This is a genomic window from Enterobacter sp. MF024, from assembly GCF_005843915.1.
Classification (GTDB): domain Bacteria; phylum Pseudomonadota; class Gammaproteobacteria; order Enterobacterales; family Enterobacteriaceae; genus Enterobacter; species Enterobacter barmai.
In genome coordinates, this window is the sequence record NZ_VCBB01000002.1 from 229180 (window position 1) to 273478 (window position 44299).

Sequence of the window (44299 nt, forward strand, 5' to 3'; positions counted from 1 at the left end):
TTCTGCGGGAGCGATGATTTCAATCACATCGAGGATTTGTTTGATGACCAGCTGGCATGCAACGACGTCAGAGATCAATTCCTGATCGGCACTGAGGTTTTGAGACATAGGCTTCTCCTGTTTGAAAGGCCGCCATAGTAGCAAAACGTCAGCGCTGATGCGGCGTACAGGCACAAAAAAACCTGCCGAAGCAGGTTTTTTTATCAGAACATCGCGCCTGGCGGTACGTCCTTGAAGGTCTTGCAGTAGGATTCGAACATGCTTTTCAGGATTTTGCGCAATTTCATCATTATGCTCCGGCTAAATGTTATGCAGGTGTTATTGTTGATGTGCTTATAATATGACCTGCATCACAAAAATCAATCTTTTTGTGATATTCATCACGGCAGTTTATTTAAAGCAAAACAGCGTTCCGATTAAAAATAAAAAGAATTCATGGCGTTAGCAGAGAACTTGTTCCTGTAAATTTTTAAAAAAAAGTTTAAGTGGCAGAGGAAAAATGACCGAAAAACTCTCCGGCAAAGCGGCAAGCGGGATCTCCCCCGCTGCGCTGTTAGTGGCCGGCGCATTCTTTATGGAGTTCCTGGATGGTACGGTGATCGCCACGGCGCTGCCCGACATGGCGAAGAGCTTTGGCGTGCAGGCGGTGGATCTCAATATCGGCATCAGCGCCTATCTCATCACCCTGGCGGTGCTGATTCCGGCCAGCGGCTGGATCGCCGACCGCTTTGGTGCCCGCAAGATCTTCACCCTTGCCCTGGCCATCTTTACCCTCGCCTCGGTGCTCTGCGGTCTCGCCACCAGCGTCGATCAGTTCGTCGCCATGCGCGTGCTGCAGGGGATGGGCGGCGCGCTGATGGTGCCGGTTGGTCGCCTTGCCGTGCTGCGCACCACGCCAAAACATCTGTTGATTACCGCCATCGCCACCCTCACCTGGCCCGCGCTGGTGGCGCCCATCATCGGCCCGCCGCTGGGCGGCTTTATTACCAGCTACGCCAACTGGCGCTGGATCTTCTTTATTAACGTTCCCCTGGGGCTGATTGCTATTGTGCTGGCGCTGCGCATCATCCCGGATATCTATGAAGAGACGCGCCGCCCGTTCGATACGCCCGGCTTTATCGCCACCTCGGTTGCCATGGTGAGCCTGGTGTATGCCATGGAGATGATGGGGGCGGAGCAGGTGAATACGACGGTTACCCTCGCGCTGCTGGCGATCGGAATGGTGACCATGATCTATGCCCTGCGCCATTTCAGACGCGCCGAGTGGCCGATGATCCGCCTCGATGCCCTGCAGGTGCCCACGTTTCGCGTGACGATGTTTGGTGGCTCGCTATTTCGTGCCTCCATCAGCGCCGTGCCGTTTTTGCTGCCGCTGCTCTTTCAGGTGGGATTCGGCATGGACGCGTTCCACTCCGGTTTACTGGTGCTGGCGGTATTCGTCGGCAACCTGACCATTAAACCCGCCACCACGCCGCTGCTGCGCGGGCTGGGGTTCAAAAAGCTGCTGCTGATTAACGGCGCGCTGAACGTGCTGGCCCTGCTGGCCTGCGCCTTCCTGACGCCGCAAACCCCGGTGTGGTTGATCATGCTGATCCTCTATCTTGGGGGTGTGTTCCGTTCCATTCAGTTTACCGCCATCAGTACCCTCGCCTTCGCCGACGTGCCTTCGCCGCAGATGAGCTATGCAAACACGCTGTTCTCCACCGCGACGCAGCTGGCGGTTGGGCTGGGGATTACGCTCGGCGCTATCGGGATCCGCATTGGCGAGCTGTTCAGTGAATTGCTGGGGTTGGAATCGCTACCGGGGATCAGCTTCCGGCTGGCGTTTGTCGCCATTGCGCTGGTCTGTCTGCTGGGGATGGTGGATACGCTGCGGCTGGTGAAAGATGCCGGCAGCGCGGTATCCCGAAAACAGGCATAAAAAAAGCCAGCGTAAGCTGGCTTTAACTGATGTTGGCAACTTAGCCGATAATGCCACGAACAAAGGCTTCGATCTCTTTGTCCTGGCAGTTCTCAAAGAAGCACTGCTGGAAACGCTGACCGGTCACTGCCGTTTTAACCAGCTCCGGATCGATAGCGCGCAGGGTGTCGAGATAGTTCTCTTTCACCACCGCCGCTTTAACCTGGTTCAGGATGCCCGCGTTACGAACCTGAGGCTCTTTACGCTCTGGCGGATAACCTTCGCCATTACGGCCGGTGAAGGCTTTTTCAAAGATAAAGCGCACGTTCAGCTCAGCGCCCCAGCCGAAGCCTTTCGCGAATGGCAGGGAAAGTGCGTTACCGTTGTTGATCTGTGCAAACAGGAAGGCGTCAGCCGGATCGATGCAGTAACCACACACCACGCCCGGGTGGATGTTCAGGGACATCAGCGCGCCCTGGCCGGTACCGCAACCGGTCACCACGAAATCAACTGCTTTTGAATTCAGCAGGATGCTCGCCATGATCCCCAGGTGAATGTAGGTCAGGTGGTGATCGTTTTCGTCGCTCATCCCAACGTTATAAACCGGGAAACCTTTCTCTTCAGCAACGGCGTTCAATTCCTTGAGGATGATGGCGTTTTTTGGCGCCTGGCTGTTTTCCATCATCAGTGCAATTTTCATTCTTCGTCTCCTGAATGCGATGCGGGGCATCCCGCTGTGAATAGCTTACCTGACAAACCTTACTACTAAGCAAACACACTTTCAAATTAAGTGAAAAATAGTTTCAAAAAACAAAGATGCGCTCACAATTTTGCGATCGTAAGGGTTTTCACCGTCGGCTCAGAACCGTATGACACAGGATTGAAGGAAACGGAGGCTCGTGGCAAAGAGAAGAGACAAAACAGGTGGTTATTCCTGGCATTGCGCTGCGCGTCTGGCGCTAGTATAGGTTATTTCAACGCATTCAGAGTGTTCTATGAAGAGATTATGCACGGTCGGACTGGTGCTGCTGCTGGCTGGTTGCGGCATCACCCGCAAGGCTGAAGTCAGCAGCGTCGATGTCAACTCGGGGGTCGTCAGGCTCGATTATGGTCAGCCACTGTTCCAGACCTCTTATGATGATGCTTACGTAACAAGTGGCACGGCGACCCGCGAATGTCAGGCCATGGGATACAGCACGGCCCAGGCCTATGGTCAGCCGATCGAAACCTGTAGCGTGATCAGCGGCTCGCTGTGCCTGAATAAAACCGTGACTATCCAGTATCAGTGCCACGGCTATGCCCCCGCCCCTGCCGTTACGACCTCCGCTTATTACTAATTCTGTTGCCAGCGTCTCTGCTGGCAATAATATTCAGAACACGAAACAGAATAATTCTCATTAATATATTTAAAATAGCCGCAATGCGTTTTATTCCCATTCGTATTATAATTTTTCAAATATTTATTTTACTTTTTGCAAATAAATAAATAACAAATTATAGTGGCGCTCACGTTGACCTGTTAATAATAAAACGGAGCTACACCATGCTTAAAACTGAAATGATCGACAAGCTCAATGAGCAAATGAATCTGGAGCTTTACTCCTCCCTGCTTTACCAACAGATGAGCGCCTGGTGTAGCTATCACAGTTTTGAAGGCGCTGCGGCATTTATGCGTCGCCACGCCCAGGAAGAGATGACACACATGCAGCGTCTCTTTGATTATCTTACCGATACCGGCAGTCTGCCGCGCATCAATCAGGTGGCTTCGCCGTTCGCAGAGTATGCGTCGCTGGACGAACTGTTCCGTGCCACCTACGAGCACGAGCAGCTGATCACCCAGAAAATTAATGAACTGGTCCACGCGGCCATGACCAGCCAGGATTATGGCACCTTTAATTTCCTGCAGTGGTATGTGGCCGAACAGCACGAAGAAGAGAAGCTGTTTAAATCGGTTCTCGATAAACTCTCACTGGCCGGTAAATCGGGTGAAGGGCTGTACTTTATTGATAAAGAGCTGTCGACGCTCGACGCACAAAATTAATATTCATGCGGCGCCATCGGGCGCCGCGTTATTATTAATGGCAGCAGATTTTACTTTCGTGGGTGAAAAAGCCCGCATCCAGCGGAATAAATTTCCGCGCTGCCAGAAATGCCACCCGCTCCCCCCACTCCCCTTGCGCTGGCGCAGTTATCGCGTTCAGATTTCATCGCCGCCGCGCCTGATTTAACTCGTAAAAATAACTTTACAGGCATTGTAACGTCGGTTTGACGAACCTGCGCTTTTCCCTTACTCTGCGCCGCAGATTTTGTCGTCGTGACGTTGGGTTTTAGAGGAAAACGTGAAGAACAGAACGCTGGGTAGTATTTTTATCGTCGCCGGAACGACGATTGGTGCCGGAATGTTGGCGATGCCGCTGGCTGCTGCGGGCGTCGGATTTGGCGTTACGCTGGTGTTACTGGGCGTACTGTGGGCGCTGATGTGTTATACCGCCCTGCTGCTGCTTGAGGTGTATCAGCACGTTCCCGCCGACACCGGGCTGGGGACGCTTGCCGGGCGTTATCTGGGGCGATTCGGCCAGTGGATCACCGGCTTCAGCATGATGTTCCTGATGTATGCCCTCACCGCGGCCTATATCAGCGGAGCCGGGGAGCTGATCGCCTCCAGCGTCAACGACTGGTTCAGCGCCGATATCTCCCCTTCTACCGGCGTGATCTTCTTTACCCTGATTGGCGGGGGCGTGGTCTGCGTCGGCACCTCGCTGGTGGATCTGTTTAACCGCTTCCTGTTCTCGGCAAAAATTATTTTCCTCGTGGTGATGCTGGCGCTGCTTGCGCCGCACATTCATAAGGTCAACTTACTGACGCTGCCGCTGGAGAAAGGGTTAGCGCTATCGGCTATTCCGGTGATTTTTACCTCGTTTGGTTTCCACGGTAGCGTGCCGAGCATCGTCAGCTATATGAACGGCAACGTGCGTAAGCTGCGCTGGATCTTTATTACCGGCAGCGCCATTCCGCTGGTGGCCTACATCTTCTGGCAGATGGTGACGCTCGGCAGCATTAACTCGTCGAGCTTTATGGGGATGCTGGCCAGCCACAGCGGGCTTAACGGGCTGCTGCAGGCCCTGCGTGAAGTGGTTGCGTCGCCGCACGTTGAGCTGGCGGTGCATCTGTTTGCCGACCTCGCGCTGGCGACTTCCTTCCTCGGCGTGGCGCTGGGTCTGTTTGATTATCTGGCAGACCTGTTCCAGCGCAGCCGGACGGTGAGCGGACGCATCCAGACCGGGGCGATCACCTTCCTGCCGCCGCTGGCCTTTGCTCTGTTCTATCCCCGCGGGTTTGTGATGGCGTTGGGCTATGCGGGGGTTGCGCTGGCGGTACTGGCACTGCTGTTGCCATCGCTGCTGGTCTGGCAAAGCCGTAAACACCACCCTGACGGCGACTACCGGGTGCCGGGCGGTAAGCCTGCGCTCTGTCTGGTCTTTGCCTGCGGGATCGTGATAATCCTCGTGCAGTTCGGGATTGCGGCGGGTCTGTTGCCGGAAGTGGGATAAAGCGCATTAATGCCCGGCGGCGCTTCGCTTGCGCGGGCCTACGAAGGGTTTTGTAGGCCGGGTAAGCGAAGCGCCACCCGGCAGAAATGGGCGCTGTTAATGCAGACAGCAGTTCTTGAATTTTTTGCCGCTGCCGCACGGACAAGGGTCGTTGCGCCCTACTTTGGTACCGTTGATCACCGGCTGCTGAGCGACCGGCTCTTGCGGGTTGGCAATCCAGTAGTTATAGAGGCGCAGCGCTGCCGGGCGAATGCCCTCAATGCTCTGCTGGAACTCCTCTTCGGTTAAGGTATCCAGACGATCAAAGTTCTCTTCGGAACCGTGCAGCGCAATCAGATCCAGATCGGCGCGCAGGGACTCCGGCAGGGGCGACCAGTCGGTCAGCGCCACGCCGCGCATATAGCCGAAGCACCACTCTTCCACCACGGTATAGGTTTGCCCCTCGACATCGTTCATGCCGAACATCGGTTCAAACTGATCCGGGTAGTCGCTCAGGCGCTCGGCGATATCGTTCATATGCTTAAAGCAGAGATCGATAAAGCGGTTCATCTCGCGATCGTTCTTCCAGCGCGGAATGTTTTTCTCTCCGCCCCATACCGCCACCAGCCAGCGATCCGGCTCAACCACCATCGGGCCAGACAGTACCGCGGTCAGCATGCCGTCGAGTTCTGAGACGTCCATAACGGACTCGTCGTCATGACCGTAGGTCATTAAGGTCTCTTCCAGCCACTCCATTTCGGTTTCGTTTAACGGGCCTTGGGTCATGGTGCTTCTCCTGCAGAATAGATTTGCGTGCAGGGTAACACAGAAACCGTGCCTTCCCCTGCTAATTGCACGAGCTATGCTGGTGCAAAACGGCGCAAATCGTGACCGTTGCACAACTTATGTGCTTTGTTGTTAATGAGATGTGATCCCCGCTGGAATTTCACTTCGTGCTGCCGGGTGGCTTAAAACGGCGCTCTATACTGAAAATTGTCCAAACATGGCAATAGCTGCCCGTTCTGGCAACCATTTTGCTTAACGTTGTTCTGTCGAGGAGATGCGTCAGAAAACCTCGCCTGTTTCTGCAGTTTGTCGTCCATATAGTGCAGTCCGTTTAGTGCAATGCTTTTGGATTGGGTACGCCGCAGGGCGTTCGGCTACACAGGGTTCGTGCAAAAAACCACTCAGAAAAGGTACATAATAATGTCGCTGAAATTCATCAGAAGTCCTCTTTCTCTTGTAATGGCAGGCTGCCTGGTCACGGCGTTTTCCGCCCAGGCTGATATCGTGATTGGCGTGGCGGGTCCCTTTACCGGGCCGAACGCAACGTACGGGGATCAGTACTGGCACGGCGCAACGCAGGCTGCGGAAGACATCAACGCCGCGGGCGGCATTAATGGCGAGAAGATCAAACTGGTGCAGGGAGATGACGCCTGTGAACCGAAACAGGCCGTCTCGGTCGCCAACCGTCTGGTGGACCAGGATAAAGTCAAAGCCGTGGTCGGCCACTTCTGCTCCTCCTCCACCATGCCGGCCTCCGAGGTTTATAACGACGCGGGCGTGCTGGCTATCACCCCAGGCTCCACGAACCCGCAGATCACCGAGCGCGGCATGAGCGACATGTTCCGCATGTGCGGACGCGACGACCAGCAGGGCCAGGTCGCCAGCGATTTCATTATTGATAAGCTGAAAGCCAAACGGGTGGTGATCATCCACGATAAAGACACCTACGGCCAGGGTCTGGCGGATGCCACCAAAGCGGCGCTGGCGAAACGCGGCGTTAAGGATGTGATGTACGAAGGGCTGTCGCGCGGTGAAAAAGACTTTAACGCCCTGGTGACCAAAATTGGCGCCCAGAAGCCGGACGTGGTCTTCTTCGGCGGTTGTCACCCGGAAGCGGGTCCGCTGGTGCGTCAGATGCGTGAGCAGGGGGTGCAGGCGAAATTCTTCTCCGGGGACTGCATCGTCAACGAAGAGATGGTCACCGCCGCCGGTGGCGCGCAGTACACCAACGGCATCTATATGACCTTCGGCAAAGATCCACGCCTGATCCCGGAAGGCAAAGCGGTGATTGAGAAGTTCCGCGCCAGCAAGTTTGAGCCGGAAGGCTATACCCTCTACTCCTACGCCTCTATCCAGGCCATTGCTGCGGCCTTTAAAGCCGCCGGCGGCGCCGACCCGGCCAAAGCCAGCGAATGGCTGAAGGCCAATTCGGTGGATACCGTGATGGGCAAAAAATCCTGGGACAGCAAAGGCGACCTGAAAGTCTCCGACTACGTGGTGTACCAGTGGGACGACAAAGGTAAATATAAGGAAGTGCAGTAACCGGACGGAATCACGCTCAACGTCGGTATGGCGACATACCGACGCACTATAACCAACGGGCCGCCTCCCCCGCGGCCTGAAACACGAGCGCGCGATGATGGAAACTTTCTTTCTGCAGCAGTTAATCAATGGCTTAACGCTGGGCTCCGTCTACGGATTGATAGCCATCGGCTACACCATGGTATACGGCATTATCGGCATGATTAACTTCGCCCACGGCGAAGTGTATATGATCTCCGCCTACCTCTGCGCTATCGGCCTGGCGCTCCTCTCCTTCTTCGGGCTGGAATCTTTCCCGCTGCTGATCCTCGGCACGCTGGTCTTTACCATCGTGGTGACGGGGGTATACGGCTGGACCATCGAGCGCATCGCCTATAAGCCACTGCGTAACTCCACGCGTCTGGCCCCGCTTATCTCCGCCATCGGCATGTCACTGATCCTGCAAAACTACGCCCAGATCAGCCAGGGTCCGCGCCAGCAAGGGGTGCCTACCATGCTGGACGGCGTGCTGCGCTTCCACATTGGCGAAGGCTTTGTGCAGATCACCTACACCAAGGTCTTTATTCTTATCGCCTCGTTCACCGGCATGCTGGTGCTCACCTGGATAATCAGCAACACCCGTTTAGGGCGGATGTGCCGCGCGGTGCAGCAGGACCGCAAGATGGCGTCGATTCTGGGCATCAATACCGACCGGATCATCTCCCTGGTGTTCGTGATCGGCGCGGCGATGGCCGGACTGGCGGGGGTGCTGATCACCATGAACTACGGCACCTTTGATTTTTACGCCGGGTTTATCATCGGCATTAAAGCCTTTACCGCCGCCGTGCTCGGGGGGATCGGCTCCCTGCCGGGCGCCATGTTAGGGGGACTTATCCTTGGCATTGCCGAGGCGCAGTTCTCCGGGATGGTGAACTCCGATTATAAAGATGTGTTCTCCTTTGGATTGCTGGTGGTGATCCTTATTTTCCGTCCTCAGGGACTGCTTGGCCGCCCTGTCGTGGCCAAAGTATGAGGGAAGCAAAATGACGTCACAGATCGTTTCGCAGCCCGTGGCGCACGACGGGTTTTCACTCAAACGCTGCATCCTCGATGCCATTTTTGCCGGGATGGTCGCGCTGATTATCTTTGGCCCGGTGGCGGGCGTGGTGCTGGATGGCTACAGCTTTAACTTCGAAGGGCGGCGGCTGGTGTGGATCATCGCCACGGTGATGACCGGGCGTTTTTTACTCAGCGCCTTCTTAATGACCGCGCCGGGCAGACGCGTGCTGGCGCGTTTCGATAACGATAACTCGGGGGTGTACGTCCGCCCGCCGGAGTACAAAAGCCGGATGCGCTGGATCCTGCCGCTGATCGTTACCCTGGCGGTCTGCTTCCCGTTTGTCGCCACCAAATACGTGCTGACGGTGGCGATCCTCGGGTTGATCTACGTTCTGCTCGGGCTCGGGCTGAACATCGTGGTCGGCCTCGCGGGGCTGCTGGATCTGGGCTATGTCGCCTTTTACGCCATTGGCGCCTACGGGCTGGCGCTGGGCTATCAGTATCTGGGGCTCGGCTTCTGGACCATGCTGCCGCTGGCGGCGCTGATGGCCGCCGCCGCCGGGGCCTTGCTGGGCTTCCCGGTGCTGCGAATGCACGGCGATTATCTGGCGATTGTGACCCTCGGCTTTGGGGAGATCATCCGCCTGGTGCTGAACAACTGGCTGACCTTTACCGGCGGGCCGAACGGTATCTCCGCCCCGCCCCCCACCCTGTTCGGGCTGGAGTTTGGTCGTCGGGCGAAAGATGGCGGCGTGCCGTTCCATGAGTTCTTCAACCTGACGTTTAACCCGAACCTGAAATTCATCTTTATCTACGCCATTCTGCTGCTGGTGGTGCTGCTGGTGCTCTACATCAAGCACCGCCTGACGCGGATGCCCATCGGTCGCGCCTGGGAAGCCCTGCGCGAAGACGAGATCGCCTGCCGCTCCATGGGGCTTAACCATGTGCTGGTGAAGCTCTCGGCTTTTACCCTCGGGGCTTCTACCGCCGGGATTGCCGGAGTGTTCTTCGCCACCTATCAGGGATTCGTAAACCCCACCTCGTTCACCTTTTTTGAGTCGGCCCTGATCCTCGCCATCGTGGTGTTGGGCGGGATGGGCTCCACCGTCGGGGTGGTGCTGGCGGCCTTTGTCCTGACCGTCACCCCGGAACTGTTGCGTACCTTTGCCGAGTACCGCGTGCTGCTGTTTGGCGTCCTGATGGTGGTGATGATGATCTGGCGACCGCGCGGGCTGATCCGCATCAACCGCACCGGCTTTGCGGTGCGTAAGGGCGTGGCGCCATGAACGGGACCATCTTAAGCGTTGAGCATCTGATGATGCACTTTGGCGGCATCAGGGCGTTAAACGACGTTAACCTTGAAGTCCAGCGCGGCTCGATCACCGCCCTGATCGGACCGAACGGCGCGGGTAAAACCACGGTCTTCAACTGCCTGACCGGTTTTTACCGGGCTTCCGGGGGCAATATTCTGTTCAATACCCGGAGCAAAACCACCAACGTTATGCAGGTCCTCGGGCAAAAATTCCAGCCGGGGGACTGGATCAATCCGGCGCAGTTCGGCCAGCGGTTGTTCTACAAAATGTTTGGCGGCACTCACCTGGTGAACCGCGCCGGGCTGGCGCGTACCTTTCAGAATATCCGCCTGTTCCGCGAGATGTCGGTGGTGGAGAACCTGCTGGTGGCCCAGCATATGCGGGTGAACCGCAACCTGCTGGCTGGGGTGCTGAATACGCCTGCATACCGCAAGGCGGAAAGCGACGCCCTGGACAGGGCTTTCTACTGGCTGGAGGTGGTGGACCTGGTGGACTGCGCTAACCGGCTCGCGGGCGAGATGTCCTACGGCCAGCAGCGGCGGCTCGAAATCGCCCGCGCCATGTGCACCGGGCCGGAGATGATCTGTCTCGACGAGCCCGCCGCCGGGCTGAACCCGGTGGAGACGCACACCCTGAGCAACATCATTCGCTATCTGCGGGATCACCACGACATCACGGTGCTGCTGATTGAGCATGATATGGGGATGGTAATGGAGATCTCCGATCACATTATCGTGCTCGACCATGGGGATGTGATTGCCCAGGGGAAACCGGAGCAGATCCAGCACGACGAAAAAGTCATTGCCGCCTATCTGGGCACCGATGAGAGCGAGGTCAGCGTATGAGTGAGGCAATGCTGGAGTTTCGTCAGGTGGACGTTTACTACGGGGTGATCCAGGCCCTGAAGCAGGTCTCCCTTCAGGTGCATCCCGGCGAGACCGTGGCGCTGATCGGTGCCAACGGGGCCGGAAAATCGACGTTGCTGATGTCGATTTTCGGCCAGCCGCGGGTACGTAACGGGCAGATCCTCTTTTGCGGCGATGACATCAGCCATAAATCGACCCACTATGTGGCGTCGGGCGGCATTGCCCAGGCCCCGGAAGGACGGCGCATCTTCCCGGATATGACCGTCGAAGAGAATCTGCTGATGGGCACCATCCCCATCGGCAATCAGTATGCGGCGGAGGATCTGCAGACGATGTTCGACCTGTTTCCTCGCCTGAAGGAGCGGCGCAAGCAGCGGGCGATGACCATGTCCGGCGGCGAGCAGCAGATGCTGGCCATAGCCCGTGCCCTGATGAGCCGGCCCAAATTATTACTGCTGGATGAGCCGAGCCTGGGCCTCGCGCCCATCGTGGTGAAACAGATTTTCCAGACCCTGCGGGAGCTGGCGCGCAACGGGATGACGATTTTTCTCGTGGAGCAGAACGCGCACCACGCCCTTAAGCTCTCCGACCGCGGCTATGTGATGGTCAACGGGCAGATCCGCCTGAGCGGCAGCGGCGAAGAGCTGCTGGGCAATCAGGATGTCAGAAAAGCCTATCTGGGGGGCGTGTAACCGTTATGCGGGGCTGGCCCGCTACGGATGGAGATCGTCCGGCAGCTGGTCGTAGTCCACTTTTTGCAGCTTAAAGTTGGTCACCCAGGATTTGCCCGCATCCTGCTCCGAGACAAACGGGTAGGACGGCGTCAGCTCTTTCGTCTGGATCCCGGTCCACGCCGAGAAGAAATCGAGGAAATCATTGGCGGAACGCCGGGCGTTGATCAGCCGGTGTTCTGTATCGTCGCTCGACATGATCATAAACGGTACCTGATAGTTTTGCTGGTAAGCATCACCGTGGGCCATATATTGCCCCCCGGTCAGGCGGGCTTTATAGGTGAGACCGTGATCGGAGAAGTAGACCATCGAGAAAGTTTCGCCGGTGTTTTGCAGCTGCTGATAAAGCTGCTTTAACAGGGCGTCGGTCTGGGTGATGCTGTAGATATAGCAGGAGGTCTCTTTCGACTGCACGAACTCGGCGTATTTGCCCTGGGTGCGTTCACAGGCCTGCGGGTGGGAGCCCATCAGATGCAAAACGATCAGCCGGGTCTCCTTGCGCGGAGCTGCAAGCACCTGCTGCGTCATCTGCAATAAGGCTTCATCCCGGGGATTGTTTTCATCTTCGTAGTAACCCTTTCTGAGAAACTGCACGTCATCGGCCCGCTTGGCAATACTGGCAATGGCCGTATCGTACTCGCCAATCTGCCCCTGATTGGAGAACCACCAGGTCTGGAATCCGGCGCGATTCGCCAGGGTGACAAAGTTGTTCTGATACTCCGGGGTATCACCGCTGACCCGGCTCAGGGAGTGCCCGAGAGAGGTTTGCGTGGAGGCGCTGGAGGAGACGAAATCGGTAAACAGTGTTCCCTTCACGGAGCTCGCAAAGGGGGTGTTATTCCACTGCCCGCCAAAGGCGCCCAGCGCATCCCGGCGCGCGCTTTCGCCGATCACCACCACGTAGTTCTGGTAGCGGGGCTTTACCCCCAGCACGGTCCAGTTGTCCTTCATTTTGGCCAGTTCCAGCATATGGGCTTTTTCCGTGACCACTTCCCGGTTGTTGATCACCACGTCCTTCACGAAGCGGAATACCGGATAGCCCACGTCCATCAGGGTGAAGTTCCCCCAGTACACCAGGTTTTTAAGGGGAGTCATAAAGAAACAGAGGATGGCGAAAACCAGATACAGCATATCTAAACGGCGTAAAGCCTGTTTGGGGATAATTTTACGCCGCAGCGCAATCACGCCTAATGCCAGAATAACAAATGACACCAGGTAGCTGTGCCACGGGAATATCGTCAGGATCTCGACGGACTCATTAAAATTAGTGGAATGTAATGCTAAAAGCGTATTGAAATTAGGCGCACCATAGGCTTGTTGAAAAGGAAAGTACAGGGCGGCCAGCAGACTACAGAGGGCAATAACCCCTTTCTGCAGGCGGGGAGTTATTCGCCACAGTACTAACAGCACGCAGCAAAATGCCACCGAATAGACTGGGCTGAATGAATAGCCGAAAGAATAGTTTATCAGCACCGACTGCAGATAATAAAAGGCGATCCAGGGATTAATCGTAATATCGCGGATCCACAGGGTATATTTGCTGGCTGTTATATTCATATTTATCGTAATCCGCAGTTTGTCGCAGCGAAACGCTAACGACAAGGATCAACAAACCGCCGGGAAAGGCGATATATGGATAAAAATGGATCGCAGTATGGAGAAACTTATCAAAAGATAGAGTGCGCGGGCGGGAAGATCAACGTTTCGAAACAATATATTTATAAAACTGAAGCCGTATCATCATAATTTATACATAATTGTGTGGTAATACACCTTTCCCGCATTCACGGGAAAGGCTGGAATACACTCTATAAAAATTAAGCCATAATGCATTGGCATTATATTTACAGCTTTTCAATATGATTTAGCTTGGCTGAATAACCTGTTTTCGCCACCGCCTTTAATAATGTCTCCGTCGGGAAACCTTCTGCGACGATAACTTCAGTCTGGCGGGTTTTTAATGAGGCTTTTGCCTTCACTACCCCTTCCGTTTCACGCAGCGCCTGGTTGACCGAAATGACGCACAACGGACAGGTCATGCCCTGCACATCCAGCACCACCTTTTGATTTGCGGCGTGGGCAAACAGCGGCAGCAGTAAACATGCGCTAATCAACAGTCGTTTCATTCCATCACCTCATAAACCCAGGCCACCACCGTGGGATAGAACAGTACCAGCAGCAGCACCGGCAGCGAAAGCCAGAACAGGAAACGCATCTGCCCCAGGGTTAAGCGTCCGGTACACCACAGCCGTTTAGAAAAATAGAGCCGCCAGAACACCCGCAGCATCAGCCCCAGGGAGAGCAGGATCATGGGAACTCGCAGGAACTCGAGCTGGCTGAGCCCGGCAAAACCGGCCGCCGAGATGCCAAACAGCAGATACAGCAGCGGCCCGACGCAGCACAGCCCGGCGGTAACGGCAGCCGCAGCTGCCGTCAGCAGGGTAAGGCCTGCCCCCTTAGCGTTGTTCGGTTGAGACATAGTTGTACGCGAACACCTTTGGATCGTAGAAATTGAGCGGGTCGCCGTCCACTTCGGCATACGGGTAGCCAAAGTTATTGACTGCGCCCTGCTCTGTCGCCGGGTACAGTTCAAAATCGCGCCCGTAGTTGAAGCCCACCCAGTTCATCTCCCAGTTGCCAAACAGATAAGTGTTTACCGCCTGCACATCGGGATCCTGATGGGCTTTTTTCTCCGCCAGACGCATCTTGGTGACGTCCGCCGGGTCGCACGGCAGCCAGCCGTAACCTGCCAGATAAAACTCCGCCCGACAGTGCTGCCCGCCGCTGACGTCCGCCACGCCCGCGCTGTCGGCTTTGCCGAAGGCGCTGGCAGAGTAGCGTTCCAGCTTGTTGGCTCTGCCCAGACGGATACCGAACAGCTCCCGCGCCGGGATACCGCTGGCACGCGCCAGGGCGACAAACACCGAGCTGATGTCGGTGCATTTGCCGCTGAGCTTGCCGCTTTGCAGAATGGTCGCTACATCGCCGGTGCCGCAGCCAATCACGTCGTTATCGCGCTCCATATGGCTGCTGACCCATTCGTAGATCAGGCGCGCTTTCTTGAGCGGATCGGTCTCGCCTGCGGTAATTTTTTCCGCCGTTTCGCGCACCAGGCCATCCACCGGGGTGTGCGTCGTTGGCAGCAGATACGGCTTCACCGCCAGCGGGTAAACAATTTGCTCCGGCGCCTGCCAGTTTTTCAGCGCATCGTGCTTCAGCGGCTCCCAGTCTGCGGTTTCGATCTCCAGATCGAGCTTAAGCAGCAGATCGCCTTCGCTTTTCGGCCAGGTCGCAAACAGGGTTTTCGCACCGTAAGTATTGTTGGTGGTGACGAACGCCTGCTGGTAGTTGCCGGTAAACGACAGCCCGGTCATCTGCTGAAAGGCGGTATCTACCGGGAGCGGGATCCAGAGTTTGACCACGCCGCTGGAGCCCTGCGGCGGTGCCAGCTTATAGGTTTGTGATAAGACAAAACGGCGGCGCATTACCGGGGCGGCGGGTGCTACGTTGGTTTTCACCGTCTGGCTGGCCACGGCCGGGCCCACTAAACCTGCGGCAGAGAGAAGAACGCTATTTTTAAGAAATTGTCGACGCTGCATGGCTATCTGTCCCTTGAAAATGAGTCTGGCGTCGGCGACACGGGCCGCAAGCACAGAGGAACATCACAGAAGACAGGCACTGGCGCGAAGCGATGGGGTTTATTCATCAATAACAGACCTGTTAACTGTGAATGAAAGAAATTTTTGAGACGGTATTAGGCGCTTTTCAGCCCCTGTTGTACAGGCCTGAAGTCAAAAAAAGGGGCTGTTATCCGTAAAAATTGCAGGGAAAAATGCGAGGGCCGACGCGCCGCTGACAGACGACACACCGATCTTAATAGGTGACGGGAATCTCAAATCAGAGCATTGGCATAATAGTCCATGCCATAAGCCAGTAGTTCCATAACATTATAAATATGAAAACCCTACTGTTAATTCTTTAAGGCCGCAGCGTTAAGGCGCTATTTCCCATAGTATTTTCGGGGGTAAAGTCGGTGAGGGAATGCGTTATTTCACCTAATATTAAAAATGCACACGGGTATGTCAAACAGCGAAACAACGTTATCACTATCATTTATTTTCACCACCATTCAGAGGTATGAGATGAGTAAAATGTGCTTAACAAAATTATTGTCGGCTGGTTTGCTCGGATTGATGGTCTTTTCCACTTCCGCAATGGCGAAAGAAATTGAAGTGGTCAATATTTCAAAGATTGATGGCATGCCCTGGTTTAATCGCATGGGAGAAGGTGTTACCCAGGCAGGTAAAGATCTCGGCATTAAAGCCTCTCAGGTAGGCCCTTCCAGCACCGACGCCCCACAGCAGGTCAAAATTATTGAGGACTTAATCGCGAAAAAAGTTTCAGCGATCGGGATTGTGCCAAATGATGCCGATGTCCTCGAGCCGGTATTCAAAAAGGCGCGCGAGGCCGGCATTGTGGTGTTAACCAATGAATCCCCCGGTCAACCCAGCGCAAACTGGGATGTCGAAATTATTGATAACGAAAAATTTGCCGCCGACAACGTTGAAGAGATGGCAAAAGCCATGGGCGGTAAAGGGGGCTATGTTATTTACGTTGGCAGCCTGACCGTGCCACAACATAACCTGTGGGCGGATTTGTTCGTGAAATACCAGAAAGAGCACTACCCGGATATGCATGAAGTCACCAGCCGTATGCCGGTGGCCGAGAATATCGACGATGCCCGCCGCACCACCATCGATCTGATGAAAGCCCACCCGGACATGAAAGGGATTGTCTCCTTTGGCTCCCAGGGGCCAATTGGCGCGGGTCGCGCGGTGAAAGAGAAACGTGCGAAAGGCAAAGTCTTCGTGTACGGCATGATGATCCCGTCCCAGGCCGCTTCGCTGATCAAAAGCGGTGATATCGCCATGGGCATCACCTACGACCCGGCCTCCGCGGGTTACGCCATTACCGCCGTCGCCGACAAAGTCCTGAAAGGGGAAGAGATTACTCAGGGCCTGGATATCCCGAACCTCGGCAAAGCCGATGTGGATAGCGAAAAACGCATCATTAAGTTCCATAAAGTCCTGCGCGTGACCAAAGAGAATATCGACAGCCTGTATTAATCCGTTGGTTCTGCACGCCCTGCTCTCAGGGCGTGCCGTCTGAGCCCAAAAGAGGTAGTCATGGAGCCGTTTATTTCACTGGGTCATATCAGCAAAACGTTCTACGGTGTGAAAGCGCTGGATAATATCGCTTTGACGTTATTTCCCGGGGAGGTTCACTGTCTGGCCGGGCAGAACGGCTGTGGCAAATCGACGCTGATTAAAATTATTTCCGGCGTCTATAAACCCGATCCCGGGTTTGAAATCGTGATCGACGGTAAAAGCTGGTCGCATCTTTCCCCCATCGACTCGGTCAAAGCCGGGATCCAGGTTATCTATCAGGATCTCTCTCTGTTCCCCAATCTCACCGTGGCGGAGAACATCGGTATCCACCAGCATCACCGCAATCTGCTGGTGAATAAGAAAGAGATCCGGCGCATCGCCGCGCTCACCGTGAAAAGCATTGAAGCGGAACTGGATCTGGATGCGAACGTGGAGTCCCTGCCCATTGCCCAGCGCCAGATTGTGGCGATCTGCCGGGCGCTGGCCCAGGAAGCCAGGCTGATTATTATGGATGAGCCCACCGCCTCGCTCACCATGCAGGAGGTAAAAGGACTCCTGCGGGTGATCGGCGATTTAAAGAAGAGGAACATCTGCGTCGTGTTTGTCAGCCACCGTCTGGATGAAGTGCTCTCTATCTCCGACCGTATCAGCGTGCTGAAAAATGGCACTCTGGTGGGCACCTTCCCTGCCAGCGAGATCAATAATAAAAAACTGGCTTATCTGATGACCGGGAAAGAATTTTCGTATGCGGTGCTGCCGCCGATAGAAAAATTGGGCGAGGTGGCGCTGACGGTCAAAAACCTCACTAAACAGCACCAGTATAAAGACATCTCTTTTAAGCTCCATCAGGGGGAGATCCTGGCCATCACCGGGCTGCTGGGCGCGGGCAGGACAGAGCTGTGCCTGAGCCTGTTCGGGCTTACGCAACCCGATGCCGGGGAGATACTGCTGGAAGGCAAAGCAGTGCATTTCGCCAGCAACCGGGATGCGATCAATGCCGGTATCGGCTATGTCTCTGAAGATCGGATGAGTACCGGCCTGGTGATGGACCAGTCGATCAATGACAATATTATCTCCACCGTTCTCCGACGCCTGAAAACGCCGTTCAGATTGTTAGACAGATCCAGAGCGGACCGCATCGTCACCGATTTAGTTGAGCAGCTGAGCATTAAAATTGGCAGCGTGGATCTGCCCGTCAATACCCTCTCCGGGGGCAACGCCCAGCGCGTGGCGATTGCCAAATGGCTGGCGATCAATCCAAAGGTCCTGATCCTGGACTCCCCCACCGTCGGGGTCGACATCGCTAACAAAGCGGGGATCTATCAAATCATCTCCGCCCTTTCCCGCCAGGGGATTGCGGTGCTGATGATCACCGATGAGATCGATGAGGCGTTCTTTAACAGCCACCGCATTTTAGTCATGCGCAAGGGTGAGATCGTGGCAGAAATCCTGCCGGAAAAGACCTCGGAAGCGGCGCTGGCGGAGGTGGTGAATGGTTAATACATTTGGGGTGAAAACCCATGAGCTGTTTTTGGGCCTGACCATCATCGTTATTGGCGGCTATCTGTCGTTTGCCAGCAGCGATTTTCTGACGCTCGGCAATATCTACGACCTGATCAACAACTACGCCATGCTCACCATTCTGGCCTGCGGCCTTTTTATTGTGCTGATTTCCGGCGGGATCGATATCTCCTTTCCGGCCATGACCATCATCTCCCAGTACGTGATGGTCACCCTGATTCAGGGCACTACCGGCAACTTTGCCATCGCTTTTGCGCTCTCCGGCGGGCTGGGGCTGCTGCTCGGATTGATTAACGCCACGCTGGTTAATCGCCTTAACGTGCCTTCCATCATTATTACTATTTCTACCCTCAATATTTTTTACGGCCTGCTGCTCTACCTGACCAAAGGAGTCTGGCTGTACAGCTACCCTGAGTGGTTTGAACAGGGAGTGATGCTGTTCAAATTCACCGCCGCAGACGGCTACGACTACGGCCTGAGCCTGCCGATCATCACCCTTTTAGTCGTGGTGGCGTTAACCGGCTTTATCATGAATAAAACCAGCGCCGGACGGATGATTTACGCCATGGGCGGAAATCGCGAGGCGGCCTCCCGGATGGGATTTGGCATCTTTAAAATGCAGCTGTTTGTTTATGGCTACATGGGGCTGATGTCCGGGGTGGCAGGCGTGGTGCAATCCGCCACCGTCTTAACCGTTGCGCCCGACTCCCTGCTGGGCTATGAGCTGACGGTGCTTGCCGCCGTGGTGTTAGGCGGCACCAGCATCGTCGGCGGACGCGGCACCTTGCTCGGCACCCTGCTGGGGGTCATTTTACTGGCCGTATTACAGAACGGCCTAAATTTGTTAGGGATCTCCTCGTACTGGCATACGGTGGTCACCGGTGTCGTGATCGTCACCAGTATCAGCATGACGGCATGGAGTCAGCGCAAAGGTCAGGGAGTCGTCGTATGAGTACCAATAAAACCCAGGATCGCGTCGAGATATACCTGACCGTGCTCATCGCCGCGGTCGTTATTACATTCAGCTTCCTTATTCCTTCGGTGTTCTGGTCGTCAGCTAACTTCCAGTCCATCGCCTCACAGATGCCGATCCTCGGCGTGCTGGCCCTTGCGATGGCGGTGACTATCCTCACCGGGGGGATAAACCTGTCAATCATCGCCACCATGAACGCCTGCGGGCTGGTGATGGCTTGGGTCGCCACCCACTATCCCCCGACCTTCAGCAGCCTGCTGCTGGTTCTCGCGGCCGGTTTAGCTATGGCGCTGGTTATTGGCTCGGTAATCGGATTTTTGATCGCCGTAGTGCGAGTTTCGCCGATATTAGCCACCCTTGGCATCATGACCCTGCTGAAGGGCATTAATATCCTGATCTCCAAAGGCTCGGCGATCTCTAACTTCCCGGATTACATTCTGGTCATTAACAGCACCAATGTTCTCGGTATCCCGCTGCCGCTGCTGGTCTTTCTGGCGGTGGTCGTCGCGCTGTGGGTGATCCTTGAAAAATCCGCCTTCGGGCGAACCCTCTACCTGATCGGCTCTAACGAACAGGCGACCCACTACTCCGGGATCAACACCCGTAAAACCCTTATCTGGGTCTATGTGCTCTCTTCAGTCCTGTGCGTGATTGCCGCCCTGCTGATGATGTCGAAACTCAACTCGGCCAAGGCCTCCTACGGTGAGTCTTATCTGCTGGTGTCGATTCTGGCGGCGGTTCTCGGCGGGGTGAACCCGGATGGGGGCTTTGGTAAGGTCTTTGGCATGGTGATGGCGCTTGTTTTATTGCAGATGCTGGAGAGCGGCCTGAACATTCTGGGGGTAAGCAGCTACATCACCATGGCCCTGTGGGGCGGATTGCTGTTAGCGTTTATCTTCCTGAAAGGGGCGCGGCTCTCGCGTCTGTTTGGCAAACCCTGACTACCCGTGGAGGCCACCAGATGGCGTTAAATCTCTTTTCACAGCTTCCCGAAGCGGGTGCGCATAACGAAGCGGAAATCTTTGACGCGCTGCTCGCGGCACCGGGGCTCAAAATCGAGCGGATCCTCTCCACCGGCCAGGCCAGCCCGCCCGGTTTCTGGTACTGCCAGGCAGAAAACGAATGGGTGGTGGTGCTGCGCGGCTCGGCAGGCGTGAAATTCGAAGAAGAAGATGAGGTCAGGGTTTTGTATGCGGGGGATTCTCTGCACATCCCCGCGCAATGTCGGCACCGGGTGGAGTGGACCGATCCCGGGGAGCCGACGGTATGGCTGGCGGTATTTTATGGCAATACAGATAGTCCTTAACTCTCGATTATTGTCGGTAAGTTGAACCGAAAATCAAAGTGCCCCTATAGCAAGCACATCAAGAAAACTTTATTTTTTATATAAATAACAATAACTTATTCACACCACCTATGGCATTAATTGACTGGAAATTTTCGTAAGTTGTTGGTTTATTGTTTGACGGCAATGAGCCTTAACTAATAAACGGAGTTTTCACAATGGCTATACCGGCGTACTTATGGCTTAAAGATGATGGCGGCGCTCATATCAAGGGGTCAGTAGATGTAAAAGATCGGGAAGGTAGTATTGAAATTCTCGCTTTTGGGCACGGACTGCATCTTCCTACAGATAATCTCACAGGAAAAATTACCGGAACGCGCGTTCACAGCCCTCTTAGCTTTCAAAAAGAATTTGATTCCGCTAGTCCCTACATCTACAAAGCGATAGCAAAAGGTCAGACATTAAAAAGCGCGGAATTTAAATGGTATCGGATAAATGATGCCGGTATGGAAGTTGAATACTTCAATATGTTGCTAGAAAATGTCAAGGTCGTCAGTTCTGCCCCTCATATGCTTGACATCAAAAACCCGATGACAGAAAAGCACAATCATTTAGAAAATGTATCCCTTCGATACGAGAAAATCACCTGGAAATATTGTGACGGCAACGTCCAGTTCTCTGATGCCTGGAACGAAAGATGATTCAATGTACGTTTCATCTTAACGGCGGCCAGTTATCAACGCTGAACTGCCCGGGGATTGGTTTTTTTCCTGCTTACTCAGGTAATAAAGGATTTCACAGAAACAATCCCGATTCAGTTGCGAAACCAAAAAGAGGTCCTCTTCCTCCAGGTAAATACTACATCGTTACCAGACCGACGGGCGGATTACTTTCCCGATGGGATGATGCAATAAAAGGGCTAAGAAGCGGATCCGATCGCGACCTTTGGTTTGCTTTGTACCGGGAGGACAGTCTTATTGATGACACTACCTTCATAAATGAAGTGGAAAGAGGCCACTTTCGTTTGCACCCTGCTGGCAGTTCAGGAAACAGCGATGGCTGCATTACATTACCAAACCATGCTGATTATCGGATACTTATGTTCGCTTTGTATCGTTCTCCCGCCATGATGATTACGGCACAACTAAAAGCCTTTGGAATAATACAGGTGTATTGATGAAACCCATTACCTATGTATGGATATGGCTTACAGAACTACTGACCGTGTCAGTCATTTATAGTGTTATGTGTTTCTTCATGCCTGATGAAGCTATTTTTGACTGGTATGAGGAAAAGTACGGCTTTGTTATCGAAACCAAATGGTACGACTGGTACACCTTAATCCTTTATATCATTGCAATTGCAATGACTTCAGGGCTCATATGGCTAACTGCGTATTTGTCCAGGAAAAGACGTGGGATAGCTCTTCTGAAATGAAGCAAATGTAATAAAAAAACCGCCTTGCGGGGCGGTTTCACGACACTGCTTATTGCTTTGATTATTCTTGTCTTTCCCATGGTAGCCGGAGTGGGACTTGAACCCACACAGCGCGAACGCCGAGGGATTTTAAATCCCTTGTGTCTACCGATTCCACCATCCGGCCTCGGGAAGAAAGTGGAGGCGCGTTCCGGAGTCGAACCGGACTAGACGGATTTGCAATCCGCTACATAACCGCTTTGCTAACGCGCCTTAAATCTTTTGTCTTGCGACTGACACCCGCTATTGCGTATGTCTTAAATTTGGAGCGGGAAACGAGACTCGAACTCGCGACCCCGACCTTGGCAAGGTCGTGCTCTACCAACTGAGCTATTCCCGCATTTATCAAGTCATTACGCTAATCACTTGATTTTGCTATCGACTAACGGACCGTGCCGTCGTTCGATGCGTTGCATTCTACTTACCTGACGTTTTGAGTCAACGTTAATTTTCACCCCAACAGATCGTTTGCTGAAAATTACGTCGAAACGATCACTGATCAAGCAAATCGCCCCGTGCGGCGTTCAAATATTGCAACATTGACCACAGGGTCAGCACTGCGGCGACCATAAACAGGCCAATACCGGCCCACTCTACCCACTCGTTTGGACGCCACAGCATCCACACCAGTGCCGCCATCTGCGCGGTAGTTTTGACCTTGCCAATCCAGGAGACCGCCACGCTGCTGCGTTTACCCAGTTCCGCCATCCACTCTCGCAGGGCAGAGATGATAATTTCACGGGCAATCATGGTCGCCGCAGGCAGGGTGACCCACCAGCTGTGATAGTGCTCAACCACCAGCACCATTGCGATGGCCACCATCACCTTGTCCGCCACCGGGTCGAGGAAGGCGCCGAAACGGGTGCTCTGGTTCCAGCGACGAGCAAGATAACCGTCAAACCAGTCAGTGACTGCCGCAATGAAAAAGATAAGCGCACATGCGAAAGGAGCCCAGACAAAGGGCAGATAAAACGCCAGTACAAAGAAAGGAATGAGCACGACGCGGAAGAGCGTCAGCAACGTAGGGATATTTAATCGCATAGTGACGGTAACTGTTTGTTGTCAGTAATTATTAGCCCTATGTTGCTACAGAGCCCTCAATGTTTCAACGAGTAGTAGATCTTTTCTGCCAGCCCTTGCGAAATACCTGGCACTTTTGCAATTTCCTCGACGCTGGCGTTGAGTAATCCTTGCAAACCGCCCATATATTTCAGCAACATCTGGCGACGTTTTGGCCCGACCCCTTCGATCGTTTCCAGCGTACTGGTGTTTTTCACTTTTGCCCGTTTTTTGCGGTGGCCGCTAATAGCATGATCGTGCGACTCATCGCGAATATGCTGGATCACATGTAACGCAGGCGAGTCCGGCGGCAGGCTAAAGCCCTCCCCTTCCGGCTCCAGGAACAGGGTTTCCAGGCCGGCTTTACGATCGGTACCTTTTGCCACGCCTAACAACAGCGGATGATGCTTGTCCCAGGTCACGTCCAGTTCGGCAAACACCGATTTTGCCTGGGCGAGCTGGCCTTTACCACCGTCAATCAGGATAACGTCCGGGATCTTACTTCCTTCGATAGCTTTACCGTAGCGACGGCGCAGCACCTGATTCATGGCGGCGTAATCATCCCCGGGGGTGATATCAGTAATGTTGTAGCGCCGGTATTCCGCACGCAGCGGGCCGTTCGCGTCGAACACCACGCAGGAGGCCACGGTCTGCTCCCCCATCGTGTGGCTGATATCGAAACACTCCATGCGTTTCACCTCCGGCAGTTTGAGCACCGTCGCCAGCGCAACAAGACGCTGATGAACGGTCGACTGCTGTGACAGTTTGGTGGTCAACGCCGTTGCGGCATTGGTGCGCGCCAGTTTCAGGTAGCGGGCACGATCGCCGCGCGGTTTGGTCTGCACATTTACCCGACGCCCAGCCAGCTCCGACAGCGAATCTGCCAGCAGGGTTTTATCGCTCAGATTAAAATCGAGCAGAATCTCAGACGGCACCGTTCGCATCTGGCTGCCCTGGAGATAGAACTGCCCGACAAAGGTCTCCACCACTTCGCCCAGCTCCGTACCACCCGGCACTTTCGGGAAATAACTGCGGCTGCCCAGGACCTTACCCTGACGGATAAAGAGCACATGCACGCAGGCCATGCCCGCATCGAACGACACGCCAATCACGTCCAGGTCGTCGCCGTTATTGGAGACGAACTGTTTTTCCGTTACCCGTCGCACGGCCTGGATCTGATCGCGGATCCGCGCCGCCTCTTCAAAGTTCAGCGCCTGGCTGGCCTTCTCCATGCGGGCGATAAGCTGATTCAGCACCTGGTCGTCTTTACCGGCCAGGAACAGGCGCACATATTCCACCTGTTGAGCGTACTCCTCTTCGCTGACCAGCCCTTCGACGCACGGCCCGAGGCACCGACCTATCTGATACTGCAGGCAGGGGCGAGAACGGTTGCGATAGACGCTGTTTTCACACTGGCGAATCGGGAAGATCTTCTGCAGCAGCGCCAGGGTTTCCCGCACCGCGTAGCCGTTAGGGAACGGGCCGAAGTACTCGCCTTTCGCGTGCTTGGCCCCGCGATGGCTAGCGAGGCGCGGATGGGTATCGCCACTCAGGAAAATAAACGGGTAGGATTTGTCATCGCGCAGCAGCACGTTGTAACGCGGCTGATACAGCTTGATGTAGTTATGCTCCAGCAACAGCGCTTCGGTCTCTGTGTGGGTCACAGTGACGTCAATCTGCTGGATCTGAGCGACCAGCGCTTCTGTTTTGCGGGAGGCAAGATTGCTGCGGAAGTAGCTGGAAAGACGCTTTTTAAGATCTTTCGCTTTTCCGACATAGATAACCGTCCCGCCTGCGTCGTACATCCGGTAGACGCCTGGCTGGCTGGTGACGGTTTTCAGGAAAGCACTGGATTCAAACACTTCACTCACTGACTAATTAGGGTCTCGGCATTGCACAGACCATGACGGATGGCCAGGTGAGTGAGTTCGACATCGCCATGGATGTTCAGTTTACTGAACATTCGGTAGCGGTAGCTGTTCACCGTTTTCGGGCTGAGATTAAGCTGCTCAGAGATCTCATTCACCTTCTGGCCTTTGGTAATCATCAGCATAATCTGCAATTCGCGCTCAGACAAACTGGCAAACGGTGATTCGGTCTTTTCTGGCTCAATCTGGCTGAGCGCCATTTGCTGCGCGATATCGGAAGCAATATAGCGCTGTCCGGAATAGACAGACCGGATAGCGTTGACAACTTCCTGCGGAGCGGCACCTTTGCTCAGGTAGCCCGCGGCGCCCGCCTGCATGACTTTTGCAGGAAGGGGGTTTTCAGTGTGAACCGTCAGCATGATCACTTTGGTATCGACCCAGGCGCGCGCGATTTTACGCGTTGCTTCCAGGCCGCCGATACCGGGCATGTTCATGTCCATCAGGACGACATCAGCAGTATTCGTCCGGCACCATTTTACGGCGTCTTCACCGCAGCAGGCCTCGCCAGCAACTTTTATACCTTTAATATCTTCAAGAATGCGTCGTATCCCTGCGCGCACCAGTTCGTGGTCATCAACAAGAAGGACGTTGATCAAAGGAAATTCTCCAGAATAGGGATAACGCTACAGACAGTTAATTCGGCTCATATTAACGTTTTTTATCGCAAACTGAAAACGTTAAAAAATGCATGCCTTCGATAAGGCTCTCTTTTTTGGAAATTAACTTGTACATCAACTGGAAACAGTAGCCTTGCTCAGTATGGCTCAACCCTCTTTCTTAAGTCAGATGTTTTCAAAAATTGACGAAATTTAAAGGCTATTTTTCCGCTGTAAAAATACCCCATATAATTTTGTAACAATAATTAACGTTTGCATTACCTTAGCCAAACAATAATCACGGTCGACACTCTTAAAAAGTTTAGTCGGGGCTAAGGTTTAATTAAATAAACAAGACGGGTAAAAGTACAAAAAACAACCACTGCATTTTTTTTTACGGCTTGTGGTATACTCCGCCGCCTTGAACTTTGATCTCTGCGCTCAAGCGCCGTTTTTATGATGAGGAAAATAAATGAGCACACCTGATTTTGCCACTGCTGAGAATAATCAAGAACTGGCACAGGAAGTCTCCTGCCTGAAATCTCTGCTTACCCTGATGCTCCAGGCAATGGGCCAGGCCGACGCGGGTCGTGTGATCCTTAAGATGGAACGCCAGATTGCGCAGATGGAAGATTCATCTCAGGCTGAAGTATTTTCCAGCACCGTTAAGCAAATCAAGCAAGCTTACCGTCAATAAAACATAAACGGCTGAAAGCAATGCATTCAGCCGTTTACTCGTCTGCCACGCAGAACAGAATTGTAGTCAGATAATCCCCGTCGCCGCCGCATAGCAGGCAATCTGCGTCTTGTTTGGCGCATTGAATTTCTTCTGCATATTCTTCTGATGGAAGTTCACCGTATTTTCAGAAATAGAAAGAATGATGGCTATTTCTGCTGAGGTCTTCCCTTCCGCCGTCCATTTCAGAATTTCTTTCTCGCGCTTGCTGAATTTCATTTCCGGTGGCATCACCATTTCATGCTCCAGCCGCAGCAGCGTCGTCAATGCCATTTGCACCAGCATTTGCAGACGCATTTCAACCACTTCCCCCATCATCACGTTTATTGACAGGCTGGTACTGGAAACCGACAGGAATCCCATCGCATGATTTGGCAGCATCAGACACTGGGTGATCCCTTTACGCAGGCCATGATCGCGCGCACCGTCCCATAAGGATTGCGCATCCGCGAACAGAGCATCGTTCCAGGGTAAGTGTCCGTGAACGAAATTCTCGGGTTTCAGTACCGGATCGATAGCGAAATAATTTTCCGCCTGATACTGCGCCATCCACTGTTGCGGATAGGTGGAATGCACCGAAACTTTGGGTCGGGTGAACGGTACCGGATGACGAACGCAGAGGGCAAAGAAATCGTAGCCCAGGCTCTGAGTTTGTCGCTGAAGTTCGGGATATACCTCGTCGGCTGATGTCATCTCCTGAAAACGGAGATAGCATTCCCGTCGCCATGTGAAAAAGTCTAAATCCTTCATACCAGCTGAATGAAGCCCCTGTAAAAGATAATCATTATTATGATTTCTTAAATTAACACATAAATCTTATTTATATGTATAAAATATCGACCCCGGAGTATTTATCTACACATTTTATGCACTTAGGGTGGTTATGACGGGATAAAATCACGGCAGTATACATTTCTGGGGTGAATATTTTGCTCCGGAGATTAATTCCGGAGCAATTAAAAACAAATATGCTATTGCATCAGGAATTTTTCCAGAAATTGCCGGGTGCGAGGCTGCTGGGGATTAGCGAAGAGCTCTTTAGCTGGCCCCTGCTCAACGATACGCCCCTGATCCATAAATATCGCCCTGTCCGCGACATCACGGGCAAAACTCATCTCATGGGTCACGATCACCAGGGTGCGCTTCTCCTGCGCCAGCTGGCGAATGGCATTCAGTACCTCCCCCACCAGCTCCGGATCCAGCGCAGAGGTAGGTTCATCAAACAGGATCACGTCAGGACGCATCGCCAGCGCGCGGGCAATTGCCACACGCTGCTGCTGCCCACCGGAGAGACGACGCGGGTAGCTGGTCTCTTTACCGGAAAGCCCGACTTTTGCCAGCAGCTCGCAGGCGCGGGCGGTAGCTTCCTCTTTGGGTTCGCCTTTGACAATCACCGGCCCTTCAATGATGTTTTCCAGCACCGTGCGATGGGGAAACAGATTAAAACTCTGGAATACGAAGCCAACGTGCTGACGCAGACGACGAATCAGCCCCTTTTGCTGACTCAGCGATTTGCCGGTATCAATGGTGATATCACCCACCCGAATAGTGCCTCCTTCCGGGTGTTCCAGCAGGTTGATGCTGCGCAGCAGCGTGGTTTTACCGGAACCGCTGGGCCCGATAATCGCCACCACTTCGCCCTCCTGCACTTCCAGATCGATGCCGTGCAGCACCGTCTGGCCGTGAAACTTCTTCACCAGGTTTTTAACGTCGATAGCACTCATTTCGGATCACGCTCCTGGCGGTTAAGCTGGTTTTCAAAATAGTTTTGCAGCGCCGACAGCACCGTCGCCATGATCCAGTAGATCAGCGAGGCGGCCAGATACATGGTGAAGACCTCCAGGGTGCGCGAGGTGATCAGCTGCGCCTGGCGGAACAGCTCCGGCACCTGAATGGTGGCCGCCAGCGAGGTGTCCTTCACCAGGCTGATAAAGCTGTTGCTGAGCGGCGGCAGCGCCACGCGCGCGGCCTGCGGCAGAATGGCCCGGCGCAGGGTTTGCCACGGCGTCATACCGATACTGGCCGCGGCTTCCCACTGGCCTTTATCAATTGAGGAGATCGCCGCACGCAGGGTTTCTGCGGCATAGGCGGCGGTGTTGAGCGACAGGCCAATCATCGCCGCCGGGATCGGATCAAGCTCGATACCAAACTGCGGCAGGCCGTAGTAGATCATAAAAAGCTGGGCAATCAGCGGCGTGCCGCGGAATATAGAAATATAAAAACGCGCCAGCCAGCGTAGGGGCAGCAGAGGCGACAGGCGCATCAAGGCCAGCAAAAAGCCCAGCACCAGGCCAAAAAACATCCCGCCAATACTCAGCTGCAGCGTAAACACTGCGCCTTTCAGCAGGAAGGGCAACGAATCAATCACCAGTTGGATACTTTCTTGCATTATGATTTTTCTGCCTGTGATTTAGACATGAGGATGGTAGGCAAAGAGAGCGGGCGCCCCGCCGGTATGAATAAACAGAATCGGGCCTTCATCTTTGAAGCGCTTCTGCTCGATCCCGTCGATAAGCCCGGCCATGGCTTTGCCGGTATAGACCGGATCGAGCAGGATCCCTTCCAGACGCGCCAGCAGTTTGACCGCTTCCGTGCCTTCATCATTTGGCGTGCCATAGCCCGGTGCGAAGTAGTCATCCCACAGGATGATATCCGCCTTCGCGCTCACCTCCAGCTGCTGCGCCACCGCCTGCTGCAGCGTGACCACCTTCGATTTTTGATCGGCAATACTGCGTGACACGGTGACGCCAATCAGTTCAACCTCGGGCATGAGCTGCTCCAGCCCTACCGCCAGACCGGCATGGGTGCCTGCGCTGCCGGAGGCCACCACTACCGAGGAGATGCCAACCGCGCCTTCACACTGCTGGGCGATCTCCAGCGCGCTTTCGACATAGCCCAGCGCACCCAGCGCGTTCGAGCCGCCGACCGGGATCACATACGGACGAAAACCCTGAGCTTCAACGCGGGTCGCCAGCTCGTTCAGCTGTGCCACAGGATCGGTCAGCGCGTCGCACATCTCCACCTGCACGTTGAACAGATCCAGCAGCAGACGGTTGCCGTTGCCGAGGTAGTTTTCTGCTTTGGTGCCGATTGGGTTTTCCAGCAGGGCGATACAGTGCAGCCCCAGTTTTGCCGCCACGGCCGCGGTCTGGCGCACGTGGTTGGACTGGATAGCCCCTGCGGTAATCAGCGTGTCGGCGCCTTCACGCAGCGCATCCGCCGCCAGGAACTCCAGCTTGCGCAGCTTGTTGCCACCCATGGCCATGGGCGTCACGTCATCACGTTTAATAAGGATGTCGCGCCCGAGATAGTCCGATAAGCGCGGTAAGTACTCCAGCGGCGTCGGCGCGCCGATAAATTCGAGGCGCGGAAAACGCGTCAGATTCTGTAATGACATGAAAATCTCCATAACCCTGTCTAAGTCAGATTTTTTTATTATGCACGCTGATGGCGAGGAAATAAAAAAGGCGCTTATCAAAGCGCCTTTTTTTTCAGTCAACTGCTTACTTTGTGACGTCTGCCCCGAACCATTTTTCGGACAGCGCCTTCAGGCTGCCGTCTTTCTGCATTTCTGCAATGGCGCCGTCAACGGCTTTCACCAGATCTTCGTTATCCTTGCGGATCGCCACGCCCGCTTCCTGACGGGAGAAGGCATCACCGGCTACGGCCAGGGTATCTTTGGTTTTCTTCACCAGATCCAGCGCCGCCAGACGGTCAACCAGAATGGCATCGATACGGCCTACGCGCAGATCCTGGTATTTGGTCGGGTCATCATCATAGGTACGAATATCCACGCCCTGCACGTTCTGGCGCAGCCACTCTTCGTAGTTGGTACCCAGACCGACACCGACTTTTTTGCCCTTCAGATCGGCGGCAGATTTAATCGAGTCTTCGTTGCCTTTTTTCACCAGCGCCTGGATACCGGAGACGGTATATGGGGTGGAGAAGTCATATTTTTTCTTACGTTCATCAGAGATGGTGACCTGGTTAATCACCACATCGATACGTTTTGAGTCCAGCGACGCCAGCATGCCGTCCCACTTGGTCGGCTTCAGGGACGCTTTAACGCCGAGGTGTTTTGCCAGCTCTTCGGCGAACTCTACTTCAAAACCGGTCAGTTTACCGTCGTCACCCTGGAAGCTGAACGGAGGATAGGTCCCTTCCAGCCCAACCAGCAGCGTGCCGCGCTCTTTAACTTTATTTAAAAGACCTTCTGCTGCGAAGGTCTTGACGCTCATACCCGCAACCAGCGCAACGGCCATTACACCCATCAGCGCCTGACGACCCAGAAGTGCAAATTTCATACATACCCCGATATCATAGGAATTTTGAGTGTAGTGTAGGGTGTTCGGCCGTAAGGTCAAACACGACTGCGCTACATGTTATTCATTTTTAATATATATCAGAAGTTGTTTCGCGGTGGACTTTCTGCTTCACCGCCACCGGCATTTGCGATTTGTATTGCGCATATTTGCGCAGCGCAATCCGGTAGTTATTGGTGCTGGTCGCAGGCAGCCACGGCTCCAGATTTTCGTCCAGATAACCGTTGGTCAAAAGCTCGCGTGAGATATTTTGCGAGGTCAGATGCTGGCCAAGGCGACGCAGACGGACAACATATTCCCGCACCGTTCCATGGCTCATCTCTGTCTGTTCAAACAGGAACTGCTTGAAGCCGATAATGTCGAAAAAGTCGCTCTGCTCTTTACAGTGCAGATCGCCACAAAAACGACATAACGCCACCCACTCTTTTTGCTCCTCCAGCCATCCGGCTTCATCCAGCAGGGTATCGAGACGGGAGATCGCAATTTTATTGACGATCTCTCCACGACGGACCAGCGTGATGCGGTCGAGCAATTTATGGCAATGGGCGCAATGCGTCTGGCTGTGTTTAAAGTCTTTCAGGTAGCGGCTTAGTGGCCGTCTTTTAGATTGCTGCACCGTCATGATAACTCCTGGTTGTCAATACGTTGTGCGGCACTTAACGGGTGACAGGGATCACCTATAACTTACCCAGCTTGGTACGTAAGCGTTTAATGGCCTGACTATGCAGCTGGCTAACCCGCGACTCCCCGACTTCCAGCACGGCACCAATCTCCTTGAGATTGAGCTCTTCCTGGTAATAAAGGGTCAGCACCAGTTGTTCGCGTTCCGGTAAAGCCTCAATGGCTTCCATCACGCGCTGGCGAACGTTGCCTTCCATTAGCTGATGCAACGGGTTTTCCTGCTGATGATCGTCCGTCACCAGTTCGATGCTATCGCCATGCTCTTCGCGCCACTCGTCGTAAGAGAAGAGTTGGCTATTATTGGTATCGAGCAACATCTGACGGTAGTCGGCAGTGGTGATCCCCAGACGATCCGCAACCTCGGTTTCCGTCGCGTTACGTCCGAGCTCTTGCTCCAGCTGCCCCATCGCCTGCGCCACTTCGCGTGCATTGCGGCGAACACTGCGCGGCACCCAATCCCGGCTGCGCAGTTCATCCAGCATCGCACCACGAATACGCTGTACTGCGTAAGTCGTAAATGCCGTTCCTTGCAGAGCGTCGTATCGGTCAACTGCATTCAATAACCCGATACCGCCCGCTTGTAGCAGATCGTCCAGTTCCACACTCGCCGGCAGACGTACCTGAAGCCGCAATGCTTCATGGCGCACCAGCGGAACATAACGCTGCCACAGCGAGTGTTTATCCATTACACCTTCAGCGGTATAGAGTGAATTCACGATAAACAGCCCTGCGTTAGTTGAGTTATCGGCATGATTATCCGATTCTGGAGGGGTTTTAATCGTGTGAATAGGGGGGGGAATGGGGGGTTATTTAGGATTTACCCACCCAACGATCTTCCGGGATCGCGTAGAACACTAATTCAAATGCTAATTCTGGGTGGTGGGCACGTAAGTAAAACTTGTAGCCCGCGTTCACAGATTGCACAAATTGCGGAATAGTGATCAGATCCTCAGGCTTATGGTAAACGCTAATTGCCAGTACCGGACTGTGTTCCCTAATTGTTATTTCAGCACCCCGTAACGCATTGAGCTCAGCACCTTCAACATCCATTTTGATAAAGGTCGCTTTTTTGCCCTGTAAGATATTATCGATACTGGTTAATGCAATACTTTCCCCTGCAGCAGCTTCATCGCTGAGCCGTGATGAGAGAGCCAGTCCTGATTGGAAATAGAGCCGGGCTTCTTCATGCCAAACACCTTTATTCACGCAGAGGCATGATTTTATATATGCGGTGTTCGCCACAAGCTTATTAAAGTTATCAACGTCAGGTTCGAAGCCAATAATATTTTCCGGCTGCACGAAACCCTGTGCTTCAAACTCTTGCATGAAAGCATTAATGCTGTCGCCATCATAGGCACCACAGTCGACAAACACCTCTCCCTCTTCCAACTGGACAACATCCAGAGGGAAGTAATGTTTCGGTTCGTAAACAGAGTGATACGGTCCGCGTTTAGCACTCAACCGCTGATTGAGAAATGCCACCAGCGTGCGCTTCGATTTCTCATCCGCGAGTTGCTCATAAAACTGGTTTAGTACTTCTGAATTTTCTTCGCAAAATTCAGGCGTATACCACAGGTTCGTATTAACACCGATGAATGCGGGATCGTAAATCAACACTTCGCAGGCCGCTTCACTTAATGTCGCACTCAGTTCAGGTGTAACATGCTGCAAGGCAACGATACCGTTGAAAGCGGTCTTATTAGCAATGAGATCTTCGATAGCAATAACAGGTATGTCATGGAAATCGGCACCTACAGAGATATAAGCTCGGTTTAGTGCGACATAATCTAACTGGATATTCTGGCGCGCCAGAAAATTCCACGTCATCTCGCCCAGGCAGCCAGCACCGTATAGCACCAGAGGGTTACCATTATTTTGCATGCGCTGCAGAGTATCGAAAAAGTAATTATTTTTCTCTGTCAGCAAATTTAATAAGCTCATTGAATCCTCATTTTAAGAGATAGCTGGATTGTTAATACATACACGGCTTGCTGAGTGCGCACTTTGTTGCGTCTTTTGCAAAAAGTCCAGACCACGCTGCGCCGTATCAGCGCCTGCAGAATAAGCGGACTCTTCACCCCGCAAACTCGCTGCAATGTCGGCATAATAGTTGGCGAAAGCTTCAATAAAACCTGCCGGGTGACCAGCTTTGAACCGGCAATAGCGATCATGGTGAGCCACGCGGTTATCGCCTGAAGTGCGATCCACCAGCGAGATCCGGCCTGCACTGTCGCTCATACGCAGCACTTCCGGATCCATCTGCACCCATTCTGCGCTACCTTCCGAACCATAAACACGAAGGCGTAACCCGTTGCGATAACCCATGGCCGCTTTACCGTACCAGTAGTTACAGACCAAATCGTCGGTATAACGCGAGACAATATGTACGGTATCCACAACATTCGGAATGCGTGCGAAAGTGCTGTTTACCGCATATACGTCCAGCGCCTGTTTGTTGGTGAGAAATTCGACCATGTGGTGGACATGAACCCCCAGATCGAGGGATACGGTCGGGATCGGGCCATCGCTACAGCGCCATGATTGCGGTATTGCTGGCGATCCATCGGCCCTGACTCTGGCAAATCCTTCCTGAGGCATTTCGACCATAACCTGCTGGATCTTACCGAGTTCTCCGCTCAGCAAACGCTCCCGCAACTCGCGGATCATCGGATATCCGCTGTAGTTATAGGTCACAAAAAGCTTGCCCGATAAGCGTTCAACTTCATCAGCAATCTCTTTCGCCTCTTCCACGGTTGCGACTAACGCTTTCTCGCAAATAACCGGCAGACGGTACTCCAGACAGGCCAGGATGATTTCCCGGTGGGCAGGCGTCGGCGTCAGAATGACCAGCGCGTCTAAATCCTGATGACACTCTTCCAGTAGCACCATCGCGTCGCGGTAGATCTTTTCTGGCTCGAGGCCCCACTGCTGCCCGGTCTGAAAATTAATAGCCTGGTCACGACTAAAACAACCGGCGATTAATTTGAAGTGTCCATCCATCTGGCTGGCAATTTTATGAGTCTGACCTATTGCGGAATTTATGCCGCCACCAATAAACCCCAGAGAAAGTGGCTTAAACATCAACATATCCTTCATAAGCATTGAGCAAAAAATAATCTTTTAGTTGCGGCGTCATCTGTAGCAAGGTCGCGTCATCCCTGAACTCAGCAAAAATTAGTCCCGCTCTGTCACCCGGCGCCGGCCCTACAAGGGTGCCGGGGCTGGTCAACGGGATCATTTCAATCACATCAGCCGGTAAGGATTTAAACGCGAAGCCCATAAATCGCATCGGACGATCGACAGAGACGGTATGGCGCGCAATAGATCTGATCTGCACCGGTCGGCGTGGCGCAACGGGTGTTGATTTGCCAAGAAACGGCGCGACAAACCAGTCGGCATAGGCCACACCGGTGGAAAGTTCAATCAGGCGGGAATAAAGATCGCCCGGACAGCGTCGGGTTAATTCGATGAGCCAGAATTGCCCTTCACTGGCGATAAACTGGGTATGCAGCAGGCCATCGACCAGTCGCAGATCGCTGACAATGCTTTGCATGCACTCGCTGACCCTGTCGCGCAGCGCCGGTGACAGTTTCTGACTGAGGCTGCTGCTGTTTACCTGCCAGGGATAAACCGTGCAGTATTCATCAACAAAAAACTCGCAGACGATTTCACCGTTGCGGATAAATGCAGAGTGGCTGTAAAGATCGCCTTCGCAAAAATTTTCCACCACGTACTGTTTACCCGGCGAGGCCTCGCGTGCGGTTTCGATCGCCCCCTCCAGCATTACCCAGTCGGTCACTTTGGTAATGCCGTTACCGCTGTAGGCATCAACCGGCTTAACCAGCAGTGGTAACGTTAAGCGCCGCGCTTGTTCTGCATTCCAGGCGGCCTGCGGCACGGGCAGACCTTTATTATGCGCCCAGGCACGAAATTTATCTTTCAGGAAAATCGTGTCGCTGACATCAGGTGTATCGAAACCGGGCAGTCCCAGCGCATGTGCAACCCGGCAGCCGCTCAGGTAGGAAATGTCAGTTACGCCCGGAAGCAGCGCCGCGATATTCTCTTCCCGCGCAATCGCCAGCACGGCGTCGGTATGCGCATAGTTTTGCAGGCGTGACGTATCAGCATATTTCATCCCCGCGTCGCCCGCTTTTCCGCTGCATATCAGCGTGCGAAAACCAGCCGCTTTCACGGCATGCTGCAGCGGCAGAGAGGCAAATCCTGCATCCAGCATTAAAGCCTGAGGTAACTGTTTCATCCCGCGCACCTCTCAAGAATAAGTTCCACGTCGTGACTCTCGTCGCACAGACTGGCGGCCCGTTTAATGGTCTCGACGATGCGAAGTTGGTCTTGTACCGAAAGCCCCGGATAAATCGGTAAGCACAGTACCTCTTGCGCAATCTTATTGGCGCAAGGCAGATTCTCTGGCGAGGAGGTAGGTAATCCACGGTACATCGCGAAGGAACTGATCAGTGGGAAGAAATAACGCCGCGTATAAATGTTCTCCGTTTTGAGCAAGTCGTACACTTCATCCCGCGTCAGAGGGAAGGCGTTCTTGATCAAAATCGGGAAGTAGGCATAGTTCCAGCTCACGTCCTCAGGAATCTGAATTAACTCGATGTCATCAATGTCTGCCAGCATCGCGGAATAGCGCTGATAGATCGATGCTCTTTCGTTTAATGCAGTATCGATATGTTTGAGCTGAAGCAGCCCGAATGCGGCCTCAACCTCATTCATTTTGGCGTTGATGCCCGGTGCGACGACCCGGGTTTCACCGGCAAAACCGAAGTTCTTCAGATAATCAATGCGCTGCTTGGTCGCGGCATCATGGCAAACAATGGCGCCGCCTTCGAAAGTATTAAACACTTTTGTTGCATGGAAACTCAGAACAGAGAGATCCCCTTGATTGAGAATGCTGACGCCGTCCTGGCGCACGCCAAACGCATGGGCCGCGTCATAGATCACCTTCAGACCGTAGGCGTCAGCAATCTGCTGAATTTTGTCCATTTCACTCGGGATACCGTAACAGTGGACCGGCATAATGGCCGTAGTATTGGGGGTGATGAGCTCTTCTATACGACGGGGATCGATATTAAAGGTATCGGGATCGATGTCCGCAAAGACCGGCGTCAGGCCATTCCATAACAACGTGTGCGAGGTGGCAACGAAGGAGTACGGCGTGGTAATCACCTCACCCGTCACGCGCAGCGCCTGCAGGGCGGTTAAAAGAGCAAGCGTACCGTTGGCAAACAGGCAAATGTGTTTCACTCCAAGGTAGTCCGCCAGCGCCGCTTCCAGCTGCTGATGAAATTCCCCACCGTTGGTCAGCACTTTGTTTTGCCAGATTTGCTCCAGGTAAGGGATAAACTCCTCCAGAGGGGGGAGCAACGGACTGGTGACATACACGTTATCACTCATAAGAGAACCTGTGGAATGAGGGGATTATCACCAATCATAACGAGATCATCTGCTGAGCTATCGGTAAAACAAGGCGTCTTTCGAGGTGTAATTATACGGAACGACGCAAAAAGAATGACAGGCGCTCCGAAGAGCGCCTTTTTTTACATGAACAACGTACGAATTGCAGTCGGTATGTTTTGCGGATCCCAGATGTAAGGGCGAAGTTCGTCGGCGCTAACAGGGTTTCGTTCAGTATTGATCAGTGCCTGCTGCCACTGTTGCGGATCGGCTTTCAGACGCAGGATCGGCAGAGCATTGCGTAGCGAAGGCACGTCACTGACGATCACCCGGCAGCCCCCTGCAGCAAGCTGAACGGCGAGATAGTCATCCTTAAAACGATTATGGTCGCTGTTCTGCCTGAACAGAACGGCTGAGTGAATGCGGAGTCGTTGCAGTTGTTCACCAGAGAGCCTTTCCCCCTGCCAGCGAACCGTTTCCGCCACCAGCGGGATCCAGGCTTTTGGCCAGTTTCCCAGCAGCACCCAGTCCAGGTGTTCTCGTGTCGCCGCAATTATCCGCCCCACAAACTCCCGCTCTTTGTCTGATAACGAGCCAGGAATACACAAGACGCGTCGACGGGCTGAGGGTTCGCGGTCAGGCATTGCAATATCTTCACGCGACAGCAGTACCGGCAGACGTACCGCGGCCATTTTACGTTTAGCGAGCAGAATTTCACGTTCACCCGACCAGGTAAGCCACTGGTTGACCGCAGCATCAGGTGCCGGAACATTATTTACCGGGCCTCCGCTGTCGGCCAGGGCGAGAACGCGCAGCGGAGCGACTGCGTTCGCTGCCACGAGCCGCGCGGATAATGCCGCGTTCGGGGCATCTGTCAGCACCACGGTGCCAGGAGCCGCGCGCAGGATATCGGGAACGGTCAGAGACGGGCTGCCCTGTTTCAGAACGATCTCTCCCTCTGCCGCCATCATTTGAAACAGATGAGTGATACGTTGCAAGTACTCAGCCGTTCCGCCATTGTTTATGAGCAGCACGCAGGAGTGCGCCGGAGATAAACCTGTCAGCCAGTTCGCGGGGGCGATGTCAGTAACAAAGAGCGGATCCTGGAGCGCACAATTGCGGTTATAGGCCGGATCGTCGGTGAAATAACGCGGAGCTGACGCCATCAGGAGCTGACGCTGCGGATTTTCGCTCACGCAGACCGCTTCACAGAGGAGGGCATTATCGGAGGCCACCACGCTATATGGCGTCCAGACGGCGAGATAGCCTGACGCACTCAGAGTCAGTGAAGCCACAATATCGATGGCATGTTCATCGTCATAACCGGTGGGCAGGCCCTCAATACGTTGCCAGGCATCGCGTCGGATAAGCAGGCAGTTGCCGCTTAACGCCGAATAGTTTTGATCGCACTGGTAGCGGGACATATACCCCTCTGACTGCCACGGCTCGCCCTGCCCTGCGTGCCCTGCCCATCCCCTGGCCCCCACAATCACCCCAGCGCTTAACAGACGCTGATCGGTGGTGATGATTTTAGGCCCGACGCAGCCCACTTCGGCTCGTACCGCATGGCTCAGCAGCGTCTTAAGCCAGTTTTTAAGGACAAACAGCGTATGAAGATCCAGCAATAACAGATAGTCACCGGTCGCATTTTTTTCGAGATGATTTATCCGGCTGGGGTAATTCTGCTGCGCCTCACACACCAGAACCTTAAGCGGCATTACGGCCTGTATCTGACGGATGACGTCACGCATCGGCTCGCTGGCGTTTTCACTCACCGCCAGCAGAACCTCTTTGTGCGGCCAGTCGGTGTTATTCATCAGGCTTTCAATACAGCGCACCAGCAGCGCGGGATCGTCTCCGGCATCCAGTAAAATACTGACAGTTTCGTTCTGTGGCGGATGATAAATCAGACGCCAGGCGGCGTTGTTTTGCCTTTCCAGCTGCGCCTCAGGATAGCCACGCCGTTGCAGGTAAGCGCTGAGGATCTGCTGTTCTTCTTCCGGACTGTGCCGGGAGAAGATCGCTTCTGGCGTAAGCGTCACCACATCGGCGATATGGCCGATAGTCCCGGTGCCCCACTCCAGCAGATAGTGGATGACCAGCTCTGATTCGAACGCGTGACGAAGGTCAGGATTAAACCCGCCCGCCGCCAGCCAGCCCTCGCGCCGGAACCAGACCCGGCGCAGATAGCGGTGCGGCGAAGCGAGGAACAGATCCAGATTGAAATCGGGCTTACGTAGCGGGGTGACTTCACCGTTCACATGACGAATGGCTTCGTCGGAAAATATCGCCTGACACTCCCCCGCCTCTGCCAACATCTGGCGCATCAGCCCGATGCTCGCAGGCGTATATTCAGCCCCGGCGTCAATGCAGTGCAGCCAGTCAAACGCCTGAGCTTCGGCAAGCCGGGTGATGCACGTTATCCACTCACTCACCCCAACAGAGCAGGCGTTAAAGCGGCTGACGTCGATATGTGACGCGGGGGCAACCAGCAACACGGACTGCGTATCAACACCCTGCTGCGCGAGAGAGGCGAGCGAAGCGGCAATCTCATTCTCCTGCGCATCCTGGCAGAGGATCATGTGCAGTAGCACCGTCTGCGCCGTCAACGCCTGCGGGAGCGTGCGATGCGCCAGCCAGCCCCCGAAAGAGGCCCGGTGCTGCTCCTCATGTTGCTGCTGCGCTTTCGCCTGGGTCAGCGCGAGGAAGTTATCGAGTTGTGTCTCCATTGCTCGCCGTTTTTTCAGCAGAAATTCACGTGCGATATGCAGGCTGGCACGTATGTTCTCCAGGGACTCCGGTGAATCCGAGTATCCAAATCCAGCCCCGCCGATATCCTTTAGCGTCTGCTCATTCAGTGCATACTGCTCATAACCAGGGGCGCTTAACGCCACCACTGGGCAGCCACAGAGGTTTGCCAGTAAACAGGTGCCTGACGATTCATACGTATAAAGCACCCTTCCCCGCTTCAATAGCGAGGCCAGGTCACGTAGCGACAAGGGGTTTTGCATTGAAAGGATGGTGATGTTTTCAGGTAACAATGAAAAATCTATTACTGATTGCGGAATACGGTTCAGATAAAGAAAATCTTTATCTTTTACCGGATTGTCATCTTCGAAAAGCGACAGGTCATAACTCTCAATCCCCAGGATAATGGGATCAGGCTCTTTATCCGCAAATTCGGCCCTGTACCAGAAAAAGAGATCCTCCGGTCCCGCCTCGATCCCATTCCCCATGATCACCCCTTCCCGGTTCAACATATAGCGAACAACAACGGGAGCAGAAAATGGGTTACCGGTTGTCACCTCCGGATAGACGGCAATCCAGGGAGTCCCGCCGGACATCACCTGGCTATAGGCCTCTTCCGTCAGCGCCGGGGCATTCCATTCATCATTAACTTTACAGCCCACCATCCAGGCATTGCCGCCCCGTTCGTTAATGAGATGACAAAGGCGATGTAGTACCTGAATACCCAGCGATGATTCCCGGTAATCCGGAGCCGCAATCAGGTAGGGGTAATGTGCCGTAAACATCATGAGTAATCCTGTTTCATATCAAAAATCCAGCCAGCCGTGGCGCCAGTCATCAAGCCCGCCGTCGCGCAAATACCAGTCGCGTTGAACCGCTTCACGCAGCGCATCACCCTGTTGGGTGCGGTATTCAGCATCATTTAAATGAAGCTGAATGGCGTTCATCCAGTCCTTGTAGCGGTTCTCTACCAGCGTCACCGGCAGGCCACAACGGTAAGGTGCAATATCCGTCGCGATAACAGGTATGCCGCAGGTGCCAATCTCCAGCAGACGCAAATTACTTTTGCACTCGTTAAACTGGTTGATATCCAATGGAACCAGTGCCAGATCGAGGTTCAGACTCGCCAGCTTCTCGGGATACATTTCAAAAGGCACGCCAGGGTGGAATTCGCACTGGACGTTGCGCGGCTTCATCCCCATGAACACCCACTCAACCTGGTGTTCCAGCGCTTTGATGAGCGGCTCGATGATCTGCAGATCACCGGTGTGCGTACTCCCCCCCGCCCAGCCCACGCGCAGCTTTTTACCGCTGCCGCGTTGGCTTTGCAGATGCCCCCACAGTTCGGGCGCCAGGCGGTTCTGCGCGATACGGATATCCTGATGAAAACGGCTATAGGCCTCAGCAAGCGGCGCGGTGGAGACCACGACACGATCGACGCTTTCAAGAATTTTGCGGAAGCTTTTCACAATGTGTTGCGGATAATGGCTGCGGTTGCCGTTTTTCAACGGCACGTTAAGCAGGAAATCATCGTATTCAACAATAATTTTGGCGTCACAAACATTGCGCAGTTGAGTAATAATGTCAGGGAAGCGGCTCCCGGTGAGCGACTCCAGCACGATGACATCTGGCTGCTGCAATGCGGCTTCCATTACACCGGGTATAGAATTGATCAGCCCGCCTTCCATCATCAGATGGCTTTCCATCGCCCTGAACGGCTGCATGATGCGGTAGTTGCCGCACCCGTTCCAGTCCACGTGATGCGCCAGTACCACCGGAAGAGGACGACCGGGCAGCGGGGCATGAATCCGCGCGCTGTTTTCGCTCAGCGTGAACGGGGACCCCGTTTTTTGCATCAATGGATGGTACGACGGATCGTTCAGCAGACCGGTTTTCCACTCGTTGCGAAGTTGCACGTAGTGTTCCAGCATCGGGCGTTCTGGCACCTGATATTTACCCGCCAGCAGGCGCGTTGCGCCCCCCATATGCTTTACGCGGGCGAATGGCGTCCAGACGTTGATATAACCCTGCTGCTGCAGTCGTAACCCCAAATCCACATCGGCGAAATAGATGGGGTAACGTTCCTGGGTAAAGCCGTTGATCGCGAAGAAGGTCTCTTTACGGATCGTCAGACAAGATCCGCTGACGGCAGCCACGTTGTGCGGCGTTTTCAAGTAGTTCTGGAAACCATTGCTCAGGGGATCCGCGCCATCAAAAGCCACTTCCACGCCATTCTGCACGCCCAGCAGATAGCCGCCATGCTGGATCCGGCCATCCTGGTACTCCAGTCGTGCCCCAACCACCCCGACTTCCGGGCGCAGTGCCTGCTCCAGCAAAGCCTCAAGCCAGTCGCCGTCAATAATTTCGCAGTCATTGTCTAAAAAGACCAGCACATCGCCGCGGGCCTGTTGTGCCGCCGCATTCCCCATTTCAGCAAAGTTAAAGGGGGCATCGTAATGCAGGACACGAATCTGCTCGAGCCCCAGTCCGGCAAGATCGTTCAGAAAGCGACAGGCATCGTCGTCAACTGACTGGTTATCGACTATCAACAGCTCATAACGCGTGTAGCGCGTTTTTTCCATCAGGCTTTCAATACAGCGCTGGATCAGCGCAAAGCGATCGCGGGTCGGGATCACGATCGAAACCAGTGGCGTAGCGTTCAGTGGGTAGCGCAAACGAGGAAGATGCTCTGCCAGCCCCGCTTCTAAGGAGGCCGAGATACCCAGTCGCGCCAGATGCCCAAGCACGCTCGCCTGACACTGCGCTACAACCTCAGGTGCCTCACTCCAGGCCGTCGCTGGTTGCGGATTTTCCACCAGCACTTCAGGAACATGCGCCAGCGCCGGCACGCCCTGTCTCTCAATCAACCGCCAGATCAGATCGATTGTTGCGGCATCGGGATAGCGCATGTCAATGCCACCCGCTTCTTTCGCATGTTCCCGGTTAAATAGTATCACCTGGCCGATGTAAGGCTGGCCTCGCAGCAGGTCAATATTGACTCCCGGACGCAGCACCACCAGCGGCTCGCTGCTCTCCTGGTGTGTCATTTCATCACAATAAAATGCACTGGCATCAGGCTTATTGATGGCCTGCTCCATAAAGCGCAGCAGCGCATCATCCAACAGGGTGAATCCCTCAGGGATAAGCAGCAACATACGAGCATCACGATGCTCAAGCAGTAAATTGACGTCGGCGTATGACGGAACCACATCAAGCGACTGCACCGCAAGTGTCTGAGCAGCAAGGGACGCCAGCGTGCGCTGGCACGCTTCGCTCTGCTCGTCTCGAGCAATCACCACCGCACCTATGCTGGCCTGCCCGGGCAGAGCCTGAGCAAAGGATTGCAGCGCTTCGCGGCGCGCAGAGGTGATTTTACGATCGGCAAGCCAGCGAGGTATGGAGTACTGCCTGTCCTGCTGGGCCAGCAACGCCTTACTGTGGAAAGAAAAGGCGTAGCGCTCCTTTTCCGTCAGCCTGTGCTCTGTCGCCTCAGGCAAATCGGTGAGCAGTCTTGAGAGGTGCAGATCGAGAACCCAGCGATTTAAAAATGTCTGACGATGGCTTTGCGCCCACTCCGCTGCCCGCTCATAACCCGTGGTTAATAGCTCAATCCACTCTTCCGCACCCGGGCAAAAACGCAGCGAAGCACCGGAAAATGCATTGCGTTCGTAGCGAGGCAGATTGTCATCATTCAGATAGCCTTCAACGTAACCATCCAGCGCCAGAAACACCGGTATGCCGAGCGTCAGCGCCCTGGCCGCATGTTGGTCCGTGGCGATAACCACGTCATACCCCGCGAGCCAATCAGGTTCAATACGCTGCGACTGCTGCGACATATCAAGCCACTCAAACTGAATATTTGCCCGGGCTGCGTGCTGCTGGACTTCATACATCTCCGCAGACATCGTTTCGGCAATATAGAGCATTTTTTGCAGGGGACGTGCAGGCGTGGCTCGCGCAACCTCCGCAAAATGAGACGGGATCATCCAGGGTACGATGCGCAACTTGCTCTCCTCAATGCCCGTTTGCACAAGCACAGGATGGCTCAGTTCGCACAGTCCCAGTACCTCGCTCGCCAGCCTGTTTTCAAGCTCTGCACCCCAGGGGATATAAACGTCGTTGTAATCGGTGTAGTGACGAAAAATAAACGCCCCGGTCGTGCGTTGCGCCATGAGCGCGGTCAGTAATTTTTCACTGAAAAAGCCTTTCACGATCCAGATCAGATCGTAATGGGATCCCGGATCGCCGCTGGCGTCAGTGATCGCCTGAAAATGCGGATCGCCCGCTAATCGATCCAGTTCGGGCTGCAGCAGTTTGCCCGCTGAGGAGGTGCATAACGTAACGTGCCACTCTTTTGCCAGCAGCGCGTCGGTAATGTCGATGATTTCCGTGGTAGCAGGAGTCCAGGCGTCAAACTTGTCAACGCTAATCAAAATTCCAGGCATTTTTTGTCCTCAACGTCAGGGAAGAGACGCTTCCAGGCCTATTTTCGCTAATACGATATTTTGCGCTGAAACGGAAAAGTTGAGAGGAAAAGGAGGGGAACGAAACGGGGTCAAATCTGGCGATTGGGCATAAAAAAAGGCATCCGAAGATGCCTTTTATGCGCGTTTTGAAAATTAACGCAGCAGGGACAGCATGGTCTGTGGAACCTGGTTGGCCTGGGCCAGAACAGAAGAGCC

General features: G+C 54.1%; 42 protein-coding genes, 3 tRNA genes and 1 pseudogene (1 of these 46 cut by a window edge). 18 read left to right on the top strand and 28 right to left on the bottom strand.

Annotation, left to right across the window (positions count from 1 at the left end; translation table 11 throughout):
• A protein-coding gene (locus FFB58_RS06330) for a DUF2766 family protein (RefSeq protein WP_039030868.1) crosses the window boundary here: on the bottom strand, positions 1-108 show its beginning. It extends 144 nt beyond the left edge of the window; 108 of the gene's 252 nt are visible here — the first part of the coding sequence; it begins with the start codon at positions 106-108; its stop codon lies off the left edge, out of view.
• 95 nt (positions 109-203) lie between these two features.
• Positions 204-287 carry a stress response protein AzuC gene (azuC, locus tag FFB58_RS06335; protein ID WP_098946254.1) on the bottom strand — a complete coding sequence of 28 codons (84 nt, stop codon included), beginning with the start codon at positions 285-287 and terminating at the stop codon, positions 204-206.
• A 212-nt stretch (positions 288-499) separates the two neighbouring features.
• Between azuC and FFB58_RS06340 the strand changes: the two genes are divergently transcribed.
• The gene (locus FFB58_RS06340; protein WP_138369374.1) at positions 500-1921 is read left to right on the top strand and encodes an MFS transporter; all 1422 of its coding nucleotides are present in this window, start codon (positions 500-502) and stop codon (positions 1919-1921) included.
• A gap of 40 nt (positions 1922-1961) precedes the next feature.
• Here FFB58_RS06340 and FFB58_RS06345 read toward each other — a convergent pair whose 3' ends face one another.
• A complete protein-coding gene (locus FFB58_RS06345) occupies positions 1962-2600 on the bottom strand; it encodes an RpiB/LacA/LacB family sugar-phosphate isomerase (RefSeq protein ID WP_032612023.1) in 639 nt (212 codons plus the stop codon).
• 295 nt (positions 2601-2895) lie between these two features.
• Here FFB58_RS06345 and yecR point away from each other — a divergent pair, with 295 nt between their 5' ends.
• Positions 2896-3237 (top strand): YecR family lipoprotein, encoded by a 342-nt coding sequence (yecR, locus tag FFB58_RS06350; RefSeq protein WP_039030870.1) that lies wholly within the window; start codon positions 2896-2898, stop codon positions 3235-3237.
• Positions 3238-3443: 206 nt separating this feature from the next.
• Positions 3444-3941, top strand: a complete 498-nt coding sequence (gene ftnA, locus FFB58_RS06355; protein WP_039030871.1) for a non-heme ferritin — start codon at positions 3444-3446, stop codon at positions 3939-3941.
• Positions 3942-3975: 34 nt separating this feature from the next.
• Here ftnA and FFB58_RS23130 read toward each other — a convergent pair.
• Positions 3976-4062 (bottom strand): annotated as a pseudogene (locus tag FFB58_RS23130) (hypothetical protein); the annotation flags it as partial.
• A gap of 177 nt (positions 4063-4239) precedes the next feature.
• Here FFB58_RS23130 and tyrP point away from each other — a divergent pair.
• Positions 4240-5451, top strand: coding sequence for a tyrosine transporter TyrP (tyrP, locus tag FFB58_RS06360; RefSeq protein WP_138369375.1), 1212 nt, complete (start codon positions 4240-4242; stop codon positions 5449-5451).
• Positions 5452-5547: 96 nt separating this feature from the next.
• On the opposite strand, the gene FFB58_RS06365 is transcribed toward tyrP, so the two are convergent.
• Complete coding sequence (locus tag FFB58_RS06365) at positions 5548-6216, bottom strand: YecA family protein (RefSeq protein ID WP_138369376.1); 669 nt, start codon at positions 6214-6216, stop codon at positions 5548-5550.
• Positions 6217-6636: 420 nt separating this feature from the next.
• Between FFB58_RS06365 and FFB58_RS06370 the strand changes: the two genes are divergently transcribed.
• The 5 genes from FFB58_RS06370 (at position 6637) to FFB58_RS06390 (ending at position 11667) form a co-directional block, all read left to right on the top strand.
• Entirely contained in the window at positions 6637-7758 is a 1122-nt protein-coding gene (locus FFB58_RS06370) for a branched-chain amino acid ABC transporter substrate-binding protein (protein ID WP_138369377.1), read from the top strand.
• Between the two features lie 97 nt (positions 7759-7855).
• Positions 7856-8770: a branched-chain amino acid ABC transporter permease gene (locus tag FFB58_RS06375; RefSeq protein ID WP_039030925.1), complete on the top strand. Its 915-nt coding sequence runs from the start codon at positions 7856-7858 to the stop codon at positions 8768-8770.
• Between the two features lie 10 nt (positions 8771-8780).
• Positions 8781-10082, top strand: a complete 1302-nt coding sequence (gene livM, locus FFB58_RS06380; protein ID WP_171029936.1) for a high-affinity branched-chain amino acid ABC transporter permease LivM — start codon at positions 8781-8783, stop codon at positions 10080-10082.
• Positions 10079-10954 carry an ATP-binding cassette domain-containing protein gene (locus FFB58_RS06385; protein WP_138369378.1) on the top strand — a complete coding sequence of 292 codons (876 nt, stop codon included), beginning with the start codon at positions 10079-10081 and terminating at the stop codon, positions 10952-10954. Before livM ends, FFB58_RS06385 begins: the two co-directional genes overlap by 4 nt.
• Complete coding sequence (locus FFB58_RS06390; RefSeq protein WP_039030876.1) at positions 10951-11667, top strand: ABC transporter ATP-binding protein; 717 nt, start codon at positions 10951-10953, stop codon at positions 11665-11667. Before FFB58_RS06385 ends, FFB58_RS06390 begins: the two co-directional genes overlap by 4 nt.
• Before the next feature lie 21 nt (positions 11668-11688).
• Here FFB58_RS06390 and FFB58_RS06395 read toward each other — a convergent pair whose 3' ends face one another.
• The 4 genes from FFB58_RS06395 to FFB58_RS06410 all read right to left on the bottom strand — a co-directional run bounded on the left by FFB58_RS06395 (position 11689) and on the right by FFB58_RS06410 (position 15305).
• Entirely contained in the window at positions 11689-13263 is a 1575-nt protein-coding gene (locus FFB58_RS06395) for a sulfatase-like hydrolase/transferase (protein ID WP_138369379.1), read from the bottom strand.
• 287 nt (positions 13264-13550) lie between these two features.
• A complete protein-coding gene (locus FFB58_RS06400; RefSeq protein WP_138369380.1) occupies positions 13551-13832 on the bottom strand; it encodes a heavy metal-associated domain-containing protein in 282 nt (93 codons plus the stop codon).
• Entirely contained in the window at positions 13829-14185 is a 357-nt protein-coding gene (locus FFB58_RS06405) for a mercuric transporter MerT family protein (RefSeq protein ID WP_039030879.1), read from the bottom strand. Before FFB58_RS06405 ends, FFB58_RS06400 begins: the two co-directional genes overlap by 4 nt.
• Positions 14163-15305 carry a transglutaminase family protein gene (locus tag FFB58_RS06410; RefSeq protein ID WP_138369381.1) on the bottom strand — a complete coding sequence of 381 codons (1143 nt, stop codon included), beginning with the start codon at positions 15303-15305 and terminating at the stop codon, positions 14163-14165. Before FFB58_RS06410 ends, FFB58_RS06405 begins: the two co-directional genes overlap by 23 nt.
• 543 nt (positions 15306-15848) lie before the next feature.
• On the opposite strand from FFB58_RS06410, the gene FFB58_RS06415 reads away from it, so the two are divergent.
• From FFB58_RS06415 to FFB58_RS06450, 8 genes are all read left to right on the top strand, one after another.
• Entirely contained in the window at positions 15849-16832 is a 984-nt protein-coding gene (locus FFB58_RS06415) for an autoinducer 2 ABC transporter substrate-binding protein (RefSeq protein WP_039030881.1), read from the top strand.
• 60 nt (positions 16833-16892) lie between these two features.
• Positions 16893-18374 carry a sugar ABC transporter ATP-binding protein gene (locus FFB58_RS06420; RefSeq protein WP_039030882.1) on the top strand — a complete coding sequence of 494 codons (1482 nt, stop codon included), beginning with the start codon at positions 16893-16895 and terminating at the stop codon, positions 18372-18374.
• Positions 18367-19347: an ABC transporter permease gene (locus tag FFB58_RS06425; RefSeq protein ID WP_138369382.1), complete on the top strand. Its 981-nt coding sequence runs from the start codon at positions 18367-18369 to the stop codon at positions 19345-19347. Before FFB58_RS06420 ends, FFB58_RS06425 begins: the two co-directional genes overlap by 8 nt.
• The gene (locus FFB58_RS06430; RefSeq protein ID WP_138369383.1) at positions 19344-20309 is read left to right on the top strand and encodes an ABC transporter permease; all 966 of its coding nucleotides are present in this window, start codon (positions 19344-19346) and stop codon (positions 20307-20309) included. Before FFB58_RS06425 ends, FFB58_RS06430 begins: the two co-directional genes overlap by 4 nt.
• A 20-nt stretch (positions 20310-20329) precedes the next feature.
• Positions 20330-20674, top strand: coding sequence for a cupin domain-containing protein (locus FFB58_RS06435; RefSeq protein ID WP_138369384.1), 345 nt, complete (start codon positions 20330-20332; stop codon positions 20672-20674).
• A gap of 197 nt (positions 20675-20871) precedes the next feature.
• Positions 20872-21354 carry an Hcp family type VI secretion system effector gene (locus FFB58_RS06440; RefSeq protein ID WP_039030886.1) on the top strand — a complete coding sequence of 161 codons (483 nt, stop codon included), beginning with the start codon at positions 20872-20874 and terminating at the stop codon, positions 21352-21354.
• Positions 21351-21830 carry a DUF2778 domain-containing protein gene (locus FFB58_RS06445; protein ID WP_072036697.1) on the top strand — a complete coding sequence of 160 codons (480 nt, stop codon included), beginning with the start codon at positions 21351-21353 and terminating at the stop codon, positions 21828-21830. The genes FFB58_RS06440 and FFB58_RS06445 overlap by 4 nt, the downstream gene beginning before the upstream one ends.
• Entirely contained in the window at positions 21830-22090 is a 261-nt protein-coding gene (locus FFB58_RS06450; RefSeq protein ID WP_138369385.1) for a hypothetical protein, read from the top strand. The genes FFB58_RS06445 and FFB58_RS06450 overlap by 1 nt, the downstream gene beginning before the upstream one ends.
• 79 nt (positions 22091-22169) lie before the next feature.
• Here the strand turns inward: FFB58_RS06450 and FFB58_RS06455 are convergent.
• The 6 genes from FFB58_RS06455 to uvrY all read right to left on the bottom strand — a co-directional run bounded on the left by FFB58_RS06455 (position 22170) and on the right by uvrY (position 25712).
• Positions 22170-22256 (bottom strand) — tRNA-Leu (locus FFB58_RS06455).
• 12 nt (positions 22257-22268) lie between these two features.
• A tRNA-Cys gene (locus tag FFB58_RS06460) sits at positions 22269-22342 on the bottom strand.
• A 51-nt stretch (positions 22343-22393) separates the two neighbouring features.
• Positions 22394-22469: transfer RNA gene (locus FFB58_RS06465), tRNA-Gly, on the bottom strand.
• 152 nt (positions 22470-22621) lie between these two features.
• Positions 22622-23170: a CDP-diacylglycerol--glycerol-3-phosphate 3-phosphatidyltransferase gene (pgsA, locus tag FFB58_RS06470; protein WP_138369386.1), complete on the bottom strand. Its 549-nt coding sequence runs from the start codon at positions 23168-23170 to the stop codon at positions 22622-22624.
• A gap of 56 nt (positions 23171-23226) precedes the next feature.
• On the bottom strand, positions 23227-25059 hold the full coding sequence (gene uvrC / locus FFB58_RS06475) for an excinuclease ABC subunit UvrC (RefSeq protein ID WP_039030888.1): 1833 nt from the start codon (positions 25057-25059) through the stop codon (positions 23227-23229).
• Positions 25056-25712, bottom strand: coding sequence for a UvrY/SirA/GacA family response regulator transcription factor (uvrY, locus tag FFB58_RS06480; protein WP_039030889.1), 657 nt, complete (start codon positions 25710-25712; stop codon positions 25056-25058). The genes uvrC and uvrY overlap by 4 nt, the downstream gene beginning before the upstream one ends.
• 472 nt (positions 25713-26184) lie before the next feature.
• Between uvrY and FFB58_RS06485 the strand changes: the two genes are divergently transcribed.
• Positions 26185-26409: a DUF2594 family protein gene (locus FFB58_RS06485; protein WP_039030890.1), complete on the top strand. Its 225-nt coding sequence runs from the start codon at positions 26185-26187 to the stop codon at positions 26407-26409.
• A 66-nt stretch (positions 26410-26475) separates the two neighbouring features.
• Here the strand turns inward: FFB58_RS06485 and sdiA are convergent, their stop codons facing one another.
• The 13 genes from sdiA to FFB58_RS06550 all read right to left on the bottom strand — a co-directional run bounded on the left by sdiA (position 26476) and on the right by FFB58_RS06550 (position 44062).
• Positions 26476-27198 carry a transcriptional regulator SdiA gene (gene sdiA / locus FFB58_RS06490; protein ID WP_039030891.1) on the bottom strand — a complete coding sequence of 241 codons (723 nt, stop codon included), beginning with the start codon at positions 27196-27198 and terminating at the stop codon, positions 26476-26478.
• A 221-nt stretch (positions 27199-27419) separates the two neighbouring features.
• On the bottom strand, positions 27420-28172 hold the full coding sequence (gene tcyN / locus FFB58_RS06495) for an L-cystine ABC transporter ATP-binding protein TcyN (RefSeq protein ID WP_138369387.1): 753 nt from the start codon (positions 28170-28172) through the stop codon (positions 27420-27422).
• Positions 28169-28837 (bottom strand): cystine ABC transporter permease, encoded by a 669-nt coding sequence (tcyL, locus tag FFB58_RS06500; RefSeq protein ID WP_138369388.1) that lies wholly within the window; start codon positions 28835-28837, stop codon positions 28169-28171. The genes tcyN and tcyL overlap by 4 nt, the downstream gene beginning before the upstream one ends.
• A 21-nt stretch (positions 28838-28858) precedes the next feature.
• The gene (gene dcyD, locus FFB58_RS06505; protein ID WP_138369389.1) at positions 28859-29845 is read right to left on the bottom strand and encodes a D-cysteine desulfhydrase; all 987 of its coding nucleotides are present in this window, start codon (positions 29843-29845) and stop codon (positions 28859-28861) included.
• A 106-nt stretch (positions 29846-29951) separates the two neighbouring features.
• Positions 29952-30752, bottom strand: coding sequence for a cystine ABC transporter substrate-binding protein (gene tcyJ, locus FFB58_RS06510; RefSeq protein WP_138369390.1), 801 nt, complete (start codon positions 30750-30752; stop codon positions 29952-29954).
• 88 nt (positions 30753-30840) lie between these two features.
• Positions 30841-31392: a flagella biosynthesis regulatory protein FliZ gene (gene fliZ, locus FFB58_RS06515; protein ID WP_138369391.1), complete on the bottom strand. Its 552-nt coding sequence runs from the start codon at positions 31390-31392 to the stop codon at positions 30841-30843.
• A gap of 55 nt (positions 31393-31447) precedes the next feature.
• Complete coding sequence (gene fliA / locus FFB58_RS06520; RefSeq protein ID WP_039030897.1) at positions 31448-32167, bottom strand: RNA polymerase sigma factor FliA; 720 nt, start codon at positions 32165-32167, stop codon at positions 31448-31450.
• Between the two features lie 94 nt (positions 32168-32261).
• The gene (locus tag FFB58_RS06525) at positions 32262-33392 is read right to left on the bottom strand and encodes an FkbM family methyltransferase (protein WP_138369392.1); all 1131 of its coding nucleotides are present in this window, start codon (positions 33390-33392) and stop codon (positions 32262-32264) included.
• A 12-nt stretch (positions 33393-33404) separates the two neighbouring features.
• Positions 33405-34532 (bottom strand): Gfo/Idh/MocA family oxidoreductase, encoded by a 1128-nt coding sequence (locus tag FFB58_RS06530; protein ID WP_138369393.1) that lies wholly within the window; start codon positions 34530-34532, stop codon positions 33405-33407.
• Positions 34525-35709 (bottom strand): ATP-grasp domain-containing protein, encoded by a 1185-nt coding sequence (locus tag FFB58_RS06535; RefSeq protein WP_138369394.1) that lies wholly within the window; start codon positions 35707-35709, stop codon positions 34525-34527. Before FFB58_RS06535 ends, FFB58_RS06530 begins: the two co-directional genes overlap by 8 nt.
• Positions 35706-36869 carry a DegT/DnrJ/EryC1/StrS family aminotransferase gene (locus FFB58_RS06540; protein WP_039030901.1) on the bottom strand — a complete coding sequence of 388 codons (1164 nt, stop codon included), beginning with the start codon at positions 36867-36869 and terminating at the stop codon, positions 35706-35708. Before FFB58_RS06540 ends, FFB58_RS06535 begins: the two co-directional genes overlap by 4 nt.
• Positions 36870-37012: 143 nt before the next feature.
• Complete coding sequence (locus FFB58_RS06545; protein WP_138369395.1) at positions 37013-40405, bottom strand: glycosyltransferase; 3393 nt, start codon at positions 40403-40405, stop codon at positions 37013-37015.
• Positions 40406-40423: 18 nt separating this feature from the next.
• Positions 40424-44062, bottom strand: coding sequence for a glycosyltransferase (locus FFB58_RS06550; protein ID WP_138369396.1), 3639 nt, complete (start codon positions 44060-44062; stop codon positions 40424-40426).
• Positions 44063-44299: the final 237 nt, after the last annotated feature.

What these genes read in the sequence shown, in the direction of transcription:
- azuC (WP_098946254.1), bottom strand. Translation starts at nt 287, where the DNA reads ATGAAATTGCGCAAAATCCTGAAAAGCATGTTCGAATCCTACTGCAAG.
- FFB58_RS06340 (WP_138369374.1), top strand. Translation starts at nt 500, where the DNA reads ATGACCGAAAAACTCTCCGGCAAAGCGGCAAGCGGGATCTCCCCCGCT.
- FFB58_RS06345 (WP_032612023.1), bottom strand. Translation starts at nt 2,600, where the DNA reads ATGAAAATTGCACTGATGATGGAAAACAGCCAGGCGCCAAAAAACGCC.
- yecR (WP_039030870.1), top strand. Translation starts at nt 2,896, where the DNA reads ATGAAGAGATTATGCACGGTCGGACTGGTGCTGCTGCTGGCTGGTTGC.
- ftnA (WP_039030871.1), top strand. Translation starts at nt 3,444, where the DNA reads ATGCTTAAAACTGAAATGATCGACAAGCTCAATGAGCAAATGAATCTG.
- FFB58_RS06365 (WP_138369376.1), bottom strand. Translation starts at nt 6,216, where the DNA reads ATGACCCAAGGCCCGTTAAACGAAACCGAAATGGAGTGGCTGGAAGAG.
- FFB58_RS06370 (WP_138369377.1), top strand. Translation starts at nt 6,637, where the DNA reads ATGTCGCTGAAATTCATCAGAAGTCCTCTTTCTCTTGTAATGGCAGGC.
- FFB58_RS06375 (WP_039030925.1), top strand. Translation starts at nt 7,856, where the DNA reads ATGGAAACTTTCTTTCTGCAGCAGTTAATCAATGGCTTAACGCTGGGC.
- livM (WP_171029936.1), top strand. Translation starts at nt 8,781, where the DNA reads ATGACGTCACAGATCGTTTCGCAGCCCGTGGCGCACGACGGGTTTTCA.
- FFB58_RS06385 (WP_138369378.1), top strand. Translation starts at nt 10,079, where the DNA reads ATGAACGGGACCATCTTAAGCGTTGAGCATCTGATGATGCACTTTGGC.
- FFB58_RS06390 (WP_039030876.1), top strand. Translation starts at nt 10,951, where the DNA reads ATGAGTGAGGCAATGCTGGAGTTTCGTCAGGTGGACGTTTACTACGGG.
- FFB58_RS06395 (WP_138369379.1), bottom strand. Translation starts at nt 13,263, where the DNA reads ATGAATATAACAGCCAGCAAATATACCCTGTGGATCCGCGATATTACG.
- FFB58_RS06400 (WP_138369380.1), bottom strand. Translation starts at nt 13,832, where the DNA reads ATGAAACGACTGTTGATTAGCGCATGTTTACTGCTGCCGCTGTTTGCC.
- FFB58_RS06405 (WP_039030879.1), bottom strand. Translation starts at nt 14,185, where the DNA reads ATGTCTCAACCGAACAACGCTAAGGGGGCAGGCCTTACCCTGCTGACG.
- FFB58_RS06410 (WP_138369381.1), bottom strand. Translation starts at nt 15,305, where the DNA reads ATGCAGCGTCGACAATTTCTTAAAAATAGCGTTCTTCTCTCTGCCGCA.
- FFB58_RS06415 (WP_039030881.1), top strand. Translation starts at nt 15,849, where the DNA reads ATGAGTAAAATGTGCTTAACAAAATTATTGTCGGCTGGTTTGCTCGGA.
- FFB58_RS06420 (WP_039030882.1), top strand. Translation starts at nt 16,893, where the DNA reads ATGGAGCCGTTTATTTCACTGGGTCATATCAGCAAAACGTTCTACGGT.
- FFB58_RS06425 (WP_138369382.1), top strand. Translation starts at nt 18,367, where the DNA reads ATGGTTAATACATTTGGGGTGAAAACCCATGAGCTGTTTTTGGGCCTG.
- FFB58_RS06430 (WP_138369383.1), top strand. Translation starts at nt 19,344, where the DNA reads ATGAGTACCAATAAAACCCAGGATCGCGTCGAGATATACCTGACCGTG.
- FFB58_RS06435 (WP_138369384.1), top strand. Translation starts at nt 20,330, where the DNA reads ATGGCGTTAAATCTCTTTTCACAGCTTCCCGAAGCGGGTGCGCATAAC.
- FFB58_RS06440 (WP_039030886.1), top strand. Translation starts at nt 20,872, where the DNA reads ATGGCTATACCGGCGTACTTATGGCTTAAAGATGATGGCGGCGCTCAT.
- FFB58_RS06445 (WP_072036697.1), top strand. Translation starts at nt 21,351, where the DNA reads ATGATTCAATGTACGTTTCATCTTAACGGCGGCCAGTTATCAACGCTG.
- FFB58_RS06450 (WP_138369385.1), top strand. Translation starts at nt 21,830, where the DNA reads ATGAAACCCATTACCTATGTATGGATATGGCTTACAGAACTACTGACC.
- pgsA (WP_138369386.1), bottom strand. Translation starts at nt 23,170, where the DNA reads ATGCGATTAAATATCCCTACGTTGCTGACGCTCTTCCGCGTCGTGCTC.
- FFB58_RS06485 (WP_039030890.1), top strand. Translation starts at nt 26,185, where the DNA reads ATGAGCACACCTGATTTTGCCACTGCTGAGAATAATCAAGAACTGGCA.
- sdiA (WP_039030891.1), bottom strand. Translation starts at nt 27,198, where the DNA reads ATGAAGGATTTAGACTTTTTCACATGGCGACGGGAATGCTATCTCCGT.
- tcyN (WP_138369387.1), bottom strand. Translation starts at nt 28,172, where the DNA reads ATGAGTGCTATCGACGTTAAAAACCTGGTGAAGAAGTTTCACGGCCAG.
- tcyL (WP_138369388.1), bottom strand. Translation starts at nt 28,837, where the DNA reads ATGCAAGAAAGTATCCAACTGGTGATTGATTCGTTGCCCTTCCTGCTG.
- dcyD (WP_138369389.1), bottom strand. Translation starts at nt 29,845, where the DNA reads ATGTCATTACAGAATCTGACGCGTTTTCCGCGCCTCGAATTTATCGGC.
- tcyJ (WP_138369390.1), bottom strand. Translation starts at nt 30,752, where the DNA reads ATGAAATTTGCACTTCTGGGTCGTCAGGCGCTGATGGGTGTAATGGCC.
- fliZ (WP_138369391.1), bottom strand. Translation starts at nt 31,392, where the DNA reads ATGACGGTGCAGCAATCTAAAAGACGGCCACTAAGCCGCTACCTGAAA.
- FFB58_RS06525 (WP_138369392.1), bottom strand. Translation starts at nt 33,392, where the DNA reads ATGAGCTTATTAAATTTGCTGACAGAGAAAAATAATTACTTTTTCGAT.
- FFB58_RS06530 (WP_138369393.1), bottom strand. Translation starts at nt 34,532, where the DNA reads ATGTTTAAGCCACTTTCTCTGGGGTTTATTGGTGGCGGCATAAATTCC.
- FFB58_RS06535 (WP_138369394.1), bottom strand. Translation starts at nt 35,709, where the DNA reads ATGAAACAGTTACCTCAGGCTTTAATGCTGGATGCAGGATTTGCCTCT.
- FFB58_RS06540 (WP_039030901.1), bottom strand. Translation starts at nt 36,869, where the DNA reads ATGAGTGATAACGTGTATGTCACCAGTCCGTTGCTCCCCCCTCTGGAG.
- FFB58_RS06545 (WP_138369395.1), bottom strand. Translation starts at nt 40,405, where the DNA reads ATGATGTTTACGGCACATTACCCCTACCTGATTGCGGCTCCGGATTAC.
- FFB58_RS06550 (WP_138369396.1), bottom strand. Translation starts at nt 44,062, where the DNA reads ATGCCTGGAATTTTGATTAGCGTTGACAAGTTTGACGCCTGGACTCCT.